The sequence below is a fragment of the Streptomyces sp. NPDC007991 genome, from assembly GCF_042958445.1.
Taxonomy (GTDB): domain Bacteria; phylum Actinomycetota; class Actinomycetes; order Streptomycetales; family Streptomycetaceae; genus Streptomyces.
The window spans coordinates 915,608-969,988 of sequence record NZ_JBIBJD010000001.1 but is presented as its reverse complement, the minus strand read 5'-3'; the positions used below and the strand labels follow the sequence as shown (position 1 = coordinate 969,988).

The following is a 54,381-nucleotide window of genomic DNA, read 5'->3' as shown; positions in this document are numbered from 1 at the left end:
GCAGTGCCGCCAGCAGGCGCATGGTCCGGCGGACCCGGCCGGGGCGCACCCGAAGAGGCCTGGTGCTGGTGGTGCGGCCGCCGCGCCCGGCCCCACGGACCTGGTCCTGGTCCTGGTCCTGGTCCGTCTCGTCGACGGGACTGCCGTACGTCTTGGTGTCCGTCTCCGGAGACGGCCCGAGGTCGGCCCCGTCGTAGCTGCCGTACGGGTACGGCCCGAGGTCGGCGCCGCCGTCGCTGCCGTACGGGTACGGCCCGACGATGTAACCCTCGTACGGCCGGACCGGCTGCTGAAGCGGTGGGGTGCCGCTCTGCCACACCTGTCCCGTGATCACCCGATGCCCTGGTGCCTCCGCGTTCCCGTTCGGCCGACCGGTTCCGGGCCGCGTGCCCGGCCCGTCACTCATGGGACGAACCACTCCTTCATCACCTCGATGACAACTGTCGTTCGGCTTCCGGCCTCCTGAGCTGCTGGGTGGCAGCCGTGCCGGAACGCTGCATGCGATGCCACTTCAGCCGGGTGCCGAGCAGCAGGGCGACCACGGACTGGATGACGACCAGGTACATGAGCTGCCGGTAGACGAAGAGCTGGAACGGCATCGACCACAGCGCCCACAGCCGCTCCCCGTCGAGTCTCAGCGCGTAACCCGCACAGGCCAGTTGGACCCCGAGGAAGGCGAGCCACACACCCGTCGCCTGCACGGGGTCGGCGAAGAGCGCCCCGTACACCGCGAAGAGGTCGACGACCGGCGCCAGCAGCGGCAGGACCACTTGGAAGACGGTCAGATAGCTCAGCCCGCGGCGAGCGAAGCGCCCGGCCGCGCCCACTTCGACGACGGCCCGGCGGTGCTTCCACATCGCCTGCAGGGTGCCGTAGCACCAGCGGTAGCGCTGTCGCCACAACTGCCCCAGTGTGGTGGGGACTTCGGTCCAGGCGACGGCGGACTCCTCGTAGACCACCCGCCAGCCGGCCCGCCACAGGGCCATCGTCAGGTCGGTGTCCTCGGCGAGGGTGTCCTCGCTGACCCCGCCGACGCCCATGAGCGCGTCCCGGCGGAACGCCCCGATGGCTCCGGGAACCGTCGGCATGCACTCCAGCACCTCGAACATGCGCCGGTCGAGGTTGAAGCCGAAGACGTACTCCAGGTGCTGCCATCTGCCGAGCAGTCCGTGGCGGTTGCCGACCTTGGTGTTGCCGCTGACGGCACCGACGGCCGGATGCGCGAGCGGCTGGATGAGCCGGTACAGGGCGTCGGGCTCGAAAACGGTGTCGGCGTCGACCATCACCACGATGTCGTGGGACGCGCAGGCCAGACCGGTGTTGAGCGCCGCCGCCTTGCCCGAGTTCGGCTGGCGGATCACGCGGACCCGGGGGTCGTCGATCCATGTGGCGAGATCCGCCGTGCGGTCCGTGGAGCCGTCGTCGATCACGATGACCTCGAGGTACGGATGCGTGGAGGCGAGCAGTGAACGGACGGTGGACTCGATGCCGGCCTCCTCGTTGTAGGCGGGCACGAGCACCGTCACGGGCGCGTTGACCTCCCGCAGCCAGGGCGCGCCGGGGCGGGGGCGGGTGAGGCGCCGGACATGGGCGCGGGCGAAGACGGCCAGTGACAGCAGCCGCAGCAGGCCCAGCGCTCCGGCCACGCCCAGCACCCAGGTCATGATGTGGGTGAAGGTGTTTCCGGCCGCGACGGCCCAGTTCAGGGCCCTGCCCTGCCATCGTTCGGAGGTGGACACCGGGGTGTCCGCGGGCGGTAGGCCGACGGCGTCCGTCACGGTGGTGAACCGGTCGGCGCGCGGGTCGTCGAGCAGCTGCTTCGTCTCGTCGTACGCCAGTTCCGTCTGGCTGAACTGCCGGATCATGCCGCGCGCCGGATCACGGGTCGGACGGTCGGCGGCGACCAGCACATACCCGTCCGCTGCGGCCTTCCGGGCCGCCTGCCACTCGGCGCCGCACAAGGTGTCCACCGCGCTGGTCATCGGCATTCGCAGCAGGTCGGTGCGCATGCCCGCCGTGCCCGCGAGGGTCTTGCGGGTGAGGCCCAGCTCCATGGCGAAGCGGACGCGCGACGAGGAACCGAGGTCGGCTCCCGTGTAGGTGTTCGAGCCGATCTCGTGACCCTCGTCGAGGATGCGCCGGACCAGGTCGGGGTGGCGTGCCGCCTGGGCGCCGAACACGAAGAAGGTGGCGTGCGCGTGGTGCTCGCGCAGCAGATCCAGCAGGCGGGGGGTCCACTCGGGGTCCGGTCCGCCGTCGTAGGTGAGGGCGACGGTGCGCGCGCGGGGCGCGGCGGACGACACCTTGTCGCCGTCGACGCCGCGCAGGACGGGACCGCTCTCGTCCACGGACCGGGGCACGGGCTCGGTGCACGGGCGGCGCGTCTTGGCGGCGTCCACTTCGTGGATGGTCCAGCCCTCGAAGAGCAGGACGGCGAAGATGACGGGCAGGGTCAGGGCGAGCAGCCGCCAGTGTCCGCGGGGGTCGCGGGAACGGGCGTGCCGGCGATGTACCGAACGGCTCACGCAGCCGCCCCGGATATGGCGTTAATCACAGGTGAGTCGGGGCGGGTTTCGCGGAGGCCGACGACGGTGTCGACCGCTGCCCGCCCGGTTCTTCCGGGGTCGCGCCCGAGACCGCAGGCGTCGGCGCAGGACGTCGATCGGACCCCGTGGGCGACGGATTCAGCCATGGGCCACACCGCCTTCACATGCCGGTCGACGGCGTCGAGACCCGATGAAACAGTCATGGGTTTCTGGTGCTTTGTGTTGCGGTCGAGGTCGTGCATGGGCGGCGAGTGTAATCACATCCGAGGCCCCGAGTGGGCCGGAAACAGGCTGAACAACGCCCCGAGGCGGGGAGTGTGACACTCGGCGCCGCCGGTGCGCTGGACTGAGGGGTGCGGCGGAGTCTGTCTTCACATTCAGCGCCTCCCGCAACGGGTCCTCCGGGTGCCACGACTCGCTCCAGCGGCTGTTTTCAGCCACCGTGACCCGTACGGACCCCGCCGACAGGTGTGCCCCCGTGCCGGCCCCTACCGTCGGGATCGCGGGGTGCACGGGAAGGAGCTCCGATGCCTGGATTCGAGGTGCTGTACCAGGCGGCTGCGCTGTGCCTGATGTTCCCGGACGACGCCTTCCGCGCCCGGCTGCCGCTGCTGCGCGAAGCCGCACCCCAACTGCGGGAGTTCGCCGACCACGCGGCGCTCAGCCCACCGCGTGAGCTGGCGGCGCACTACGTCGAGGTCTTCGAGGCGGAGCCGGACCACAGCCTGTATCTCAGCGCCTGGCGCGAGGCGGCACCGACGCCCTCCGAGGAGCTGTACCGCGCGCACGGACTGGAGACGACCGGCGAGGAACCGCCGGACTTCCTCCCCGCGGTCCTCGAGTGCGCGGCCCGCACCGGCGACACCCTGCTCCTGACGGAGCACCGCGACGGCCTGGACCGGCTCCGCTCCAGGCTCACCCGCTTCGGTACGCCGTACGCGACCGTCCTGGACGCGGTGTGCGTGACCCTGCCACCCGACGCGTCGGGCCGCTGGGACCCGTCGTAGACCTGGCGGGCCCGCTCGACCTCGCCCAGGTGGGTGTCCGCCCACTCGGCGAGGCGGCGCGAGGCTGCGGCCGAGCAGCCCGCTCGACCTCGCCCAGGTGGGTGTCCGCCCACTCGGCGAGGCGGCGCGAGGCTGCGGCCGAGCCCGCTGATCTCGTACTCGACCCTCGGGGGACCTCCGGGTAGTACGTCACACGACCAGGCCAGGCGGCGGGGCCCGCCCTCCGGGTAGACGACGGGACTGTGCCGACACGGACTAGGCGGCGCCGCCCTTGTCGTCCCGCCGGTCCTTCTCCTCGTCCACGATCTCCGCGTCGACGACGCCCTCCTCGTCGCGCGGGGCGCCGGAGGGTTCCTCGGTGGGTGTCTGCTGGGCCTGGGCGTACATCGCCTGGCCCATCTTCTGGCTGACGGAGGCGAGCTTCTCCACGCCGGTGCGCAGCGTGGCGGTGTCCGCCTGCTGCTCCAGCTGTCCCTTCACCTCGGTGATGGCGGACTCGACCTCGGTCTTCGTGTCGGCGGGGATCTTGTCGCCGTTGTCGCGGAGGAACTTCTCGGTCTGGTAGACGAGTTGCTCGGCCTGGTTGCGGGTCTCGGCGGCCTCGCGGCGCTTGCGGTCCTCCTCCGCGTACTGCTCGGCCTCGCGCATCATGCGGTCGATGTCGTCCTTGGGCAGGGCCGAGCCGCCGGTGACGGTCATCTTCTGCTCGCGGCCGGTCGCCAGGTCCTTGGCGGAGACGTGCATGATGCCGTTGGCGTCGATGTCGAAGGCCACCTCGATCTGCGGCACCCCGCGCGGCGCCGGCGGCAGGCCCGTCAGGTCGAAGACGCCGAGCTTCTTGTTGTAGGCGGCGATCTCCCGTTCGCCCTGGTAGACCTGGATGCCGACCGAGGGCTGGTTGTCGGCGGCGGTGGTGAAGATCTCCGAACGCCGGGTGGGGATCGTCGTGTTGCGTTCGATGAGCTTCGTCATGATGCCGCCCTTGGTCTCGATGCCCAGGGACAGCGGCGTGACGTCGAGCAGCAGCACGTCCTTGACGTCGCCGCGGATGACGCCCGCCTGCAGCGCGGCGCCCACGGCGACGACCTCGTCGGGGTTGACGCCCTTGTGCGGTTCCTTGCCGGTGAGTTCCTTGACCAGGTCGGTCACCGCGGGCATCCGGGTCGAGCCGCCGACCAGGATCACGTGGTCGATCGCCGAGAGCTTCACCCCGGCGTCCTGGACCGCCTGGTGGAAGGGCGCCTTGCAGCGGTCGAGCAGGTCGGCGGTGAGCTCCTGGAACTGGGCCCGGGTCAGCTTCTCGTCGAGGTGCAGCGGTCCCTCCGACGAGGCAGTGACGTAGGGCAGGTTGATCGTCGTCTCGGTGGAGCTGGACAGCTCGATCTTGGCCTTCTCGGCGCCCTCGCGCAGCCGCTGCACGGCCATCTTGTCGCTCGCGAGGTCGACGCCGTACTGGCCCTTGAAACGCTTGACCAGGTACTCGACGATCCGCTGGTCCCAGTCGTCGCCGCCGAGGTGGGTGTCGCCGTTGGTGGCCTTCACCTCGATGACGCCCTCGCCCATCTCCAGCAGCGACACGTCGAAGGTGCCGCCGCCGAGGTCGAAGACGAGCACGGTCTGGTCGTTCTCCTTGTCCAGGCCGTAGGCGAGGGCCGCCGCCGTCGGCTCGTTGATGATCCGCAGGACCTTCAGGCCCGCGATCTCCCCGGCCTCCTTGGTGGCCTGCCGCTGGGCGTCGTCGAAGTACGCCGGGACGGTGATCACCGCGTCGGTGACGTCCTCGCCGAGGTAGGACTCCGCGTCCCGCTTCAGCTTCTGCAGCACCCTCGCGGACAGCTCCTGCGCCCGGTAGCGGGTGCCGTCGATGTCGCCGTGGTCGGGGAAGCGCCAGTGCGCGTCACCCATGTGGCGCTTGACCGAGCGGGCGGTGCGGTCCACGTTCGTCACGGCCTGCCGTTTGGCCACCTCCCCGACCAGCACCTCGCCGTTCTTGGCGAACGCCACGACCGAGGGCGTGGTCCTGGCCCCCTCCGCGTTGGCGATGACGGTGGGCTCGCCGCCTTCCAGCACGGCGACCACCGAGTTCGTGGTTCCGAGGTCGATCCCGACCGCACGTCCCATCGCTGTCCCCTTCCGCCAGGGCGCTCTCCTTTCCAGCACAAAACCTGAGTGCGCTGTTGTCAATGGCGCGAGGGGGTGGCCGGCCCGCGCAGCGCCACGGCCCGCCGGGGCCGGTCGGTGACGAGCACGTCCACCCGCGGGTGGGCGAGGAAGGCCCGCATCAGGGTGTCGTCGTTGACCGTCCACACCATGGTGAACAGGCCGTGCCGGGTCGCCTCGCGCAGCACGGTGGTCCTGGCCAGCCGGTGGTGCACGGCGACGCCGTGGGCCCCGCAGGCCCGGATGCGGCGGACCGGGAACAGCTCGCTCAGCCGGGTCCCGGGCAGCCGGGCCAGGTCCAGCTCCCGGCGGTCGCGCCCCAGGGCCAGCACGGTCCGCACCCCGGGGAAGCCCTGTGCGACGGCGGCCACGGAGCAGTCCTCCAGCGACGTCGCGACGAACCCGTCCACGCCGAGCAGGGCCACCGCCCGGTCGATCACCTCCCGCTCGTAGCCGACCTCCTTCAGGTCCAGGTGCGCCACGAGCTTCCCGGCGATCAGCGCCATCACCTCGTCCACCACCGGCACGTCGTATCCGGCCCGCTCGCTCAGCTCGGCGTGGGTGAGCGCGGCCAGCGGCGGCCCGGTGGGCCCGACCCGGGGGTCGTGGTAGACGACGAGGACGCCGTCCTTCGTACGGCGGATGTCGAACTCGGCGTACTCCGCGCCGGACTCCAGCGCGTCCTTGTACGCCTGCCAGGTGGCGGGTCCGGCGCGCTCGGAGCCGCCCCGGTGGGCGGAGACGGCGGGGCGGGGCGTCATGGTCGTCGGCTCCCGGAGGGTGAGCGTGGAGGCGGGACGGGGGCGGTGTCGTCGTCGGGCGCCGGCAGCAGCGAGCCGGAGCGGGTGCTGATCCGTCTGAGCAGGACGTAGCCGATCAGGACCAGGACCACGAAGGGCAGCCAGGCCAGCGCGTAGGCCGGAGCGTAGGCGCGCAGGTCGAGGATGGAGCGGTGCTCGTCGACGTTCGTGCCGTTCACGCCGAAGAAGGCCAGCAGCAGAGTGGGCGGCAGGGCGATCAGCGTGGCGGCGGCGACCAGGCCGGAGACGGTGCGGTCACGGCGTTCGTCGCGCTCGGCGAGTTCGGCGTCCAGGACGGCGGAGCGGGCGCTGATCACCGAGGTCAGGCGCTCGACCATGCGGGCCGAGTTCTCCAGGCTGTCGCGGATGCCGAGCGCGTCGCGCAGTGCGGACTGGAACGCCTCCATGACCATCTCGGGGATCAGCAGGCTGTCGACGTAGGCCTCGACGCCGAAGGCGAGGTCCAGCTGGAGTTCGTTGACGCCCGCGGAGAGGCGGGAGATCAGGGAGCGGATCTCGGTGGGCGAGTCGGTCAGGGCCTGCTCGTTGGCCTTCATCGTCGCGAAGGCGGCGAGCCGGGTGCGCTGGAGCACGGCCAGGGCGGAGATCATGCCGATGGCGACGAGCATCAGGCCGTTCTCGACGTGCGGGGCCCAGCCGGCCTGGACGGAGACGCCCCGGCCGAGGGCGGACAGGGTGACGCCGTGGTTCCTGAGGTGCGGCGCGAAGCTCGCGTCGTGTGGCGTGGCGGGGTTCCAGGGCATCCGGCCGCGGTAGACGATCTCGTTCAGCAGGATCGCCTTGCGGGCCTCGTCGGCGCTGAGCAGCTCGCGCTGTAACCGGCCGCCGGGGAACACCAGTTGGTGCACGTTCTGGCCGAGGGTGAGCGGCCGGCCGCCGAGCTGTCCGGTCAGCGTCTGCAGGAGCGGGCGGTCGTCGAGTTCGATCCGCTCCCGGTCGAAGCAGGTGGTGGCCAGCCAGGCGGCGAGGTCGCCGGCCGTGGTCTCGCCCGCGAAGGCGCAGTCCACGACGAGGGTGGCGTCGCCGCGCGGGGTGGTGACGACGAGGATCCGCAGGGACGCGAGGCCCAGGCCGTGGTCGCCGTGCGGCAGCCGCAGCCGGCGGGGCGCGATCTGTTCGTCCAGCACCGGGACGGGCAGGACGTCCTGGCTGGACATCAGGTGGGAGGCGAAACGGCCGAAGTCGTAGCGGTCGACGAGGGCGGAGTCCCGGGGGCGGAGCCGGCCGGAGAGGCTGAACAGCAGCAGGACGCGGGTCCGGTCCCGGGTGGCGGAGTCGAGCGCCGTCGCGCTGGTGGACGTTCCCGGCAGCATCGTGTTCCTTCCGGCCCCTCGGCGGCAGAGCGTCTGGTTCATACCCCGGGTGCGGATCGTGAACCGACGACGTCGCGCGGGCCCGGCCCTGGTGGGCGGGCCCGCGCGAGGTGGGTGGAGCGGGTCAGGCGAGCTTGGCGGTCAGGGTGATGGGCGTGGCCTTCAGGGCCTGGCTGACGGGGCAGCCGACCTTGGCCTCCTCGGCGGCGGCGAGGAAGGCCGCCTCGTCCATGCCGGGGACGGTGCCCTCGACGGTGAGGTGGATGCCGGTGATGCCCTCGCCGGGCTGGAAGGTGACGTCGGCGGAGGTCACCAGCTTGGTCGGCGGGGTGCCGGCCTTGTCGAGGATGTTGGAGAAGGCCATCGAGAAGCAGCTGGAGTGGGCGGCGGCGATCAGCTCCTCCGGGCTGGTCTTCCCGCCCGGCTCCTCGGTGCGGGCCGCCCAGCTGACCGGCTGCTCGGCGAGGATGCCGGAGGAGTCGAAGGTGACGACGCCGTTACCCTTGAACAGGTTGCCTTCCCACACGGTGTGTGCGGAGCGCGTGGCTGCCATGACGCATCCTTTCGATGAGTATCCGGAACCGCGACCGGGTTCCTGGCCACCATCCGATCACACTCCCGCTCGACGCACGCGGAAGACCTGCCCTCTGGCACCCACCGGCACCTCGCGCGGTCAGGCGGCGCGCTCCTCGCTGGTCTCCAGCGGCACCTGGGGGCCGTCCGACTCGCGCATCCAGCGGCGCAGGACGCGGTGGACGTGTTCGGCGCCGACGAGTTCCTCCCCCTCGCCGACCGGCGCGGAGAAGCCGAGCGGCGACAGCAGGAAGGGGTTGCCCTGTTCGCCGCCGAGGCCGCCGTGCGAGCCGATCTGCTCCTCGAAGGCGAGGACTTCGCCGTCGGCCGGGTCGTGGAAGGAGTTGACCATGATGTCGGCGGTGTGCGGGAAGGAGTGCGTACGACGTACCGCGTCGGCGGTGCCCGGGCCGAACGCGGCGAGCGGGCCCGGGTTGTCGTCGAGGTCGGCCAGCGGTATCTCGGCGCCGTACGCGCCGAGGACGACCCCGCCGTGCTCCTCGCTGCGCACCAGCAGGAAGCCGATGCCGGGGTGGTTGGCGAGGGTCGGCAGCAGCGCGGGGTGGCGGGCGTCGATCTCCTCCTTGCTCATGCGGTGCGTGACGTCCGGGAAGGAGACCAGGCCGAGGTTGCCGGAGGCCAGCACGATCGGCTCCGAGCGGCGCGTCGGGCGGTGCCGCTCGCCGCCCTCCTCGACCGGTATGCGCAGGGCGGCGCGAACGGCGGCGCGGGCCTCCGTCCCACTGCGGGTGCGCTCCGCGCGGCGCGGCACGGGCAGTCCGCAGCCCGCCCGCACCAGGTCGCCGAGGGTGAGGCCGTAGCGGGAGCGGAAGGTCTCGCCGGGGCTCTGGCCGTGGTCGGACAGCACGACGATCCGGTACGGGCGCGGGGCGTGCTCGGCGACGTTCTCGATCAGAGCCAGCGAGCGGTCGAGGCGTTCGAGGACCCCCCGCGCATCGCGGCTCGCCGGGCCGGAGTGGTGGGCGACCTCGTCGTAGGCCACGAGGTCGGCGTAGACGGCGGTGCGGCCGGCGAGCATGTCGCCCATCACGGCGGCCACGACCACGTCCCGCTCGACGACGGTCGCGAAGGCCCTCACGAGCGGGTAGAGGCCGCCGCGGGAGACGCGCGGGCGTTGCTTGCCGAGGCGGGCCCGCGTGGACTGGCCGATCTCCCGGACCACCTCGGCGACGAACGACAGGGCGGTGCGCACGGCGTTGGCCGGGTCGGAGAAGTAGGCGAAGTAGCCCGCGCGGGAGCGGTTCTCCCGGCTGCGGCGGCGGGCGGCGATGGACAGCACGAGGGCCTGCTGCTCGGCGCCGCCGCTGAACAGGTTGCCGCGGCTGGCGCCGTCGACGGTGAGCAGGCCGCCGTGCCCCGCGTATCCGACGGCACGGCGCTGGAGTTCGGCGGCGCTGGTCGGGCGGTTGCAGACCACGACCTCGCGGGTGTCCTTCTCGTACCAGCGGAACGCGGGCACGTCGTGGTTGCTGCCGTGCAGGATGCCGAGCTGGCTGGCGCCGGTCTGGCTGGACCAGTCGGTGCGCCAGGGGGTGAGCCGGTGGGTGGGGCGGGCGCCGTCGCCGGTGCCGAGCCAGCGGGCGACGGTGGGCATCAGGCCCTGGCCGACGGCGTCCAGCAGGATGTCGTGGCCGACGCCGTCGAGTTGCAGGAAGACCGTGCCGGGGCTGGGCGGGCAGGGCGGGCCGGACCGGCGGCGGCGGTCGGAGAGGCGGTACAGCCGGCGGCGGTAGGCGTCGTCGTCGCGCACGGCCAGGGCGGCGCCGGTGGCGGACGCCACGGCGGACATCACGGCGGCGACGACGACGGCGGTCTCCGGGGCGGCGGTGCCGCGCTCCCCGGGGTCGAGGCGCAGGGCGAGCAGCAGCAGCGCGCCGTTGAGGAAGAACACCAGCAGCCCGAGCACGAGCGCCGGTACGAGGAGCAGGAGCCGGACGAGCAACGGCCAGACCACGGCCGACAGCACACCGAAGGCACCGGCGCCGAAGGCCGCCGTGACGGCGATGTCGGTCGCGCTGTCGCCGTCCGCCGAGCGGAGCCGGAAGTCGGGCAGGATCCCGGCGAGCACGAGCATGGTGAGGGTGGAGACCGCCCACACGGCGACACTCCGCCCGACCTGACTGGCGACCCGCCGCCACCGCACGCCCCGCACGCCCCGCCACCTCACGTCCCGGCCCGTCGCGACCACGGGCTCCCACCCACAGTGCCACAACGCTCCGGGGACGCCCGGTGTCCCCCGGACCGTCGCCTCAGCGGCCGTCGTAGCCGGCGGTCGGCATCGACAGCCGGCGGTGCACGCACGCCTTCATCGCCGCGTCGTACGCCGGCTCCGCGCGCCCGACCGTCTCGACGCGCACCCCGCGCCGCACGCACTCCGCGGTGAACTCCTCGACGGAGGCGAGCGCGCTCTCCAGCACTCTGCGGCTGGGTGCCACGAACAGGTCCAGGCCGGGGCGGACGCCGTCCCACAGCGCGCAGTGGTCGGGACGCAGCCCCCGGACCAGTAACTCCCGGCTGATCACATAGCCCCGCTCGGCGGCCCAGCGGGCGCACATCGCGTGCTGGCTGCGGGAGTCGACCAGGAACGGATCGTCGTCGAGCTCCTCCAGCGGCGTCAGACTCGCGATCGCCGTGACCCGGACCGGCACCATGGCGTCCCCCCTCACCTCCGGTTTTCGCCGCCGACCCTACTCCTGCACGTAGGCTTCGGGGAGTCGCGCGAAGGGGGCAAAGGAGTGCCGGTGGAGATCACCTGGTGGGGTCACGCCACTTGCACGGTCGAGGACTCGAACGTACGCGTGCTCACCGATCCGCTGTTCGCACGCCGGCTCGCGCACCTGCGCCGCCGGCGCGGGGACCTGCCGCCTCCCGGCGCCCACCTGGCGGACGTCGCGCTGGTCTCGCATCTGCACGCCGACCACCTGCATGTGCCGTCGCTGATGCGGCTCGCTCCGGGCACGCGCCTGCTCGTGCCCCGGGGCGCGCGCCGGGCGGTGCCGGGACTGCGCCGGCTCACGCACCTGCGGGTCAGCGAGGTGGCGCCCGGGGACGAGATCCCGGTCGGCGACATCGTCGTACGGGCCGTGTCCGCGCGGCACGACGGACGCCGGCTGCCGCTCGGGCCGCACCGCTCCCCCGCACTCGGTTACGTCATGGCCGGCGAGGCCCGGACGTACTTCGCCGGGGACACGGGGCTGTTCGACGACATGGCCGAGGAGGTCGGGCCGGTCGAGGTGGCGCTGCTGCCGGTGGGCGGCTGGGGGCCGTACCTGGGCGAGGGCCATCTGGACGCGGGCCGGGCGGCGCAGGCGCTGGCCCGGCTGGCGCCGCGCAGTGCGGTGCCGGTGCACTACGGCACGTACTGGCCGATCGGGATGGACGCCGTGCGCCCCCATGAGTTCCATGCGCCGGGCGACGAGTTCGTGCGGCTCGCGGCGCGGCACGCGCCCGGCGTGGCGGTGCACCGGCTCGGGCACGGGGAGAGCGTGCGCCTGGAGGTCGCGCGGTGATCTGGACCGCGCCGGTGGCGCAGGCCGCCGTGCCTCTGCTGGCGGTGTCGGCCGTCACCCCGGCGTCCGTGGTGCCGGAGTCGACGCAGCAGGCGATCGGTTATCCGACGCTTTTCGTGCTGGTGCTGGTCGGGGCGCTGGTGCCGGTGATCCCGACGGGCGCGCTGGTGAGTTCGGCGGCGGTGGTCGCCTTCCACCAGACGGCGCCGTTCTCGCTGGCGATGGTGTTCGTGACGGCGTCGCTGGCGGCGTTCCTCGGCGATGCGGCGCTGTACTGGCTGGGGCGGCGCGGGATGAAGTCGAGGAACGGCTCGCGCTGGCTGGAGGCGATCCGGGCGCGGGCGCCGGAGGACCGGCTGGAGCAGGCGCAGACGAAACTCGCCGAGCATGGTGTGGCGGTGCTGGTGCTGTCGCGGCTGGTGCCGGCGGGGCGGATTCCGGTGATGCTGGCGTGTCTTCTGGCGAAGTGGCCGCTGCGGAGGTTTTCCCGGGGGAATCTGCCGGCCTGTCTGGCCTGGGCCGTGACCTATCAGTTGATCGGGATTCTCGGGGGGTCGTTGTTCGATGAGCCGTGGGAGGGGGTTGTGGCGGCGATCGGGCTGACCTTGGTGATCAGTGTGGTGCCGGGTGTGGTGCGGCGGGTTCGGTAGGGATCAGTTCCCGGGCAGCACCCTTGAAGCGCCGACCGGCATGTCCCACAGGTTCTCCCGGGGCAGGCCTGTCTTCTCCCAGGCCGCGCGGACGCGGGTGAGGGGCTCCAGGACCGGCTCTGCCGACAGGACGAAGGTGGCCCAGTGCATGGGGGCCATCCTGGTCGCTCCCAGGTCCTGGGCCGCGCGGACCGCCTCCTCCGGGTCGCAGTGGACGTCGCTGAGCCACCAGCGGGGGTCGTAGGCGCCGATGGGGAGGAGGGCGAGGTCGATGCCGGGGTAGCGGCGGCCGATGCGGGAGAACCAGTGGCCGTAGCCCGTGTCGCCCGCGAAGTAGACGCGCCGGCCCTCCTGGTCGGTCAGGACCCAGCCGCCCCACAGGCTGCGGCAGGTGTCGGTGAGGGTGCGCTTGGACCAGTGGTGGGACGGGACGAAGTCGAAGCGGACGCCGTCCAGTTCGGCCGCCTCCCACCAGTCGAGTTCCGTGACCCGCGTGAAGCGGCGGCGGTGGAACCAGCGGGCCAGTCCGGCCGGGACGAACACGGGGGTGTCGCGCGGGAGGCGGCGCAGCGTGGGGGCGTCCAGGTGGTCGTAGTGGTTGTGGCTGATGACGACGGCGTCGACGCGCGGCAGTTCCTCCCAGGGGACGCCCACGGGCGTGATGCGGGCCGGGGTGCCGAGGATCCGCCGGGACCAGACCGGGTCGGTGAGGACCGTGAGCCCGCCGATGCGCAGGACCCAGCTGGCGTGTCCCGCCCATGTGACGGCGACCGTGCGGGCGTCGACGCGGGGCAGCGGGCCGGGGGCGTAAGGAAGCCGGGGGATGTCGGCGAGGCCTTCCGGGCCCGGTCGCACGGCGCCCTCGCGGGCGAAGCGGGTCATGGCCCTCAGGCCGGGGAGCGGGGCGGTGAGCCGGTCGTGGAACGTGCGCGGCCACACCCGGTGTTCGGCCAGTGGTCTCGGTTCGGCCAGCGGCGGGTACGGGGGCGCGAGAGGGGACGGGAGGGCCGCGTCGCCGGCTTCCCGAGTGGTGGTGCTCGTGGTCGACTCGGACTGCTGCGTCATCGAGGAGGCTCCCATCGCTGAGCGTCGTCGCGGAGATCGTCGAAGGCCGATGTCAGGTGGATCAACGCGCGCTGCACGTGGGGCAGTTCCAGCGGCGTGGGTGAGGTGAGGCATTCCGCGCGTTCCGTGTCGGAGCCGGCCAGCAGTGCGCCGGTCGAGAGCCGCACGCGCGGGGCTTCGAGCTCGTCGCCGAAGCGGTGGCCGCCGGGCGCGGGCATGCCGAGGCGGGCGGTGAGGAAGTCCTCCAGTTCCTGGGCGTCGCCGATGCCGTGCGCACTCAGCGCGGGGCCCAGCGGAGCGAGGTCGACGTACAGATGGCGGCCGGCTTGCGGGGGCCGGGCGAGAGCGCCGGCCGCCACGACGGCGGCGTGCGCCTCGGCGGCCAGGCGGGCGTGCAGGCGCACGGCGGTGGCGACGCGCGTGGTGACGGGTTCCGGTTCCCCCAGCGCGTATGCGGCCGCCGCGGCGACGGGGGCGGCGACCCGGGCGTCGAGCGCGGTGAGCACGTCGAGCACGCGCGCGTGGAGGCCGTCGGCGTCCTCTCCGGCCGGGAAGCGGGCCACCGCGGCCGGCCAGCCGGGCGGGAGGAGGGCACCGGCCAGGTCGGTGACGACGGTGACCCGGTCGGGCAGCATCTCGGCGGGGCTGAGCAGCACGGTGTCGTGCGGGTCGTGCAGGGTGTCGCGCCAGGTCTCGTCGCTGACCAGGTGCAGGCCCTCCCCCTGGGCGGCCTCGACGGTCTCGTGCAGCAGCTCGGGAGGGGCGACGGTGGCCGTGGGGTCGTCGGCGACGGACAGCACGAGCAGGCGCGGGTCGCCGCCCTCGGCGCGGACCCGGCGCACGGTCTCCAGCAGGGCGTACGGGTCGGGCACGCCGCCGCTCTCCGGCGGGACCGGCACGTGGAAGGCGGGGCGCCCCAGCAGCCGGGCGTACGGCGCCCACCAGGCGGCGCAGGGTCTCGGTACGAGCACGTCACCGCCGAGGGCGGCGGTCAGGGCGAGCAGCAGCGCGGGCGCGCCGGGGCCGGCGGCCACCCGGCCGGGGTCGCAGTGCAGTCCGCGCCGGTCCCAGTAGCCGCAGGCGGCCTCCCGCAGGGCCTCTCCCCCGCCGACCGGCTCGTGGCCGCCCCGGGACGCCGCGGCGGCGAGCACGGCGGACAGCTCCGGCAGTACGGGCAGCCCGTCCTCGGGGAGCGGCGGCCCGAACCGGACGGGGCCGTGGCCTTCCGGGTCCGTCCGCCGCATCCGTACCTCCGCAGTGCCTGCTGCCATGTCCTGTCGGCCTCGCTCGTGCCCTGTCGCCCGTGCCCTCGGCCACTGAGTACCCATGGGGCCGTCGCCCCATGGGCGCCCGGCCGGGTTGTGACGGTCACAGCATGAGCGGGCCGGGCCGGGGGAAGCGGGGGGCTTGCGGGGCGGTGGTGCGCGCCGGAGCTCAGCGGTACGGGTCGCTCTCCCGGTGGCGCAGCCGGTGCACGGCGGCACCGAACGCGCCCGCGATCAGTACTCCGCCCGCGACCAGGGCGGGCACGGAGTCGGAGAAGGCACCGCCGTCACCGGCGCGCACACCGCGCTGGACGACCGCGCCTCCGCACTCGGCGGTGCGGCGCAGCGGTTCGCCACCTGCTTCGTCGCGCGGTTCGCCACCCGCTTCGTCGCGCGGTTCGCCACCCGCTTCGGCACGCGGTTCACCACCCGCTTCGGCACGCGGTTCGCCACCTGCTTCGGCACGCGGTTCGTCGGAGCAGGGCTGGTGGGCGGGCTCCGGAGTCGGCTGGTGGGCGGGCTCGGGAGTCGGCTGGGACGGCTTGTGGTCGCCACCGCCCTGGGCCACGGTGAAGGTCGCGCTCCACGGCGCGCCCTCCCCGCCGGGAGCGGCCGGGCAGGTGCCGTCGACGGTCCACGCCGAGTCATCGCCGAGGGCGTCGGGATCCCCCTCGAAGTTCTCCGCGGGGGCGACATGGGCCGTGCCCCGGTAGGCCGGGCCGGACACCTCGTCGTCGTTGCCGGTCACCTTGTTCAACGGGATCGTACCCTCGTCGAAGGCCTGCGAGGTCGCGTCGATGCTGTCGGGCGGCGACCCCCCGGTCGGATCACAGCTGACCGAGACGGTGACCGTGCCACCGGGCTCCACGGCGGCCGGACCGACCTCGGCGGCGGGTTCGGCGACCCCGACCGGAGCGAACCCGACCAGGGCCGAGCCGGCCAGGACGGCGACGAAGAGTGCGTGACGGGTGCGGCGCATGGCGGGGACTCCTTCGGGCGACGGCGGAACGTCCCTCTGCCATCACAGCCCGCCCCGGGGAACGCCGCGCGCGCCCGGCCCCCATTAGCGGGACAGCACCCTCCAACCGGGTGAACCGCAACGTCTCAGGGGCCGCGGCGACCACTCCCACGGTGCTAGGCGACATCCCGCATGACCTGCTCCCGGACCCGCCCGCAGCACCGGCTGATGAGCCGGGACACATGCATCTGCGAGATCCCCATCTCCTCGGCGATCCGGCTCTGCGTCATGTCCCCGAAGAACCGCATGTACAGAATCGCCCGCTCCCGCTCCGGCAGCGCCGCCAGCCGCGACTTCACCGCCTCACGGTCCACGACCGTGTCCAGCGCCGGATCGGGCGACCCGAGCGCGTCGCTCAGGGAGTACCCGTCCTCACTGCCGGGCAGTTCCGCGTCCAGGGACAGGGCCGTGAAGCTCTCCAGGGCCTCCAGGCCGGTCTTCACGTCCTCCTCGCTCAGCTTCGCGTGCTCGGCGATCTCCGCCACGGTGGGCCGCCGGCCGGAGATGGTCTGGGACAGGTCCTGGGAGGCGAACCGGACACGATTGCGCAGGTCCTGGACGCGACGAGGCACGTGCAGGGTCCACATGTGGTCGCGGAAGTGCCGCTTGATCTCGCCGGTGATGGTGGGCACGGCGTAGCTCTCGAACGCGTTGCCGAGCTCGGGGTCGTACCGGTCGACGGCCTTGACCAGGCCGAGGGCCGCGACCTGGCGCAGGTCCTCGAAGTTCTCGCCGCGGCTGCGGAAGCGTCCGGCGAGCCGGTCGGCCATGGGCAGCCAGGCCTCGACGATCTCGTCGCGGATCGCGTCGCGCTCGGGGCCGGCGGGCAGTGTGGCGAGCCTGCGGAAGGCGTCGGCGGTGTCGGGGGCGTCGTCGTGGGCGTGCTGCTTCGCGCTGGTGTGGATCGGCATGATGCGTCGCAATTCCCTTGCAGGTGCTCTGGGTTGGACGGTCACCGTGGGAGCGCGTCGACTGGTGCGGACCAGGAGCACCGGTGGCGGCGCGATTCGCCGCTCCCACGGACGTGCCTCCTGTCCGAAGCACTGAGGTGCGCCTGCCCCCGGCCCCCGCCCGCAAACCCGGAGAGGTTTTCCAGCGTCGCGCAGGGTGACTCGTACCGATGGCTCTGTCCCCATACGTCCGGGAGGTCGTACATGAGCACCAAGGTCTCCGACCACGTCCTTGAGCGGCTGCGCGAGTGGGGGGTCGAGCAGGTCTTCGGCTATCCGGGCGACGGCATCAACGGCCTGCTCGCCGCATGGGGCCGGGCCGAGAACCAGCCCCGTTTCGTGCAGTCGCGGCACGAGGAGATGTCGGCGTTCCAGGCGGTCGGCTACGCCAAGTTCAGCGGCCGTCTCGGCGTGTGCACGGCGACGTCCGGCCCAGGCGCGATCCATCTGCTGAACGGGCTGTACGACGCCAAACTGGACCATGTCCCGGTGCTGGCGATCGTCGGCCAGACGCACCGCACCGCGATGGGCGGCTCCTACCAGCAGGAAGTGGATCTGCACACGCTGTACAAGGACGTCGCCTCCGATTTCGTGGAGACGGTGACCGTGCCGGAGCAGCTGCCGAACGTGCTGGACCGGGCGATCCGTACCGCGTACGCGCGCCGCTGTCCCACCGCGATCATCATCCCCGGCGATGTGCAGGAGCTCGACTACTCGCCGCCGACGCACGAGTTCAAGATGGTGCCCTCCAGCCTGGACCGCAGCTCGTGGACGGCCGTGCCGTCCGACGAATCGGTACGGCGGGCCGCCGAGATCCTCAACTCCGGTGACAAGGTGGCGATCCTGGTCGGCCAGGGCGCGGCCGGCGCGCGGGCCGAGGTGGAGTCGATCGCCGAGCTGCTCGGCGCCGGTGTCGCCAAGGCGCTGCTCGGCAAGGACGTCCTCAGCGACGAACTGCCCTACGTCACCGGCTCGATCGGCCTGCTGGGCACGCGTCCGTCGTACGAGCTGATGCGGGACTGCGACACGCTGCTGACCATCGGGTCGTCGTTCCCGTACACCCAGTTCCTGCCCGAGTTCGCCAAGGCGCGCGGCGTGCAGATCGACATCGATCCGCACATGGTCGGGATGCGCTACCCGTACGAGGTGAACCTGGTCGGCGACGCCAAGGCCACGCTGGAGCGGCTGATCCCGCTGATCCAGGAGGGGCGCGGGCGCGAGTGGTACGACACGGTGTGCGCGAACGTGACGCGCTGGCGTGAGGTCATGGAGCGCCGTGCGGGACTGGACGCCGACCCGATCAATCCGGAGTACGTGGCCCGCGCCCTGGACCCGCTGCTGCCGGACAACGCGATCGTCGCCTCCGACTCGGGTTCGACGGCCAACTGGTACGCGCGGCACCTGACCATGCGGCCGGGCATGCGGGGCTCGCTCTCCGGCACGCTGGCGACGATGGGCTGCGGGGTGCCGTATGTGATCGGCGCGAAGTTCGCGCACCCGGACCGGCCCGCGATCGCGCTGGTGGGCGACGGGGCGATGCAGATGAACGGGATGGCGGAGCTGATCACGGCGGCGAAGTACCGCCACGAGTGGGAGGACCCGCGGCTGGTGATCGCCGTGTGGAACAACCAGGATCTGAATCAGGTCACGTGGGAGATGCGGGCCATGGAGGGCGCGCCGCAGTTCCTGCCGTCGCAGGCGATCCCGGATGTGCAGTACGCCGCGTTCGCGCGGTCCCTGGGGCTGACCGGTATCCGGGTGGAGAAGCCGGAGGACGTCGAGGCGGGCTGGCGTGCCGCACTGGAGGCGGACGGCCCCGCGGTGGTCGAGTTCCTGACCGATCCGGCCGTCCCACCGATCCCGCCGCACGCCACCTGGGAGCAGATGGAGGCGACCGCCGCGTCGGTCCTGAAGGGCGACGCGGACCGGGGATCGGTGGTCAAGCAGGGCTTCAAGGCGAAGATGCAGGAGTTCCTGCCGGGGCGTGAGAAGAAGTAGCGGTCGCCGCCGCCGGGGTTACGCCGGCCGGTTCGCGCCGGTCGGCGTCGTCCTGTGGCAGCAGCAGCTCCTCGTAGCGGCCCAGCAGCAGCACCACTCCGAGCATGAGCAGCGGAAGCAGCACAGCGAGCATCGCCATGGCGTGTCCTTCCCCAGAGATGAGTGGGGGGTGTGATCCGGGTCTCCCGCAGGCCGTGGCGCAAACCCGTGGGGAGGGCATCGATCCGGGGTGCCGAGCCCGTGTCGGCTCCCGGTGTTCGGGTACGCGGTGCGGACCCCCGAACGTCTGGAGGGAGACATGCAGCGAGGCAGCGACCGGCTGAGCGTCCACCGTGACGACGAGATGAAGCACGAACTCCAGGGGCTGCTCAGGTCCGGGCACCCCACCCGCAGTGAGGAGTGGCACGACCCGGAGCCGGCCGCCGAGGACGACCCCGAGGTCGCGCACGGGCCGGTGACGCCGAGCCGTGCGCCGTCGTCCCTGGAGTCGGTGCGCCTGGAGCTGGCCCGGATCCTGGGCCGCCGGGCGTTCCCCGCGAGCGCGCGCGACCTGGTCCGCGAGCTGCGCGGCCACCAGGCGCCCGACGCCCTCGTCGAGGCCTTGGAGCGGCTGCCGCGCCAGGAGCGCTACGGCAATGTCCAGGAGCTCGCCCAGGCTCTGGTCCGGGCCCGGGAGACGGGACCGGAGGAATACGCGTAGGGACCGCGCCGGGTGTGCCGCGGGCGGGCCGACCGCCCGTGGTGCCCCGTCGGCCGGGGAACGGAGGGAGGGCCCCAGTGATGGCCGCGCTGGTGAAGGACGTGATGACCCCGGGTGTGGTCGCCGTACGCCCGGACGCCTCGCTCGTCGAGGCGGCGCAGTTGATGCGCACCCAGAACATCGGCGACGTGGTGGTGGCCGACGGGCAGGACGTGATCGGCGTGCTCACCGACCGTGACATCACGGTGCGGGCGGTGGCCGACGGTGCCGACCCGATGACGGTGAGCGCGCAGTCGGTGTGCACACCGCATCCGGTGACGGTGACGCCGGACGAGCGGGTGGCGACCGCGGCCGCGCTGATGCGCGAGCACGCGGTGCGCCGCCTGCCGGTGGTGGAGAACGGGCTGCCGGTCGGGATGGTGAGCCTCGGCGACCTGGCCGAGGCCGAGGACCCCGCGTCGGCGCTCGCCGACATCAGCCGCGCCGAGCCGGACGCCCGGGGTGAGGTGTGAGTACCGGAGAGGCGAACGAGACCACAGCCATCCGCAAGAACGAGAGGAACGCGCGGAGCGACGCGGCCCGCTGGAGCGCCGCACGCTCCGGGAAAGGACGTTGAGCATCATGCGTATCGCATTTCTGGTGGCGCCCGAGGGCGTCGAGCAGGTCGAGCTGACCGACCCCTGGCAGGCCGCGAAGGACGCCGGTCACGAGCCCGTGCTGGTGTCGACGCAGGAGGGAGAGATCCAGGCGTTCAACCACCTCGACAAGGCGGACACCTTCCCCGTGGACGAGGTCGTGGGCCAGGCCGCGCCGGACGCGTTCGGCGCGCTGGTGCTGCCGGGCGGTGTGGCCAACCCGGACTTCCTGCGGATGGACGACAAGGCCGTCGCGTTCGTCCGGGACTTCTTCGAGCACGGCCGTCCCGTGGCGGCGATCTGCCACGCGCCGTGGACGCTGGTCGAGGCGGACGTCGTACGCGGCCGGGTGCTGACCTCGTGGCCGAGCCTGCGGACCGACATCCGCAACGCGGGCGGCACCTGGGTCGACGAGCAGGTGAAGGTCTGTGACCACGGTGCCAACAAGCTGGTCACCAGCCGTAAGCCGGACGACCTGAAGGCGTTCTGCGAGACCTTCCTCGACGTCTTCGGCGAGGAGGCCGCCTGATGGCGTCTCCCGCCGACCGGAAACAGCAGCAGCGCGAAGCCTTCACGGCGGACGATCCGGCCGGCGGTCCGCTCACCACCGACCAGGGAGTCGAGGTCGACCACACCGACGACTCCCTGGCGGCGGGCGAGCGCGGTCCGACGCTGCTGGAGGACTTCCACTTCCGGGAGAAACTCACCCGCTTCGACCACGAGCGGATCCCGGAACGGGTGGTGCACGCCCGGGGCGCGGGCGCGTACGGCTACTTCGAACCGTACGAGTCCTGCGCGGAGTTCACCCGTGCGGCGTTCCTCCAGGACCCGGCCGTGCGCACGCCCGTGTTCGTACGGTTCTCGACCGTGCAGGGCCCCAAGGGCTCGGCGGACACCGTGCGGGACGTGCGCGGCTTCGCGACCAAGTTCTACACGTCGGAGGGCAACTACGACCTGGTCGGGAACAACTTCCCCGTCTTCTTCATCCAGGACGGGATCAAGTTCCCCGACTTCGTGCACGCGGTGAAGCCCGAGCCGCACAACGACATACCGACGGGCGCGTCCGCGCACGACACCCTGTGGGACTTCGTGTCCCTCCAGCCCGAGACGCTGCACGCGATCATGTGGCTGATGTCGGACCGGGCGATCCCGCGCAGCTACCGCATGATGCAGGGCTTCGGCGTGCACACCTTCCGGTTCGTCAACGCGGACGGCAAGGGCACGTTCGTGAAGTTCCACTGGAAGCCGCGGCTCGGCGTGCACTCGCTGGTGTGGGACGAGGCGCAGGAGTGCCAGGGCCGCGACCCGGATTTCAACCGGCGTGACCTGTGGGACGCGATCGAGGCGGGCGAGTACCCCGAGTGGGAGCTGGGGGTGCAACTCGTGCCGGAGGAGGACGAGTTCGCGTTCGACTTCGATCTGCTCGACCCGACGAAGATCATCCCGGAGGAGCAGGTGCCGGTGCGGCCGATCGGCCGGATGGTGCTGGACCGCAACCCGGAGAACTTCTTCGCGGAGACCGAGCAGGTCGCCTTCCACACGGCCAACGTCGTCCCCGGGATCGACTTCACCAACGACCCGCTGCTCCAGGCGCGGAATTTCTCCTACCTGGACACCCAGCTGATCCGGCTCGGCGGGCCCAACTTCTCGCAGTTGCCGGTGAACCGGCCGGTCGCGCCGGTGCGCAACAACCAGCGCGACGGCTACCACCAGAGCGCGATCCACTCCGGCACGAACTACTTCCCGAACTCGCTCGGCGGGGGCTGCCCGGCCCACGCGGGCGCCGGGGGAAGTGCGTACACGCATGCCGCCGAACGGGTGGACGGCCACAAGATCCGGCGCCGCAGTCCCAGTTTCCAGGACCACTACAGCCAGCCGGCGATGTTCTGGAACAGCATGGCGGACTGGGAGAAGCAGCACATCGTCGAGGCGTTCCGGTTCGAGCTCGGCAAGGTGGGTGCGATGACCGTGCGGGCGCGTACGGTCGAGCACCTGGCCAAGGTCGACGGGGAGCTGGCGGTGCAGGTGGCGCGGGGTGTCGGGGTGCCGGAGCCGTCCGCCGCGGAGGCCGCGTCCAAGCTGGCCTCCCCCGCGCTCAGCCTGGAGTCGCTGCGCGGGGACGGTTCGATCCGGACCCGGCAGATCGCGGTGCTCGTCACCGACGGCGTGGACGCCGAGCAGATCACCTCCGTGCGGGAGCGGCTGGCCGCCGAGGGGGCGATCGTCGAGGCGCTGGCCGCGACGGACGGGACGATCACCGGGTCCGACGGTGAGACGTACGCGGTCGACCGTGCGCTGCCGACGGTGGCGTCCGTGCTGTACGACGCCGTGCTGCTGCCCGGCGGACCCGTCGGTACCCCGCCGACGGCGGCCGACCCGGACGCGGTGCGGTTCGTCCGGGACGCCTACCGGCACGGCAAGCCGGTGGGCGCGCTCGGCTCGGGCGTGGGCGTCCTGTCGGCGCTGGAGCCCGAGGGGCTGCGGGTGTCGACGGAGTTCCAGCGCGTGGTCACGGACCAGGGCGTGGTGACGGACACGTCGCCGGGTCCGGCGAGCGAGGAGTTCCTGAACGCGTTCTGTTCCGTGATCGCGGCGCACCGGCATTGGGGGCGGGGGCCGGTGCGGCACTGAGCCGGGGGCCGAGGCTGGGCCGGGCCGCGCTTGTGGGGGCGCGGTCCGGCTCGCTTTGTGCTGCGGGGGGGCGTCTTGGGTTGTGCCGGTGGGATGCGGCTCGGGTTGTGCCGCTGCGGACGGGGGTCGCGGTCGTGCCGACGAGGAGCGGCTCGCGTCGCGCCGGTGCCGCCCCGCTGGCGAAGCTGCGGCGCGGGGCCGGGACACGCTAGTGCCGGGCGGGCCGGCTCGGGTGCGCCGACGCGGGCCGGGTCACGCCTGCGCGGTGCGGAACAGGTCGTGACTTGCCTGCGCGGCTCCGCTCGCCAAGCGCCGGCGCGGGCCGGTCACGTTTGCCGTGCGGATCCGGCGTGGGCCGGGCCGCGATGGGCCGGTGCCGGGCCGGGCGGGTGTGCCGGGCCAGGCGGGGGTGCCGGGCCGGGCGGGGGGTGCCGGGCCGGGCGGGGGTGCCGGGCCGGGCGGGTTGCGTCGGTGCTGGTCTGCCAGGGGCTCAGGTGGCCGGGGTCGTGGGGGTCGTCGACTGGCCGCTTCCCCGTTCCCGGGCCCCTTCGCGGGTGCGGCCCGCGGCCACCGGGCGGCGCGGGTTGCGGCGCAGGAACTCGCCCTCCAGCTGCGCCATGCGCTCGTTGTGGGCCCGCAGCGCGTCGTTCGAGCCGTAGAGCAGCGTGTCGTGGCGCGTGCGGTGGATGGTCTCCAGCTCCTTCATGAGCTGCTGGTCGTCCAGCCGGTCAGGGTCCACTCCGGTCATGGTGTTGCCCCGCTCGTCGTGTTCGTTCATGTGGTCCGGGTACCCGCCCGGGGAGCAACTGAGCACTACCCCGAGCGGCATCCGGGAGGGAGCCATGGATCTCGCCTTTCTGCACCCACTGTACGAACACCCCGGGCCTTGGGCCTCGGTGTATGTCGACACCTCCCGGCATACGGAGGCCACCCCCCACGAGCGGCAGCTCACGGCCCGGGCGATGGCCAGGCAGCTGGCCGACCAGGGCGCGGACGAGGCGACCTGCCGGGCCGTGCAGAGCGCGATCGAGGACCTGCGGCACTCTTCCGAACCGCACGGCCGGGCCCTGTTCGCCCGCGCCGGCGAGGTGGTCCTCGACCCGCCGCTGGCCCGTCCCCCGCAGGGCGGCGACTGGGCCGAATGGGCCCCGCTGCCGCGTGTGACGCCGCTGCTGGAGCTGGCCGGCGGGGACCCGGTGTGCGTGGTGGCGTACGTCGACCGCAAGGGCGCCGACTTCGAGCTGCGCAGCGCACTGGGCAGCGACGACGCCGGGAGCGTCACCGGGCGCCAGTGGCCGGTGCACCGGACGAGCTCCGTGGACTGGTCCGAGCGGCATTTCCAGCTGCGGGTGGAGAACACCTGGGAGCACAACGCCGCGGAGATCGCCGACGCGCTCGCCGTGTGCCAGGAGGAGACCCGCGCCGACCTGCTGATTCTCGTCGGCGACGACCGAGAGCGGCGGTCCGTGCACGAGCGGCTGCCCAAGCGGCTGCACGACCTCGTCGTCGAGGCGCCGCACGGCAGCGGCAGCCGGCTCCTCGACGAGGACGTGGAGCGGGCCCGCGCCGAGCATGTGGCGCGGCAGGCCGAGGCGGAGCTGGAGCGGTTCCGGGCCGCCCGGAACCCGGACGACGAGGGCCGGGCCGGAGCCGTGGAGGGCGTGCCCGCGCTGATCGAGGCGGCACGCGAGCGCCGTATCGACGAGCTGCTGATCAGGCCGGACGGCCCGGACGCGCACCGTGAGGTGTGGATCGGCGAGGACCCGGACCAGGTCGCTGTGCGGCGTACGGACCTGAAGATCCTCGGCGAGCAGCACTCCTGGCCGGCCCGGGCGGACGACGCGCTGATCCGGTCGGCCGTGGCGACGGACGCCGCGGCACTGGCCGTCGCGGAGCGCGAGGTTCCGGCCGGCGGACTGGGGGCGCTGCTCCGCTGGAAGTGAACGGGGAGCGGGGCCGGGCCCTCAGCGGGCCCGTTCCACCCTGCGTTCGTCCCAGACCGGGTCCGGGGTCTCGCGGACCCGGCCGTCGCTGCCGAAGACCAGGTAGCGGTCGAAGGAGCGGGCGAACCAGCGGTCGTGCGTGACCGCGAGGACCGTGCCCTCGAAGGCCTCCAGGCCCTCCTGGAGTGCCTCCGCGGACTCCAGGTCCAGGTTGTCGGTCGGCTCGTCGAGCAGCAGCGCCGTCACACCCTGGAGCTCCAGCAGGAGGATCTGGAAGCGGGCCTGCTGGCCGCCGGACAGACGGTCGAACGTCTGCTCGGCCTGGTTCGTCAGCTCGTAGCGGCGCAGCCGGGACATCGCCGCGCCGCGGTCCTGTGCGTGTTCCGTCCACAGGATGTCGAGCAGCGGGCGGCCCTCCAGCTCCGGGTGCGCGTGCGTCTGCGCGAAGTGGCCGGGTACGACCCTGGCCCCCAGTTTCCAGGCGCCGGTGTGCGCCACGTCGCCGCCGGCGAGGAGCCGCAGGAAGTGGGACTTGCCGGAGCCGTTGGAGCCGAGGACGGCGACGCGTTCGCCGTAGAAGACCTCCAGGTCGAAGGGCTTCATCAGGCCCGTGAGTTCGAGTCCTTCGCAGGTGACGGCCCGGACGCCGGTGCGGCCGCCCTTGAGTCGCATCCTGATGTCCTGCTCGCGGGGCGGCTCGGGCGGCGGGCCGGCCTCCTCGAACTTGCGCAGCCGGGTCTGGGCGGCGGCGTAGCGAGAGGCCATCTCATGGCTGACGGCGGCGGCTTGACGGAGCGTCAGCACCAGCTTCTTCAGCTGGGCGTGTTTCTCGTCCCAGCGCCTGCGCAGTTCCTCGAAGCGCTCGAACCGCTGCCGGCGGGCGTCGTGGTAGGTGTCGAAACCACCGCCGTGCACCCAGGCGTCGGCGCCCGCGGGGCCGGGTTCCAGGGAGATGATCCGCTGGGCGGCACGGGCGAGGAGTTCGCGGTCGTGGGAGACGAAGAGGACGGTCTTGCGGCTCTCGGCGAGCCTCTCCTCCAGCCAGCGTTTGCCCGGGACGTCGAGGTAGTTGTCGGGCTCGTCGAGGAGGAGCACCTCGTCGGTGCCGCGCAGGAGGGCCTCCAGGACGAGCCGTTTCTGCTCGCCGCCGGAGAGGGTGCGGACCTGGCGCCACTGTGCCTTCTCATAGGGAATGCCGAGCGCGGCCGTGGTGCACATGTCCCAGAGTGTCTCGGCCTCGTAGCCGCGGGCCTCGGCCCAGTCGGCGAGGGCCTGGGCGTATTTCAGCTGGGCGGCCTCGTCGTCGACGGTCAGGATGGCGTGCTCGGCGATGTCGACGGCGTGGGCCGCCTCGCGGATGCGGGGGGTGGCGACGGACACGAGCAGGTCCCGTACGGTGCTCTCGTCGCGTACGGATCCGACGAACTGCCGCATCACGCCGAGTCCGCCGCCGACGGTGACGGTTCCGCCGTGCGGCTTGAGCTCACCGGCGAGCATGCGGAGCAGGGTCGTCTTCCCGGCCCCGTTGGGTCCCACGAGGGCGACGACGGCCCCCTCCCCGACCCGGAACGACACGTCACCCAGCAGCGCCCTTCCGTCGGGCAGGTAGTACTCCAGATGCGCTGCTTCGAGGTGACCCATGGGCGCGATTGTGCGCGGCGACGGCGCCGCGGGCAAACGTGTTTCCGGTGGGGGTGCGCGCCCGCGCCCGCGGGTGGTCGTGAGTCGGGGCCGCGCCGGGGGTGTCCGTCCTCGGAACGGCGCGATGGGCCTGCGTCGTGCCTCCCCCCACCCGGCCCCGGCTGCAACGGCTCAGACTCGCTCCAGAGGCCGGTGCGGCCCCGCAGGGAGTTCCACCGCGATCGCGTCGCCGGGGCGCACCACGCCCCCTTCCCGTACCACGCTCATGATCCCGGCCTTGCGCACGATGTTCCCCGCCTCGTCGCGCCCCACGACCCGCTTCAGCAGCCCGTCCTGGAAGGTGTCGATCTGCAGGCAGGGGTTGCGCAGGCCGGTGACCTCCAGCACCGCGCTGCCTCCGATGCGCAGCAGCGTGCCGACCGGCAGACCGAGCAGATCGACGCCCTTCGTGGTGATGTTCTCGCCGAGTCCGCCGGGCGCCACCGTGAACCCTTCCGCACCGACCTCGGCGAAGAGCTCCTCGTGCATGAGGTGCACCTGGCGCAGATTCGGCTGGGTGGGATCCTGCGCCATGCGCGACCGGTGCTTGACCGTCACACCGGCGTGCACGTCCCCCTCCACCCCCAGCCCGGCGAGCAGCCTGATGCTGTCCCGGTTCGGCTTGGTGAACGAGTACTGCCCGTTGCTGCTGACCGCTGTCACTCGCCCGCTCATACCTCGGTTCCCCCTCTTCGGTCACGATGATCATCCCTGAGCCTGCCCGCGGACGGTCGGTGTGTCCACCCCCCTCCGGGTACCCGCACCCCATGACGCCCGCCGTCCTGCCCCGCCGCGCGAACCACGGTGCCGTGTGGTTCGCGGCCGCCGCCGCCCTCGCCGCCACCCGCACCCCCCGCGCACGTCGCGCGGCGGCCCGCGGCCTTGCCTCCCTCGGCCTCGCCTCCCTCACCGCCGGCGCCCTCGGGCGCAAGCGGGTGCCGACCGCCACGCTCCCCTCCGGGCACGCCGCCTCCGCCGCCGCCTTCGCGACCGGTGTCGCCCTGGAGTCCCCCGCCTGGGGCACGGTCGTCGCCCCCGTGGCCGCCTCCGTCGCCCTCGCTCGCGTCGGCGGCGGCCCGCACGTCCCGGGCGACGTCCTGGCGGGCGCCGCCCTGGGCGTGGGCGCCGCGTTCGCCGTACGGGCCATGGTGCCCACGCGCGGCCAGGTCGCCCCGCCGGCCCGGCCCCGCGCCGAGGTCCCGGCGCTGCCGGACGGCGCGGGGCTCGTGCTGGTGGCGAACACCGCCGCGGGGAGCGCCGAGCGGGTCCGTGCCCTGCGGAACGCCCTCCCGCGGGCCGAGGTCGTCGAGTGCGAACCAGAAGACGTGCCCGCCGAGTTGGAGAAGGCGGCCGCCCGTGCCCGGGTCCTCGGCGTGTGCGGCGGCGACGGCACCGTGAACACCGCCGCCCGCATCGCGCTCAGGGCTCGCCTGCCACTGGCGGTGCTGCCGGGCGGGACCCTCAACCACTTCGCCTCCGACCTGGGCATCGAGGACGTCCGTGATCTCGCCCGCGCGGTGCGTGCGGGCGCCGCCGTGCGCGTGGACGTGGGCCGGTACTCCTGTGGCGGGGAGCACGGCGTCTTCCTCAACACGTGCAGTGTCGGCGTCTACCCGGAGCTCGTGCGCGAGCGGGAGCGCTTCTCGCCGCTGATCGGCGGCTGGCCCGCCGGCGTGCTCGCGGCCCTGCGCGTGCTGCGGGCCGACCGGCACCCGCTGGAGGCCGAGGTCCAGGGCCGTACGCGTCCGTTGTGGCTGCTGTTCGCCGGGAACGGCACCTATCACCGCATGGGGCTCGCGTCCGGGCGCCGGAGGGACCTGGCGGACGGGCAGCTCGATGTGCGGGTCGTGCACGGCGGTCGCCGGCCGGCGGCCCGGCTGCTCGCCGCCGCCGTCGCGGGGCCGCTGACCCGCTCCCCCGCCCACGCCGCCGTCCAGGTGGGGCGCCTGCGCCTGGACCACGTGGCGCCCGGCACGCTCCTCGCCTACGACGGCGAGGTCACCGAGGTGGAGGGCAGCCTGATCCTGGAGAAGCTGCCCGAGGCGCTGACCGTCTACCGGCCCGTCCCACCTGACTGACAAACCGTCAGTCCAAATGATGGGAATGCAGTCTCAATATGCGGCCGGACTGCGTACGGTGATCCCATGCCGTCCCGACACGAAGGGGTGGGATCCGCCATGCCGGAACCACAGGAGACCGCCGTCTACACGCACGGGCACCACGAGTCGGTGCTCCGTTCACACACCTGGCGGACCGCCGCCAACTCGGCCGCGTACCTGGTGCCGTCGCTGCGCCCCCACATGAAGATCCTCGACGTCGGGTGCGGGCCGGGGACCATCACCGCCGACCTGGCCGGGCTCGTACCCGACGGGCAGGTCACCGGCGTCGACCGGGAGCCGGAGATCCTCAAGCGGGCCCGTGCCACGGCCGCCGGGCGGGGGCTGGCCAACGTCGACTTCGCGGTCGCCGACGTGCACGCCCTGGACTACCCGGACGACACGTTCTGCGTGGCGCACGCCCACCAGGTGCTGCAGCACGTCGGGGATCCGGTGGGGGCGCTGCGTGAGATGCGGCGGGTGCTGAAGCCCGGCGGCTTCGTCGCCGCGCGGGACGCCGACTACGAGGCGATGACCTGGTTTCCGGCGTCCGAGGGGCTCGACCGCTGGCTGGACCTCTACCGCCGGGTCGCCCGGGCCAACGGCGGCGAGCCGGACGCCGGGCGACGGCTGAGGGCGTGGGCGCTGCGGGCCGGGTTCACGGACGTCACGGCGACCTCCGGCACCTGGACCTTCGCCACCCGGGAGGAGCGGGCGTGGTGGAGCGGGCTGTGGGCCGACCGGACGCTGGCGTCGGCGTACGCGGACCGGGCCGTGCAGGGCGGGCACGCGAGCGAGGCGGAGCTGCGGGCCGTGGCCGACGCCTGGCGGGAGTGGGGGCGGCGGGAGGACGGCTGGTTCAGCGTCCTGCACGGAGAAATTCTCTGCCGAAAGGACGCCTGAAACGCGGATTCGGGGACACCCTAAAAGCAGGAGGTTCGAATTATGGTTCCCATCCTGCTGGTGCTGCTCCTGGCGTTGGTTCTGTTCGGCGCCGGATTTGCAGTAAAGGTTCTCTGGTGGATCGCGCTCGCGGTTCTCGTTGTGTGGCTGCTGGGATTCTTCGTCCGTGGCACGTCGGCGGCCGGAGGCAGGGGCCGCTGGTACAGGTGGTGAATTAGCCCCCGTCGCGGGGCAGCAGCGGTCCGAGCGGCCCGAGGTCCAGATTGAGGTCCTCGGGCCGCAGTCCGTAGCGATCGCGCAGTTCCGCCATCCGCTCCTCCAGCAGCATGAGCGTGAGGCCGATCCGCTCCTCCTGGTCCTCGCTCAGATCCCCCACGTCGAAGCGGCGCAGCGCCTGGCGCTCCATGAGCTGGCGCAGCAACTCCACCACCGTGAGCACGAGTTTGACCAGGTCACGCTCGACGGTGTCGGGTTCCAGGTCCAGCCGGTTGCGGCGCGGCCGCGGGTTCTGCGCGGGCTGGTCGGACGACGTCACAGCAACTCCTCGAACGGGGAGGGCACCTGGGCGTTCACCGAGCTGATGAGCGCGTTGAGGTCGATACGGACGAGGTCGACGTCGGCGATGCGCAGCGTGATGTCCCCCGTGATCACGACACCGCCGGCGAGCAGCCGGTCGAGCAGGTCCACGAGGGCGACCTCACGGCGTTCCACTACGGTCACGGATTCTCCCCGTCGGTCATGTGGCCTCCCCGGCGAATGAATAGGCCGCCCAAGGGCCGGTGAGTTCGACGCGCATTCCGGGCACCTCGCCCTTCGTACGGTCCACCATTTCCACGAATTCCTCGGAATGCGCGCGCGGCACGAGATAGGCCGCGTTCAGTACGTTCCGTCCGGTCGCCTTGGAAAGCGCAGGGTTCTGCGGGGGATGCAGCCGGGAATCTTCCGCGAATGCGGAAAGCTTCTCGTGCAGCCGGGTGGAAAAGTTTTCCGCCTTGTGCCACATCTCCTCGTGCGACCGGGTCTGCATACGCCGCTGCCGCAGGTAGTCGCGGCCCGACGTGGCCTTCTGCGCGGGCCGGGCGCTCTCCTGCGGTTCGGACTCGGCATACACCTTCACGCCCCATTCGACCCGGCCCTCCAGCCGGTCGAGGGTGCGCAGGAAGTCCTCTTCGCGGGCCTCGATCATCGTGCGTACACCGCTGTCGTCCCGGAAGACGGTGCCCAGCCGCAGCGGCAGCGGCGTCGTGACGGTGGTGAGCGCGTCGATCACGCCCTGGTGGGCGCGGGCGGTCTCGGTGAGCCAGTCCAGGTCCTCCAGATGGGCGCGGAGCGGTTCCTCCGCGAAGTCCCGCTCCGGTACGTGGCTGACCACGGCCACGAGGCCGTGATGGGTCAGCGCTCTGGGCGGATCGCCCGCGACCCCGGACAGCTGGGACTGGAGCGGCGTGCCGAAGGGGCGGCAGACGGCGTAGACGTACCGCAGTCCGGTCACGGTGCCTCCTTCTTCCGCGCGCGGCCGGGCTCCAGTTCCTCCAGCCGGGCCAGCCTCTCGCGCAACTCGGCGTTCTCACGGGTCAGTTCATCACGGCGGGCCCGCGAGCTCAGTGCCGGGTCGCTCTCCCACCAGTCGATGCCCATCTCCTTCGCCTTGTCCACGGAGGCCACGATCAAACGCAGCTTGATGGTGAGGAGTTCGATGTCGAGCAGGTTGATGCGGATGTCGCCCGCGATGACGATGCCCTTGTCGAGTACCCGTTCCAGGATGTCGGCGAGGTTGGCGCCGCTTCCGTGGCCGTAGGGTTCGGGCATCCTGCTGGGCGTTGTCATCGACGGCTCCCGCCTTCGGCGTACTCTTCTTCGTCCTCGGCGGCCTCGTCCTCCTCGTACTCCCCTTCAGGCTCTTCCTCGGGCTCTTCCTCGGGCTCTTCCTCGTCCTCGTACTCGGCCTCGGCTTCGTCCTCGTACTCGCCCTCGGGTTCCTCCTCGTCTTCCTCTTCCGGCTCCTCCTCGTCGTACTGGTCCTCGGACTCCTCGGACTCCTCCTCGGCGAGCGCGTCCTCATGGCTGCGGACGACCTCGCCGTCGCGGATCTCACCGCGCCAGCTGTCCTCCACCTCGCCCTTGATCGTGATGAAGCGGACGAAGTTCTTCAGGTCGAGCCGCGCGCGACGGCCCTGAGCACGCCAGATGTTGCCGGTCTTCTCGAAGAAGCCGGACGGGTAGTACTCGATGACCAGCAGGACGCGCGTGAGGTCGTCGGTGAGCCGGTGGAAGGAGACGACGCCCTTCGTCGTGCCCTTGGCGCCCTCCGAGTTCCACGCGATGCGGTTGTCCGGCACCTGCTCGGTCGTGTGCGCCTTCCAGCTGCGGTTGGACCACCAGACCTTCAACTGCCAGTCGGAGTGCGTGTCGTCGTCACGGCTCGCGCTCTTGACGCCCTTCGCGAAGGTGCTGAAGTCCTGGTACTGCGTCCACTGATCGTACGCGGTGCGCAGGGGCACGCCGACGTCGATGTGCTCGATGATGACGGTCGGCTTGTTGCCGGAACGGCCCTTGCCCTTGCCCGTGCCCTTGCCGCCGCCCAGGTTCTTGAAGGCACCTGTGACCTTGTCCTTGAGGCGTGACCCGCCGGTCTCCAGCGCGGCGCGCAGCGGCCCCTTGCCCTCGGCGAGCTTGCGGCCGCCGTCGAGGGCGAGCTTGGCGAAGCCGGGGCTGTTGCCCTCGGCGATGTCGTTCAGTCTGTTGGTGGTCTCGCCGAGCTTGCGGCCCACGCCGGTCAGCATGCGGGTGGCCTGCGCGGCGACGTACTCCTGCAACTCGGCCTTCAGCCGGTCGGCGGCCTCGCTGTGGGCCACATCGGTGAGCGGGTTCTTGCCCGCTCCGTTCGCGGCGGAGGTCGCTGATCCGAGAGCGTCGGTCATCCCTCACCGCCTCCCTTCGGCAGCCGGGTCCGGGAGCTGCCGCCCCTGCTCCCGGCCGTGGTCTTCTTCGCCGCCGCCTTCTTGCCTGCCGTCTTCTTGGCGGGGGCCTTCTTGGCCGGGGCCTTGCGCGCCGCCTTCTTCGCGGGGGCCTTCTTGGCCGGGGCCTTCTTCGCCGCCTCCCTGGCCGGGACCTTCTTCGCCGCCTCCTTCGGGGCAGGCTCCGGCTCCTCGTCGTCCTCCGGGCCAAAGTCCTCGGGCTCCTCGTCCCCGGCGTCGGCGTCGCCCGCGCCGGGCACCGCGCCCGACAGCTGGTCGCGCACCTGGGCCGTACGGCCGTGCAGCCGGTCGGCCAAGGCGTCGATCTGCCGCTCGACCATGGCCCCGGAGGCCGCCTTGCCGACCCCGCGCAGGTCCTGCCGCAGCTGGTCCCCGATCTCCTTGACCTGCGGATTGTTCCGCAGTTGCTGCTGGACCAGGTCCGCGACCATGCGCGGACTCAGGTTCATCTTCTTCCCGGCCACCAGGCCGCCGACGGCCACCGCCATCTTCAGCTTCTTGGTCCGCCCCAGGAGGTATCCGGCCCCCACGGCGAGCCCCAGTCCCACTCGGTTCATGGTGTCGTCCCGTTGCCCGTTCCCGCGCTCCCGCGCGAAGCGATCTCCAACCGGTCGAGGAGGTCGTCCTCGAGGCGGTCGAACTCCTCCTCGGTGATCTCACCGGCCTCCAACTGCTCCTCCAGACGGGAAAGCTCGGCCCGGACCGTGGCGGGGTCGTAGTAGATCCGCTCAGCCTCCTGGAGCACCTGTCTGATGGCCCAGGCGCTGCCGCGCGCCGGTGCGAACGGCAGCAGCAGCACCTCCGAGATCAGACCCATGTCGTCACCCCACTCCGGTGTCCGTACCGCTCGCCACGGTGCCCGCCGGCTCGGTCGGGCCGGGCTCGACGAAGCTGTACGGCGGCAGCGGCCCGTTGACCCGCACCTCCAGGTGCGGCAGTTCCTTGCGGGCCTCTTCCACGGCAGCCAGGAAGGTATCGGCCGACTGCCGGTCCACCAGGAACGACACGTTGGCCAGCCAGCCGGTGGACTCGGGGCCCACGCTCACGGCGTCGGCGGCCGGTTCCAGTGCACGCTGGACCGCGGCTGCGTCCTCGGCCTCCCGGGCCTTGACGGCGGCCGCGACCATCTCGCCGAGCCGGATCTTGTCGTCGTAACTGCCGCCGCCCGCTTGGCGGTTGGCCTCGGCGAGACCGCGGATCTCCGGGTTCTCGGCCATCACCTGGTGCAGTACGGCCTCTTCGACGTGATTGGCCTTGACGTTGTACTCGACCCGGCCGTCGAGGGCCCGCAGGCGCTCCTTGTAGTGCTCGGCGCGCTCGGCGAGGACCGAGGTGATCGAGTTGTCGTCCGGGGCGACGCTGCCGAACCGCATGGGCAGCACACAGCCGGCCGCACCCGCCTCGCTGAGCACGTTCTGGTGGGCGAGCAGGTCCTTACGCTTGGGCCGCAGCCCTTCTGGTGCCTCGCTGACGACGGCCGCCAGGTCGCCCTCGCGCAGGATGCGCACGGGGCGTGGCGGGTCACCGACGCCGCCCATGCCCTCGGGGAGCCCGGGGTGCGAGCTCGCCGCGATGCCGTAGACGTAGGTGCTCACTCCTGTTCCTCCTTCCGGCGGGCGGACGTGCTCTTACGGGCTCGCGGACGGGACTCGGTCTCCTGTTCGGAGCCTTCGGAACGCGCCTGCTTGAAGGCGTCGGAGATGGTCTCGGCGGCGCCGGACAGCGCCCCCTTCGACTTGCCGCGCGCGCCGGACTCGGTCATCTCCCCGACCAGGTCGGGCAGGCCCGGGTCCTTGCGCGGCCCGGCCTCCAGGTCGAGCCGGTTGCACGCCTCGGCGAAGCGCAGATAGGTGTCGACGCTGGCGACGACGACACGAACGTCGATCTTGAGGATCTCGATGCCGACCAGGGAGACTCGCACGAATGCGTCGATGACGAGCCCCCTGTCCAGAACGAGTTCGAGCACGTCGTAGAGACCGCTGCTGCCGCCTCCGCCGCCGGTCTGCTGTGCCGGTACGACTGTCATGCCGGATGTCCCTCCTTGTCTGTGGGTGCGGGTCCGGTCGGGCGGCCTAGTGACCGCCGGTCCTTCGCGGGTCGGACCGCCCCCGCTCGTAGCGGCGGACGCGCCGGTAACCCGTGAGCTGCCCCTGGGCGTCGAGCTCGACCTGATAGCTCGCCATCAGGCTCATCGTGTCGGGCACGCGCTCGAGTTCGAGGACCTCGACCTCCAGCGCCCAGCCCTGCTCGGTCTGCTCGAAGGACGACACGGACTCGGCGGTCATGCCGGTGAGCTCCGCGAGCTGGCCGCGCGCCTGGCGCAGCACCTCCATGGGGCTCGGCCGGTCGTCGGCCGCGTTGTCGGTCGGGTTGCGCGAATTCCGAGAGCTTTGAGAGTCTTGAGATTTCTGTGAATTCTGTGACTCTTGCGTGTTTCTTGTGTTCGACATGGCCACCTCCCCCTCCGTGTGGCCGCAAGAGTGTTCGCCAAACCTCTACGGGCGCACCCATCTGCCACCCGCCGGGGGACGCGGGCGTGGCTCAGCCGCGCAGGGCGTTCAGCCGACGCCGGGCCGGTCCCAGTGCCCGGCCGCGGGTCAGCAGCCCCGTCCAGGGGTTGGTGCGGGCCTGCTCGACGGCGTCGGCGACGGTCCAGCGGCGGGCGTGCAGCTCGGGGTCGTCCAGCTGGTCCCAGGTGATCGGGGTGGCCACGGGCGCGCCCGGCCGGGGCCTAACCGTGAACGGCGCGACGGCGGTCTGCGCGTAGGCGTTGCGCTGCACGTCGAGGTAGAGCCGCTCCCCGCGGTCCTTCTTGCGGGCGGCGGTGGTCAGCCGGCCGGGGTGGGCGCCGGCAAGGGTGTCGGCGACGTCGTGGGCGAACGAGCGCACCTCATCGAAGTCGTGCCGGCCGTTCAGCGGCACGATCAGGTGCAGCCCGCGCGATCCGGTGGTCATCAGCGCCGAGGGCAGCCCCAGCTCGTCCAGCAACTGCCCCAGCAGCCGGGCGGCCCCGCGCACGGCGTCGAAGTCGTCGCCCGCCGGGTCCAGGTCGAAGACCAGCCGGTCGGGGTGGTCGACGCTGTCGGCGCGGGACAGCCAGCGGTGCAGGGTGATGCTGGCCTGGTCGGCCAGGTAGAGGAGGGTGGCGGTGTCGTCGCAGACGACGTGGCGGACGGTGCCGCCCTCCTTGGCCACCTCGGCGCGGGTGATCCACTCCGGGTAGTGGTCCGGGGTGTTCTTCTGCATGAACGTCGGCCCGTCGAGCCCGTCCGGGTGCCGCTCCAGCATCAGCGGACGGCCGCGCAGGTGCGGCAGCATGAAGGGCGCGACGGCCCGGTGGTAGTCGACCAGATCGCCCTTGGTGTACTCCTTGGCGTCCCCGCCGCCGGGGAAGAGCACCTTGTCCGGCCGGTGGACCTCCACGGTGCGGCGGCCGGCCCGCACCCTGCGCGTGCCGTCGCCGCCGCTCACGGCACGACCGCCTCCTCCACCAGCAGCCGCCCGGCCGCCGCGATCGACTCGGCGTCGATGCCCGCGGCGTGCAACTGCTCGTCCGGGGAGGCCGAGCCGGGCATGCCGCGCACGGCGAGGCGCGCCAGGCGCGGTACGGGGCGTCCGTCGGCGAAGGCCTCCAGGACGGCGTCGCCGATGCCGCCCTCCGGGTGGTGGTCCTCCACGGTCACCAGGCAGCCGGTCTCCTCGGCGGCCCGGCGCAGCGCGGCCCGGTCGACGGGCTTCACGGAATACAGGTCGATCACCCGCGCCCGGATGCCCTCCCGCTCCAGGGCGTCGGCGGCGGCCAGCGCCTCGTGCACGGTGACGCCCGCCGCGACGAGGGTCAGCCGGTCGCTGTCGGAGGAGCGCAGGACCTTGCTGCCGCCGACCGGGAAGTCCTCGTCCGGGCCGTAGATCACCGGGCTCTCGCCGCGCGAGGTGCGCAGGTAGCGGACGCCCTCCAGGCCGGCCATCGCGCCGACGAGCCGCGCGGTCTGGTTGGCGTCGCAGGGGTACAGCACGGTCGAGCCGTGCACCGCCCGCATCATCGCCAGGTCCTCCAGACCCATCTGACTGGGCCCGTCCTGGCCGATGGCGACGCCCGCGTGCGAGCCGACGAGGTTGATGCCGGAGCCGCTGACGGACGCCATCCGGACGAAGTCGTAGGCCCGGGTCAGGAAGGCGGCGAAGGTGGCGGCGTACGGCACCCAGCCGCGTGCCGCGAGTCCGACGGCCGAGGCGACCAGCTGCTGCTCGGCGATGTAGCACTCGAAGTAGCGGTCGGGGTGCTCCTTGGCGAAGAACTCGGCGCGGGTGGAGTCGCCGACCTCGCCGTCCAGGGCGACGATGTCGCCGCGGCCGGTCCCGAGGGCGGCAAGGGCCTCGCCGAAGGCGTTGCGGGTGGCGACCTCCTCGCCCTTGTCCCAGGTCGGGAGGTCGAAGTTCCCGGTGTGGACGGAGTGCAGCATGCGGGCGGCGGACGGGGCCTGCACCTGGACACGCAGGTCGCGCGGACCGCCCAGTTCGGCGATCGCCTCGTCCGCCTCGGGCAGCGGCTTGCCGTGCAGTCCCTCGCGGTCCTGGACGCCTTCGACGCCCTTGCCCTTGAGGGTGCGGGCGAGGATCGCGGTGGGCTGGCCCTTGGTGGACAGGGCCTCGCCGTAGGCGCGGTCGATCGCGTCCACGTCGTGCCCGTCGACCTCGATGGTGTGCCACTCGAAGGCCTGGAAGCGGCGGGCGTAGGCGTCCAGGTCGTGGCCGTGCCGGGTCGGACCGCGCTGGCCGAGCCGGTTGACGTCGACGATCACGGTGAGGTTGTCCAGGTGCTCGTACCCGGCGTGCTCGGCGGCCTCCCACACGGACCCCTCGGCCAGCTCGCTGTCGCCGCACAGCACCCAGGTGCGGTAGCCGGTGCGGTCGAGCCGCTTGCCGGCCAGCGCGATACCGACCCCGACCGGCAGGCCCTGCCCGAGCGAGCCGGTGGCCGTCTCGACCCAGGGCAGGCGCTGCGGCGTCGGATGCCCTTCCAGGCGGCTGCCCAGCTTGCGGAAGGTGAGCAGCTCCTCGTCGTCGATGGCGCCGGCCGCCTTGTACGCGGAGTACAGCAGCGGGGAGGCGTGGCCCTTGGAGAGGACGAAGCGGTCGTTGCCCGGGTGGGCCGGGCGGTCGAAGTCGTAGCGGAGGTGATGCGCGAGCAGCACGGCCATCAGGTCGGCCGCGGACATGGAGGACGTCGGATGCCCGGAGCCCGCGGCGGCGGCAGCGCGGACACTGTCCACGCGCAGCTGCTGTCCGATGTCGGTGAGTTCACCGGTGTTCATGAGTCTCCTTTCGCGAAGTCGTCCGGCACGTCGGTGCGCTTGACCGGACCGGGGGCGGTGTCGGGCCCGGGGGGCGGCTGACCGGGCGGGGGCTGCGGGGCGGGCTCGGGCTGATTCCTGGCGGGCTCACCGCCGGGCTGGTTCCTGGCCGGCTCACCGCCGGGCTGATTCCTCGCCGGCTCACCACCGGGCTGATTCCTGGCCGGCTCGCCACCGGGCTGGTTCTTGGCAGGTTCGCGTCGGGGCTGCCGGGCGGGCTCACCGTCGAGGGGTCCCTGCGCCGGGTCGCCCCCGGGCCGGTTCCCGGACGGTTCACCGTCGGGCTGTTCCTCCTCCGGAGGACCGCCCCGCCGCCCCTGCGCGGAACCGCCCCACAGCGGCCCCTTCGCCGGCTCGTCGGCCGGCCAGTTCCTGGTCGGTTCGGTGCGGGGGCGGCCCTTGGCCAGCTGATCCTCCGAGCGGCGCTGCGCGGGCCCGGATCCGGGGTGGTTGCGCGTCGCCCTGGATCCGGGGTGCCCCTTCGCGGGTTCGTCGCCGGCACCGCCCTGCGAGGATCCGGCGCCGGTCCCCCCGTCGTGCGTGTCGGCCGCGATCGCCGCCCCCGGCCCCGAGCGGGCGCTCGCCTCCGGCCGCTGCTCCCGGCCGCCCGGCACCCGGGCCAGCTCCGGCGAGGACGTGTCCAGCGGCACGGACCAGGACCGGACGAGGCCCAACTGCACGGCCTGGCGCGGCAGTACCGCGTCCAGCAGCCAGTCGGCGGCGACCCGGACGCGGTTGCCGGGCATCGAGGCGAGGTGGTAGCCCCGCGTCACCGCACCCGCCGGCACGCCGGACAGGGGCACGCCGAGCGGGTTGGCGGCGGCCTTCGCACCGCCCAGGTCGACCACGAAGCCCAGGTCGTGATGACGGTAGGGCTTGCGCGCGCCGCCGAGGCCGAGCGAGGCGGCGACGTTCTCAGCCGCGACCTTGCCGTGCCGCCAGGCGTGCTGCGCGGTCATCGTCGTGTAGCTCCCCGGCTTCTCCAGATCCGGCACCGCGGCCACGTCACCGCAGGCGAACAGCTCGGGCCGGCCCGGCACCTGGAGGTGCGGGTCGACCAGCAGCCGCCCCTTCTCCATCGGCAGCCCGAGCGACTCCACCAGCGGATCGGGCCGTACGCCCACGCACCACACCAGCGTCCGGCTCTCGACGAACTCGCCGTCGGTCAGCTCGACCCCCTCGTGCGTGGCCTCCTTCACGGAGGTGCCCATCCGCACGTCCACGCCGCGCTGCCGCAGCACCCGGTCGGCCGTGGCGGACAGCTTCTCGTCCATCTCGGGCAGCACCCGCGGCGCCACGTCCAGCAGCATCCAGCGCGGCCGCATGCCCTGCCGCAGCGGGTGCTTGCGGACCTGCGCGTCGGTGAACATCTGCCCGTGCGCGGCGACCTCCGTACCGGTGTACCCGGCGCCGACCACGACGAAGGTGCACCGCGCGGCGCACGTCCTGGGATCGTCGTCGGCGGCCGCCAGCTCCACCTGCCGGGTCACGTGGTCGCGCAGGTACAGCGCCTCCGGCAGCCCCCGGAAGCCGTGCGCGTGCTCGGCGACACCGGGGATCGGCAGCAGCTTGTTGACACTGCCGGCGGCGAGCACCAGCCGGTCGTAGGCGAGTGAGCCGCCGTCGCCCTCGGGCCCGGTGTAGTGCAGGATCCGTCCGTCGAGGTCGATCCGGTCGGCCTCGCCCAGCACCAGCCGTACGTCCGGCAGCGAGTCCGAGAGGGAGACCGTGACCCGGCGCGGTTCCAGCACACCGGCCGCGACCTGGGGCAGCAGGGGCACATACAGGAAGTAGTCGGTGGGGTTCAGGAGAGTGATGTGCGCCCGGCCCCGGGTTATGCGGGACAGGGTGCGGGCGGTGCGGTACCCGGCGAAGCCGGCACCGACGATCAGGATGCGGGGTCGACTCACGGTCGCTCGCCTCCGGCGCTGTCGCGTAGCTCGGGAGCCTTCCGCGTCCCCCTGGCCAGGGCACCCAAACGTCCGCCGGGCTCCTCCCGCGCCGAACGCGGCCGGTTTCCGCACCCGCGCCCGGGTACCCGGTGCGGGATACGGACCACCGACGTCGCGGAGGCACCTCCCCATGCCCGAGTACGGTTATTTCCTCTCGTGCGAGCAGTACGGCCCCGCCGAGCTGATCGAGCAGGCGCGGATGGCCGAGCAGGCCGGGTTCCAGGCGCTGTGGATCTCGGACCACTACCACCCATGGAACGACGAACAGGGGCAGAGCCCGTTCGTGTGGTCGGTGATCGGCGCGCTGTCCGAGGCGGTGTCCCTGCCGGTCGAGACGGCGGTGACCTGCCCGACCGTGCGGATGCACCCGGCGGTGGTGGCGCAGGCCGCGGCGACCAGCGCGGTGATGACGGAGAACCGCTTCCGGCTGGGCGTCGGCTCCGGTGAGGCGCTCAACGAGCACATCCTCGGTGACCACTGGCCGCCGGCCCATGTCCGTCTGGACATGCTGGAGGAGGCCATCCAGGTGATGCGCCGGCTGTTCACCGGCGAGGAGGTCGATCACCACGGCCCGCACTACACGGTCGAGAACGCCCGCCTCTACACGGTCCCGGACGAGCCGATCCCGATCGACATCTCCGGCTTCGGCCCGGCGGCCACGCAGCTCGCCTCCCGCGTCGGAGACGGCTACATCACGATCCAGCCGGACGAGACGATGGTGGAGCAGTACCGCAAGGGCGGAGGCGGCGGAAAGCTCGTCAGCGGCGGCACCAAGGTCTGCTACGACACCGACAAGGACGAGGCCGTGAAGACCGTCCACCGGCTCTGGGCGAACGAGCAGCTGCCCGGCGAGCTGGGCCAGGTGCTGCCCTCGCCGAAGCACTTCGAGCAGGCGCAGCAGCTGGTCACCGAGGACATGGTGCGGGAGAACCGGGTATGCGGCGACGACGTGGACGAGCACGTGGCCGAGCTGAAGCGGTTCGCCGACGCGGGCTTCGACCGGGTCTACGTCAACCAGATCGGCCCGGACCTGCGCGGTTTCTTCGACTTCTACCGCACGAAGGTGCTGCCGCAGCTCCAGCAGGCCGTCTGAAGCTCCAGCAGGCCGTCCGAGCGGGGACTTCACGACCGGCGGGCGTCCGCACGTTCACCGGCACCGGCGGGCGTCCGCACGTTCACCGGCGGGCGTGCCCCGCCAGTTTGCGTGCGGCCAGGGCGCCCGCCGCCCCCACGGTCAGGGCCGCGCCCATCCGCCGCCGGTTCCGTGAGACCCACTGCTGCGGGCTGTCGTGGACGGCCTCGTCGTCGAACCGCCCGTGCGCGCCGAAGTCGTGGCCCTGCCGCCCGTCCGCCGGGGCCCACAGGTTGGCCGGTCCGTCGGGCCGGTCCTCCTCCTGCTGGGACGAGAAGCCGGTGCGCGCCAGGTAGCGGTCGAGCAGCCCGGGGGCGACGGCGTTGGCGAGGAGCGTGGCGGCCGTGGAGGCGCCCACCCAGTACTCCCGGCGCCCGGCGTGCGAGGCCGCGTACACGATCGCCCGGGCGGCGACCTCCGGCTGGTACACGGGCGCGACCGGCCGGGCCCGGCCCCGCATGCGGTTCAGCACCCAGTCGAACTGCGGGGTGTTGAGGCCGGGCAGCTGCACCATCGTCGTCCGCACCCCACTGCGCTCGTGCAGCAGTTCGCAGCGCAGGGACTCGTTGAACCCCTGGATCGCGTGTTTGGCCCCGCAGTACGCCGACTGGAGCGGGATGCCCCGGTAGGCGAGGGCGGAGCCGACCTGCACGATCGTGCCGCGGTCGCGCGGCAGCATGTGGCGCAGGGCGGCCCGGGTGCCGAACACATAGCCCAGGTAGGTCACTTCGGTCACACGGCGGAACTCGTCGGGGCCGATCTCGGTGAAGGGCGCGAAGACGCCGGTGAAGGCGTTGTTGACCCAGACGTCGATGGGGCCGAACGTGTCGACGACCTGCTGGGCGGCGTCGTCGACGGCCTCGGCGTCGGAGACGTCCACGCTGATGACGAGGGCCTCGCCCCCGGCGCGGCGCACGTCGTCGGCCGCGGCGGCGAGCCCTTCCGTGCCCCGGGCCAGCAGGGCGACGCGGTCGCCCCCGGTGGCGAAGGCGCGGGCCGTGGCCCGTCCCACGCCGCCGCTGGCGCCGGTCACGACGACGACGCGGCCGTTCGGTGTCTTTGTCGTGCGCATTTCCGGTCACACCCCGCGGGGAGGAACGTCGGGCTCGTCCGCCGGCCGCGGGGGCACCACGCCCGGGGCGGGCCCGCCGGCGGCGCCGGCGACCGGTCCGGCGGCGGGCGGGGCCGGCGGCACCGGCGGCACACCGCCGGGCACCCCGGTGCCCGGGCCGGTGCTCTCGTGTCCCGGCATCATGCCGGCCGCCTGCGCCGCGCCCGGGCGGGACGCGGACGGGCGGGCCATGCCGCGCAGCAGGTACGCCAGGGCGCCCAGGATCACGGCGGTGATCAGCGCGGCGGCCCAGTCGGGCAGGCCGAGGGCGAGGGCCAGTCCCACGGCGAGTGCGAGGGCCGCGCCCGCGTACAGGGCGAGGGCGCCGGACGCGGCGTACAGCGTCGCCTTGCGGCGCTGCCTGCGCGTCTGCTCCCGCAGTTCGTCCCGGACGGTCTCGCGCGCCACCTGTGCCAGCTCGTCGACCAGATGCTTGTCCAGATGCTCCAGGTGATCCAGCGGCTTCATACCCGGCCGGGTACCCTTGCCCCCCGCTGCGTAACTAGGCTCGTCTCATGGAGATTCTGGGTGCCACACTGCGCGTCTGCGTCGACGACCTCGAGACCGCGATTCCCTTCTACGAGCGGCTGGCGGGCGGCTCAGCCCAGCGCTTCGAACGGGGCGGTGTCCACGTGGCGGCGATCGGCTGCTTCCTGCTGATGAGCGCTCCCCCGGCCGAACTGGAGCTGCTGCGCAAGGTGGCCGCGACGATCGCCGTGACGGACGTCGAGGAGACGCACAAGGTGCTGACCGAGCTGGGCGCCCACATCATCGCGGGACCCATCTCCTCACCGGCGGGCCGCAACCTGATCGCCCTGCATCCGGACGGGTCGGTCTACGAGTACGTGGACCGCCAGGCGTGATCCCGGCCGGGGCCCGGCTCAGCGCCGCCCCGGCTCCTCGGTCATCTCGGCGGTGAGCGCCCAGCGCTGGTGGTCGCGCCAGGCTCCGTCGACGAAGAGCAGGTTCGGCGAGAAGCCCTCCAGGCGGAATCCGCCGCCGCGGGCCAGGGCGATCGACGCGGCGTTCGCGGGCTGGACGTTGATCTCCAGCCGGTGCAGCCGCATCGGCCCGAACGCGTACCGCACCACGAGGTCCAGCCCTTCGCGCATCAGCCCCCGCCCGGCGGCGTGCGCGAAGGCGCCGTAGCCCAGCGCGCCGGACTGGAAGCCGCCCTCGACGATGTTGTTGATGTTGATGAACCCGGCGATCGACCCGTCGCCCTTCTCGCAGACCAGGAAGCCGGCCTTGGACGGGTCCTCGATCAGCCGGGCCGCGTACGCGCGGTACGCCGGTGCGCTGTCGGGCGGGAACAGCCACGGCTGGTGCAGGTCCTTGCTCTGACGGGCGCGGGCGGTGAACTCGGCGCCGTCCTCGTGGGTGAAGTGGCGTATGCCCACCCGGGGGCCTTCGGCGAGGTAGCGGGATGCGTTGTGCGGCACCCCGCCACAGTAACCGCGCCGGCGGTGTCCCTTCAGAACGTGGCGGCCTCAGGACCCGGCGACCGGCAGCCGGAGCACGCCGGGCTCGCGCGGCCCGCCGGCCACGGTCACCGGCTTGATCCCCCGGTTGCCGATGCGGGAGGCGTCGCTCACCGCGATCACGAACCGCAGCCGGTGCCCGGTGTCGCCCTGAGCAAGAGGGTGCCGGGCACGCTCAGCTCAGGGCGGGCACGTCCAACGTCAACGTGCCCGTGCCGGCGTCCAGTTCGGCCGGAACGCCGAGGGGCAGGGTCAGCGCGCCCTCGCCGTGCCCGAACCCGAACTCCTCCACGACCGGGACACCGAGGCCGCCGAGCCGGTCGGCGAGCACCGCGCGCAGCTCCTCGTACGGGCCGCATCCCGCCCAGGAGCCCAGCACGATCCCGGCGACCCCGTCCAGCCAGCCGCTGCGCAGGAGTTGGGTCAGATACCGGTCGACGCGGTACGGGCTCTCGCCCACGTCCTCGATGAGCAGCAGCCCGCCCAGGGCGCCGGTGAGGGCGTGCGGAGTGCCGAGGTCGCTCGCGAGCAGGCTGAGGCAGCCGCCCAGGGTGACGCCCCGGGCCCGTCCGGGCACCAGCGCGGTGCCGCCCGGGGACACGGCGGTGACGGTCCGCACGGACTCCGGGTCGAAGAGGGTGGCCCGCAGATGCTCCTGCGCGCGGGCGTTCTTGAGGAAGTCGACACCGGCCGCCGCCGGGCCGTACAGGGTGACCAGGCCGAGGCGGGTGGCGAACGCCTGGTGCAGGACGGTGATGTCGCTGAACCCGGCGAACACCTTCGGGCCCGCCGCCCGCATCGCCTCCCAGTCGAGCAGGTCCACCATGCGCTGCGCCCCGTAACCGCCCCGGGCGCACAGCACGGCGGCGACGGCCGGGTCGCACCAGGCGTTCTGCAGGTCGGCGGCCCGCTGGGCGTCCGTGCCGGCCAGGTAGCCGAACTCCCGGTGACGGCCGAGCACATGGGGTGCCACCACGGGGTCGAGGTCCCAGCCGCGCAGGACGTCGAGCCCGGCCTGAAGCCGCTCCTCGGGCACGGGCCCGCTGGGGGCGACGACGGCGACGCGGGCGCCGGGTGCGAGTCGGGGCGGTCGCAGCAGAGGTCTCACTTCTCGAGCTCCAGGGTCGGGACGCCGGGCGGGTTCAGTCCGAACACCTTGGCGTACAGGGAGAGTTCGGCCTCCAGGGCGCGCACCATGGTCTCCGCCCGCCGGAAACCGTGCCCCTCCCCCTCGAAGGCGAGGTAGGTGTGCGGCACCGGCCGGTCCCCCAGCTTGGCCAGGAACCGCTCGCACTGGACGGGCGGGCAGATCACGTCGTCCAGGCCCTGGAGCAGCAGGAACGGCACGGTGAGGCGGTCGGCGTGGGTGGCGGGCGAGCGCTCCGTGTAGCGCGCGGGCACGTCGGCGAGCGGCCCGATCAGGCTCTCCAGGTACCGCGACTCGAAGTCGTGGGTCTCGCCCGTGCCCCAGCCGGTGAGGTCGAGGACGGGGTACTTGATCGTGCCACAGGCGTAGACGTCGGTCGTGGTGAGCGAGGCCGCCGCGGTCCAGCCGCCCGCGCTGCCGCCCCGGACGGCGAGCCGGTCGCGGTCGGCGGTGCCCTCGTCGGCGAGGGCCAGCGCGACGGCGGCGCAGTCCTCGACGTCCACCACGCCCCACTGCTCGCGCAGCCGTTCGCGGTACGCGCGGCCGTATCCGGTGGAGCCGCCGTAGTCGACCTCGGCGACGCCGATGCCGCGCGAGGTGAAGTAGGCGATCTCCAGGTCGAGCACGAGTGGCGCGCGGGCGGTGGGCCCGCCGTGCGCCCAGACGACGTACGGCGGCAGCTCGGCGGCGGGCGCGGCGCAGCCGGGGTGGTGCGGCGGGTAGATGTGGGCGTGGATGTCGCGCCCGTCGGGGCCGGTGAAGGTGCGGATCTGCGGTTCGGGGTAGTACGCGGGGTCCACGGCGTCGTCGTGCTCGGCACCGATGATCCGGGCGTGGCCGGTGCGGGCGTCCAGCTCGACCACCTCGTAGGCGCTGCGCGGGCCGGCCCCGACGGCGACGACCCGCTCGCCCTGTGCCGCGAGGGTGGGCGCGAACTCGGTCCAGGGCCCGGCCGCGTCGACGACCTCCCCGGTCTCCGGGTCCAGGACGCCGAGGGCGGTGGCGCCCCGGCCGTGCACGACGGCGATCAGGCCGCTGTCGAGGGGCGCGAACCAGCGCATGCCCAGTTTCCACAGCGCCCCGGCGAACTCCTCCTCGCGCGGGCACACCGGCTCCCCGTCGAGGTAGAGGTTCCACCAGCCGCTGCGGTCGCTCGCGTACAGCAGGCGGCCGTCGTGAGTGAAGTCGGCCTGCGCGATGGACTCATCGGGCCCGCCCGCCACGGTCCGGGCGCCGTGCAGGGTGCCGTCGGGGCCGATGTCGGCGAGGAGCAGTCCGGTGCCGTCCCACGGCATGCGCGGATGGTCCCAGGCGAGCCAGGCCGCCCGCCGCCCGTCGGGCGACAGCCGCGCTCCGGTCACGAACCGGTGCCGGTCGTCGGTGAGTTCGCGTACGGCGTCCCGGTCCCGGGCGGCGGAGCCGTCCAGCGGTACGGCGGCCAGGACGCGGCGCACATCGGTGGGCCCGGGGCCGGTGAACTCCTCCAGCACGCACCACACCTCGCCCCGCTCGGGCCGCAGTCGCGGCTCGGCCCAGCGCAGTCCCGCGCCCACGTCGGACAGGGGTGTGAGCGGAAGGGGCTCGCCGCCGGGTTGGTGCCGGTACAGCCGTTGGTCGGCGTAGTTCACGAACACCACCAGCGGGCCGTTCTCCCCCGGGAGGGCGGCCCAGGGATGTCCGCCGTACTCGATGACCCGGCTGCGCACGTTGAACGGCGCGGGCGGCAGCGGCTCCTGCGTACCGTCGGCATGCCGCCGCACCAGGGTGCGCCGGCCGCCCTCGGCGGGGCGCGGCTCGGTCCACCACACCTCGTCGCCGACGAACCCCACGTACTCGGGGTGCCCGTCGTGCGCGGCGGCCATGGCCGCGTCGATGGGCGAGGGCCACGCCCCGTACGGCAGCGTCCGCACCGTCTCCCCCTCCGCCTAGACGGTCCGCAGGAACCGGTCGAGCACGCGGACGCCGAAGTGCAGTGCCTCGACGGGGACCCGCTCGTCGACGCCGTGGAACATGGCGTTGTAGTCGTAGCCCTCCGGCAGCTTCAGTGGTGTGAAGCCGTAGCCGGTGATGCCGAGGCGGGAGAACTGCTTGGCGTCCGTGCCGCCGGACATGCAGTACGGCACGACGTGCCCCTCCGGGGCGAACTCCTCGACGGCCGCCCGCATCCGGGCGAACGTCACCGAGTCCACCGGCGCCTGGAGGGCGACCTCGTGGTGGTGGAACTCCCAGTCCACGTCCGGCCCGGTGAGCAGGTCGAGGGTGTCGCGGAACTCGTCCTCACCGCCGGGCAGATACCGGCCGTCCACGTGCGCCACGGCCTCCCCGGGAATCACGTTGATCTTGTAACCGGCGTCCAGCATGGTCGGGTTGGCGCTGTTGCGGACGGTCGACTCGACGAGCCGGGCGGCCGGTCCGAGCTTGTCGAGCAGCCGGTCCACGTCGGTGAGGTCGGGCTCGATGCCGTACAGCGCGGCGAGTTCGGTGAGCGCGGCGCGCACGGTCGGGGTCAGCCGCAGCGGCCACTCGTGCTCGCCGATCCGGGTGATCGCGGCGGCGAGGCGCGTCACCGCGTTGTCCTTGTTCACCTTGGAGCCGTGTCCGGCCCGGCCGCGCGCGGTGAGCCTCAGCCAGGCGGTGCCCCGCTCACCGGCCGAGACGGGGTAGATCTGCCGCCCCGCGCCGTCGTGGAAGGTGAAGGCCCCCGACTCGCTGACGCCTTCGGTGCAGCCCTCGAACAGCGCGGCGTGTTCGTCGGCGAGGAACCCGGAGCCGTCCTCGGCGCTGGCCTCCTCGTCGGCGGTGAACGCGACGACGATGTCCCGCCGGGGGCGGACGCCGTGGCGGGCCCAGGAACGGAGCACGGCGAGGATCATCGCGTCCATGTTCTTCATGTCGACGGCGCCGCGTCCCCAGACGACCCCGTCGCGGATCTCCCCGGAGAACGGGTGCACGCTCCAGTCGGCGGCCTCGGCGGGTACGACGTCCAGATGGCCGTGGAGCAGCAGCGCGTCGGCCGAGGGGTCGGTGCCCTCGACACGGGCGACGACGTTGGTGCGGCCCTTGGTGCGCTCCAGGAGTGCCGGCTCGATGCCGGCCTCGGCGAGCCGCGCGGCGGCGTACTCGGCGGCGGGCCGCTCCTGGCAGTCGCCGCCGCCCCGGTTGGTGGTGTCGATCCGGATCAGGTCGGACGTGAACGTCACGACCTCCTCCAGCGCCCGCCGGTCCGCCTGCTCAGCCATACTGCTCCTCCACCGCGGCCGAGACGATCGTGGTGACCGCCTTGAAGGCGCGGATGCCCTCGTACATGGTCTCGCTCGTGTACGCCACCTTCCGCTGCCCGATCCGCTCCACACCCGGCACGACGGTGGCGGCCATGGCCAGGTGCTCGGCGTCGAACTCCACGGCGACGGTGAAGGGACCGCCGTGCACGGGTCGGTGACGCACCGCCAGTGATGCCGCCTCCTTGGCCGCCGCCCGGATGTCGGCCGCGGTCCTGGCGGGCGTACGGCACACGGCCGCGTACCGCGAGACGTGGTCCTTCACGGCGACCTTCAGCGCCTCGGGCGCGTACCCGAGGGCGTCCTCGCAGGCGACGTCGTCCCCCGTGACCAGCACGACCGGTACCCCGAACTCGGCGACGACATGGGCGTTGAGCAGTCCCTCGCTCGCGGGTACGTCGTTCAGCCACACGCCGGTGATCTGGTTCGCGAGGTAGGTGTGCGCGAGGACGCCCTCCATGCCGGCGCCCGCGTGGTAGCCGAGGAACGCGATGCCGTCCACGTCGCCGTGCTGCACGCCCTCCACCATGGACAGCGCCTTGTGCCGCCCGGTGAGCAGCTGGGCCCGTTCGTCCAGCTGCTCCAGCAGCAGATTACGCATGGTCGAGTGCGCCTCGTTGATGATCACCTCGTCGGCGCCGCCGTCGTGGAAGCCGAGCACGGCGGCGTTGACGTCGGAGGTGAAGAGCGAGCGGCAGCGTTCCCACTGCGAGGCGCCCGGCAACACGTCCTCGGGCCAGGTGACGCCGGTGGCGCCCTCCATGTCGGCGCTGATGAGGATTCTCATGACGAGCCGTCCCCCCGGATGGAGATCTTCATGGTTCGTCACGTTACGCGGTGCGGGCGGATGCGGCTACGCCATGTCACCACCGTATGGGCAGGTCGGTGATGAACGAGGTGAGCCGGTCGGCGAGCAGGCGGTCGTCGTGGGCGGAGTAGTGCCAGTGGCAGCCCGTGTAGTCCAGGCCCGTGTCGTCGAGGCGCCAGTAGCGGACCCGGCGGTCGCCGGCGCCCGCGCGCTCCTCGACCACCTGCTGGACGTGTCCGGCGAACGGGCCGGCGCCGACGGCCAGGATGGTCGTCCCCGGCCCGTAGCGCGTGCGCAGCTTCTGGAGGAAGCCGCTGTAGGCGCTCCGGTAGGCGGCGGCGAGGCTCTCGTCGGTCCACGGCTCGCCCGGGTTGACGGGGGTCGAGAAGTCGTTGGTGCCGAGGTGGACCACCACCAGCTGCGGCCGCCAGCTGCCCGGGTTCTGCCAGACGTCGCCGGGCACGTTCAGCAGCGCGCGGTCGTAGAAGGTGCGGTAGTTCACCTCCGGTGTGCCGCCGTTGTAGTTGCGGACCATGCCCAGGCCCGAGTACGCGTTGATCTGGTAGTCGGCGCGCAGCCGCCGGGCGGTGAGGGCGCCGTAGCTCACGTCGGCGTTCGTGGTGCGCGCGACCTGCTCGCCGGTGCAGTCGCGGGAGGTCGAGAGGTTGCCGTAGCCGGCCGTGAGGGAGTCGCCGACGAACTCGATCTGGCGGCTGCGCGCGGCCGGCCGGGTGAGGACGGCGCCGCCGGGCGCGGCGACGAAGCCGCCGAACGAGCTGGTGTTCCAGGGGGTGTCGTTGCGTTTGACGAGCCGGACGGTGTGCGCGCCGTCGCGCAGGCCGTTGATCCAGTGGGTGGTCCGGCCCGGGGTGACGAGGGTCGCGACGGTGGCTCCGTCGACCTGGACGTCGTAGTCGGCGGCCGGGTCGTCGAGCACGACGCCCACGCCGGTGCCGCGGAAGCGGCCCTCGAAGTACACGCCGGGCCAGCTGTACTGGAGGAGGTCCCCGGCGTCCTTGACCCGCCCGGCGGTGTGCACGCTCGCGCGCACGCCGTCCTGGTCCGGTGGGGCGGCGGTGGCGACCGCGGTCGGGCCGGCCAGCACAAGCGCCGCCGTCGACGCGACCAGCATCCGTAACCAGGGCATCGGCATGACTGTCCTCCGGGGGACGAGACAGGTGCACGGACCGGGCGGACATGACCGTACACCGACAAAAACCCGCCCACCAGGCCGCGTCGCGCTCAGCCCCGCAGCCGAAGGTCAGCCCCGCAGCCGGTCGAAGCCGAAGGGCGCGAGGGCCTCGGGCCGCCGCCCGGTGACGACGTACTCGGCGAGCCGGTGCCCGGTGACCGGGCCCAGGGTGACCCCGAGCATGCCGTGGCCGGTCGCCGCGAAGGCGTTGTCGTGGCCCGGGACGCGGTCGATCACCGGCAGCCCGTCGGGGAGGAACGGCCGCCCGCCGACCCAGGGGTCCCGGATCAGGCCGACCAGGTCGTCCGGGTCGTCGAACCAGCGGCCCAGATAGTGCCGGCTCGCGAGGGCGACCGCGACGATGCGGCGCCAGTCGAGGTGGTTGTTGTTGCCGCTGAGCTCCATCGTGCCGCCGATCCGCGTGGTGCCGCCGATCGGCGAGGCGACGGCCCGGCGCTCGCCGAAGTACAGCGTGTGCCGGGGCGCCGGATCCAGGTCCACGGAGAAGCTGTAGCCCTTGCCGGCCTGGAGCGGCAGACGGTGCCCCAGGAGCCCGAGCAGATCCGGCGAGCGCATGCCGGCGGCGACGACGACCGCCGCGCAGGGCAGGTCGCTGTCGGCGGTGCGCAGGGCGGTGATCCGGCCGCCCGCCGACCGGAACCCGGTGACCTCGGCGTTCTCGTGGATCTTCACACCCGCGGCGGCCAGGGCCTCGCCCAGGGAACGCGCGAACGCCTCCGGGTCGACGACGCCCTCCCCCGCCACGAGGTAGGCCGCGCGCACGGCCGGGGACAGCGCCTCGTCCAGCAGGTGGGCCCCGGCGCCCGTGACGATGTCGTCGGGCACGGGGTAGTGCCCGTGCGCCATCTCCCGCTGGAGCGCGAGGTGGTGCCGGGCCTCGGCCGGCGACAGGAAGGCGTGCACCATCCCGGGCCGGGTCAGCGTGGTGTCCACCCCGGACTCGCGCAGCCCGTCGAACAGGCCGAAGGTCTCGCGGTTCAGCTCGGCGATCGCCGTGTAGCCGCGCTTGAAGACGGCCGGGGTGCTGCTGCGCCAGAACCGCCACAGCCACCGCACGAACGCCGGGTCCGGAAGCGGCCGCAGGTACAGCGGGGAGTCGGGGCGGCCGAGTGAGCGCAGGGCGTAGCGCACCACGCCCGGGGCCGGCACCGGCGTCGAGTGGCTGAGGCAGACCCAGCCGGCGTTGCCCCTCGACGCCCCGGACCCCAGCCGGCGCCGCTCGACCACTTCCACCGGCAGCCCCGCGGCGGCCAGGTAGTAGGCCGTGCACAGCCCCACGACACCGCCGCCCACGACGACGACCGGGCCCGACGTGCCCACCCCAGCGCTCATGAGGCGTTCCCGTACGACGCGAGGAACTCCCTGGTGCGGGCCTCGGCGGGGGTGTCCAGCACGTCCTCGGGCCGGCCCTCCTCCACGATCCGGCCGCCGTCGACGAACACGACGTGGTCGGAGACCTCGCGGGCGAAGGGCAGTTCGTGGGTGACGAGCAGCATCGTCATGCCGTCGGCGGCCAGTTCACGCATCACGCTCAGCACCTCCCGGGTCGCCTCGGGGTCCAGGGAGGAGGTGGGCTCGTCGAAGAGCAGCACCTCGGGCCTCAGGGCGAGGGCCCGCGCGATGGCGACGCGCTGCTGTTCGCCGCCGGAGAGCTGCTCGGGCTGGGCGAGGGCGCGGTGCGCCACCCCGACCCGGCGCAGCAGGGTCACGGCCCGTTCCAGGGCCTGCGGTTCGGGCACGCCCGCCTTGCGCTGCGCGAGCACCACGTTCTCCACGGCGGTCAGGTGCGGGAACAGATGGAACCGCTGGAAGACCATGCCGACGGTGCGGCGCAGCCGGGGCAGGTCGCGGCAGACCGTGCGGCCGCTCTGGTGGACGGTCTCCCCGGCGACCTCGACCATGCCTTGGTCCGGGCGTTCCAGCAGGTTCACGCAGCGCATCAGGGTCGTCTTCCCGCCCCCGCTCTGCCCGATGACGCTGACGATGCTGCCCCGGCCGACCTCCAGGTGCACCCGGTCGAGGACGAGCCGGCCGTCGAAGGACTTGCACAGGTCCTCGATCCGTATGACGGCCTGGGAGGAGGCCCGCGCGGCGGGCGTCTGCGCGGCCACTGACTCGGTCATGCGGACACCTCCTTCACGGGGACGCCGGCGGCCGGCTCGGCGGCCAGCAGGGCACGGGCCGCCCGCAGGCGCCGCCGGCGCCACGGCGACAGGGGCACTCCCGACCGGACCTTCCGCTCCAGGAGCAGCAGCAGTTGGGACAGCGGGTAGCACAGGGCGAAGTAGATCGCCGCGATGACCAGGTACACCTCCAGGGCCCGGAAGGTGGCCGAGGTGATGAGCCGCCCCTCGGACATCAGCTCGGCGGCGGAGACGGTGACCAGCAGCGAGGTGGACTTGAGCAGGTCGACGAGCATGGTGTTGGTGCCGGGCAGCGCCAGCCGGAGGGCCTGCGGCAGCACGATGTGGCCGAAGATGCCGGTCCTGCCGATCCCCAGCGCCTCACCGGCCTCGGTCTGCCCGGCGTGCACGCCGCTGATCGCGGCACGGAAGATCTCGGACAGGTAGGCGGCGTAGAAGACGATCAGGCTGAGGCAGCCGGCCGTGAAGACGTCCAGCCGGATCCCGGCCGAGGCGAGGCCGAAGTACGTCAGGAAGATGATGGCGAGCAGCGGGACGTTCTTGAACACCTCGGTGTAGACGGCGGCGAGGGCGCGCGCCGGCCAGGCCCTGCTGAGCCGGAGCAGCGCCACGGCCAGGCCGAGCAGCACCGCTCCCGAGAAGCCTGCGGCCGTGTAGGACACGGTGCGCCCGAGCGCTGAGATGAGATCGGGCCGGTAGTCGGACCAGGGAACCTCGAAGAGAGCGGACATGGCGGCTGCTTTCACTGGGCGATGGACGGGGGCGTCCAGTCCTGGGGCCGGTCCACGCCGCGGCGGGCGGTGGCGACGTCGGCGGCGGGCACGAGGAACTGCTCGGGGTCGCCGCCGTACTTGCGGACGAGCCCCTCCAGCTCGCCGTTCTTGTACATGGCGTCGATCTGCGCGGAGATCGCCCGCTCCAGCTTGGTGGCCTGCTTCGGCAGGTAGAAGCCGGTCTGGTACGGCTGGAAGTACGCGTAGGCGGGCTTGGCCTTGACCTGCGCGGCGGTCGGCGGCGTCAGGTACTGGGTGTCGATCTTCAGCTCCGGGCGCTGCTTCTGCGCCGCGATGATGATCAGCGGATCGAGGAAGCCGACGTCGACCCGGCCCGCGCCCAGGTCGTCGAAGACGCCGTTGGCGTCGGGGTAGGCGTGCAGCTTGGCTCCGGGCACGGCCTGGATGGACTTGACCCAGACATAGCCCTCGACCGTGCCCAGGTTCAGGCCCTCCAGGTCCCCGACCGTCTTGTACGCCTTGCCGCTGCGGACGGCCATCGCCGGGGGCGAGTAGTAGGGCGGATCGGTGAACAGCCCCTGTTTCTGCCGGTCGGCGGACCAGGCGACGCCGCCGACGGTGATGTCGACCCGGCGGGACTGCACCCCGGCGAGCATGCCGGCGAAGTCCGTCACCTCGGGCTCGACCTTCAGGCCCAGCTTCTTGGCGGCGTAGGCGAGGATGTCGCCGTCGAGTCCGACGATCCTGCCGCCCTGGACGCTGGTGTAGGGGGCGTAGGGCTGGACGGCGACCTTGAGGACGCCGGGCGTGAGCGTGCCCAGCGCGGCGGTCTCGGCGGACACCTTCTTCGGGGCGTCGTCCCCGCCGGAACCGCAGGCGGCGGTGGACATCAGGAGCATCGCGGACAAAGCGAGAGCAAGCGAGCGCACACGGATCATCGGCTCGGGCCTTCCGTCTCGGTGCTGAAGGATCCCGCCGATTCACCGGACACCGTGCTCCCGGCGGGGAGGTGATGAGGCCCTCACGCTAGGCACAGGCCTGGCGCGCGTCACCGTTCACTTCGTACGAACTTGTCGCCGGTATGCGTGCCGCCCCTGTACGGTGCGTCCAACCCGGACCGCCCCTGGCGGGAGGAAACGCCCATGCTGAGCCCGTCACTCGCGCAGGAGATCGCCGGGGACACCTCCGCGGTCATCGGCTTCAACGTGCTGATCACCGACGCGGAGGGCATGGTCATCGGCAGCGGCGACAGCAGCCGCGTCGGCACCTTCCACGAGGCGTCCGTCGAGGTCGTCCGCACCAAGGAACCCGCCACGCACAACGCCTCCCAGGCGCAGTCGCTGCGCGGGGTCCGGCCCGGGATCACCCTGCCCCTGGTCACGGACGGGCAGGCGGTGGGAACCGTCGGGATCACCGGCACGCCCGCACAGGTGGGCCGCTTCGGGCTGCTGGTGAAGCGCCAGACGGAGATCCTCATCCGGGAGTCGGTGATGCTGCGCTCCCGGCTGCTCGCCGAGCGGGCGGCCGAGAAACTGCTCACCGACATCGCCGCCTACGACCCGCTG

The 54,381-nt window shown here is 72.6% G+C and carries 57 protein-coding genes (2 of these 57 only partly in view); 15 read left to right on the top strand and 42 right to left on the bottom strand.

Annotated elements, in window-relative coordinates:
• The 3 genes in view from ACFZDA_RS04145 to ACFZDA_RS04135 are tightly spaced (at most 19 nt apart) and all read right to left on the bottom strand, a layout consistent with a single transcriptional unit that may run on beyond the window.
• Positions 1-406 carry the 5' portion of an LCP family protein gene (locus tag ACFZDA_RS04145; protein WP_391074479.1) on the bottom strand. 965 nt of this gene lie to the left of the window's left edge, so 406 of the gene's 1,371 nt are visible here — the first part of the coding sequence; its start codon is at positions 404-406; its stop codon lies beyond the left edge, outside the window.
• Positions 407-425: 19 nt separating this feature from the next.
• The gene (locus ACFZDA_RS04140) at positions 426-2,525 is read right to left on the bottom strand and encodes a glycosyltransferase (protein ID WP_391074477.1); all 2,100 of its coding nucleotides are present in this window, start codon (positions 2,523-2,525) and stop codon (positions 426-428) included.
• Entirely contained in the window at positions 2,522-2,788 is a 267-nt protein-coding gene (locus ACFZDA_RS04135; RefSeq protein WP_391074474.1) for a hypothetical protein, read from the bottom strand. Before ACFZDA_RS04135 ends, ACFZDA_RS04140 begins: the two co-directional genes overlap by 4 nt.
• A gap of 285 nt (positions 2,789-3,073) precedes the next feature.
• Here ACFZDA_RS04135 and ACFZDA_RS04130 point away from each other — a divergent pair, with 285 nt between their 5' ends.
• On the top strand, positions 3,074-3,553 hold the full coding sequence (locus ACFZDA_RS04130) for a molecular chaperone TorD family protein (protein ID WP_391074471.1): 480 nt from the start codon (positions 3,074-3,076) through the stop codon (positions 3,551-3,553).
• A 255-nt stretch (positions 3,554-3,808) separates the two neighbouring features.
• Here the strand turns inward: ACFZDA_RS04130 and dnaK are convergent, their stop codons facing one another.
• The 6 genes from dnaK to ACFZDA_RS04100 form a co-directional block, all read right to left on the bottom strand.
• Positions 3,809-5,674 (bottom strand): molecular chaperone DnaK, encoded by a 1,866-nt coding sequence (gene dnaK, locus ACFZDA_RS04125; protein ID WP_391074468.1) that lies wholly within the window; start codon positions 5,672-5,674, stop codon positions 3,809-3,811.
• A 59-nt stretch (positions 5,675-5,733) separates the two neighbouring features.
• On the bottom strand, positions 5,734-6,474 hold the full coding sequence (locus ACFZDA_RS04120; RefSeq protein ID WP_391074465.1) for a glycerophosphodiester phosphodiesterase family protein: 741 nt from the start codon (positions 6,472-6,474) through the stop codon (positions 5,734-5,736).
• Positions 6,471-7,847 carry a hypothetical protein gene (locus tag ACFZDA_RS04115; RefSeq protein ID WP_391074462.1) on the bottom strand — a complete coding sequence of 459 codons (1,377 nt, stop codon included), beginning with the start codon at positions 7,845-7,847 and terminating at the stop codon, positions 6,471-6,473. Before ACFZDA_RS04115 ends, ACFZDA_RS04120 begins: the two co-directional genes overlap by 4 nt.
• 124 nt (positions 7,848-7,971) lie before the next feature.
• Positions 7,972-8,400 (bottom strand): OsmC family peroxiredoxin, encoded by a 429-nt coding sequence (locus tag ACFZDA_RS04110; RefSeq protein ID WP_037668927.1) that lies wholly within the window; start codon positions 8,398-8,400, stop codon positions 7,972-7,974.
• Positions 8,401-8,520: 120 nt separating this feature from the next.
• A complete protein-coding gene (locus ACFZDA_RS04105) occupies positions 8,521-10,593 on the bottom strand; it encodes a phage holin family protein (protein WP_391074458.1) in 2,073 nt (690 codons plus the stop codon).
• Positions 10,594-10,690: 97 nt separating this feature from the next.
• Positions 10,691-11,092, bottom strand: coding sequence for a hypothetical protein (locus ACFZDA_RS04100; RefSeq protein ID WP_391074455.1), 402 nt, complete (start codon positions 11,090-11,092; stop codon positions 10,691-10,693).
• An 84-nt stretch (positions 11,093-11,176) separates the two neighbouring features.
• On the opposite strand from ACFZDA_RS04100, the gene ACFZDA_RS04095 reads away from it, so the two are divergent.
• Together ACFZDA_RS04095 and ACFZDA_RS04090 are read left to right on the top strand one after the other, a co-directional pair.
• The gene (locus ACFZDA_RS04095) at positions 11,177-11,950 is read left to right on the top strand and encodes an MBL fold metallo-hydrolase (protein WP_391074452.1); all 774 of its coding nucleotides are present in this window, start codon (positions 11,177-11,179) and stop codon (positions 11,948-11,950) included.
• A 38-nt stretch (positions 11,951-11,988) separates the two neighbouring features.
• Positions 11,989-12,600: a VTT domain-containing protein gene (locus tag ACFZDA_RS04090; protein WP_391074616.1), complete on the top strand. Its 612-nt coding sequence runs from the start codon at positions 11,989-11,991 to the stop codon at positions 12,598-12,600.
• Positions 12,601-12,603: 3 nt separating this feature from the next.
• On the opposite strand, the gene ACFZDA_RS04085 is transcribed toward ACFZDA_RS04090, so the two are convergent.
• From ACFZDA_RS04085 to ACFZDA_RS04070, 4 genes are all read right to left on the bottom strand, one after another.
• Positions 12,604-13,665, bottom strand: a complete 1,062-nt coding sequence (locus tag ACFZDA_RS04085) for an MBL fold metallo-hydrolase (protein WP_391074449.1) — start codon at positions 13,663-13,665, stop codon at positions 12,604-12,606.
• Positions 13,662-14,909, bottom strand: coding sequence for an aminotransferase class I/II-fold pyridoxal phosphate-dependent enzyme (locus ACFZDA_RS04080; protein ID WP_391074614.1), 1,248 nt, complete (start codon positions 14,907-14,909; stop codon positions 13,662-13,664). Before ACFZDA_RS04080 ends, ACFZDA_RS04085 begins: the two co-directional genes overlap by 4 nt.
• Before the next feature lie 190 nt (positions 14,910-15,099).
• Positions 15,100-15,909, bottom strand: coding sequence for a hypothetical protein (locus tag ACFZDA_RS04075; RefSeq protein ID WP_391074446.1), 810 nt, complete (start codon positions 15,907-15,909; stop codon positions 15,100-15,102).
• A gap of 155 nt (positions 15,910-16,064) precedes the next feature.
• Positions 16,065-16,859, bottom strand: a complete 795-nt coding sequence (locus tag ACFZDA_RS04070) for a SigB/SigF/SigG family RNA polymerase sigma factor (protein WP_391074443.1) — start codon at positions 16,857-16,859, stop codon at positions 16,065-16,067.
• A 243-nt stretch (positions 16,860-17,102) separates the two neighbouring features.
• On the opposite strand from ACFZDA_RS04070, the gene ACFZDA_RS04065 reads away from it, so the two are divergent.
• Positions 17,103-18,896, top strand: coding sequence for a thiamine pyrophosphate-requiring protein (locus tag ACFZDA_RS04065; RefSeq protein ID WP_391074441.1), 1,794 nt, complete (start codon positions 17,103-17,105; stop codon positions 18,894-18,896).
• On the opposite strand, the gene ACFZDA_RS04060 is transcribed toward ACFZDA_RS04065, so the two are convergent.
• A complete protein-coding gene (locus ACFZDA_RS04060) occupies positions 18,850-19,035 on the bottom strand; it encodes a hypothetical protein (RefSeq protein ID WP_391074438.1) in 186 nt (61 codons plus the stop codon). The two genes, ACFZDA_RS04065 and ACFZDA_RS04060, sit on opposite strands and share 47 nt — an antisense overlap.
• Positions 19,036-19,194: 159 nt before the next feature.
• Between ACFZDA_RS04060 and ACFZDA_RS04055 the strand changes: the two genes are divergently transcribed.
• From ACFZDA_RS04055 to ACFZDA_RS04040, 4 genes are all read left to right on the top strand, one after another.
• Complete coding sequence (locus ACFZDA_RS04055; protein WP_391074435.1) at positions 19,195-19,596, top strand: DUF2795 domain-containing protein; 402 nt, start codon at positions 19,195-19,197, stop codon at positions 19,594-19,596.
• Between the two features lie 80 nt (positions 19,597-19,676).
• A complete protein-coding gene (locus tag ACFZDA_RS04050; RefSeq protein ID WP_391074432.1) occupies positions 19,677-20,108 on the top strand; it encodes a CBS domain-containing protein in 432 nt (143 codons plus the stop codon).
• 109 nt (positions 20,109-20,217) lie between these two features.
• Positions 20,218-20,760, top strand: a complete 543-nt coding sequence (locus ACFZDA_RS04045; protein WP_391074429.1) for a DJ-1/PfpI/YhbO family deglycase/protease — start codon at positions 20,218-20,220, stop codon at positions 20,758-20,760.
• A complete protein-coding gene (locus ACFZDA_RS04040; RefSeq protein ID WP_391074426.1) occupies positions 20,760-22,862 on the top strand; it encodes a catalase in 2,103 nt (700 codons plus the stop codon). Before ACFZDA_RS04045 ends, ACFZDA_RS04040 begins: the two co-directional genes overlap by 1 nt.
• 490 nt (positions 22,863-23,352) lie before the next feature.
• On the opposite strand, the gene ACFZDA_RS04035 is transcribed toward ACFZDA_RS04040, so the two are convergent.
• The gene (locus ACFZDA_RS04035; protein WP_391074423.1) at positions 23,353-23,640 is read right to left on the bottom strand and encodes a DUF6158 family protein; all 288 of its coding nucleotides are present in this window, start codon (positions 23,638-23,640) and stop codon (positions 23,353-23,355) included.
• A gap of 64 nt (positions 23,641-23,704) precedes the next feature.
• Here ACFZDA_RS04035 and ACFZDA_RS04030 point away from each other — a divergent pair, with 64 nt between their 5' ends.
• Positions 23,705-24,805, top strand: coding sequence for a Vms1/Ankzf1 family peptidyl-tRNA hydrolase (locus tag ACFZDA_RS04030; RefSeq protein ID WP_391074420.1), 1,101 nt, complete (start codon positions 23,705-23,707; stop codon positions 24,803-24,805).
• A gap of 21 nt (positions 24,806-24,826) precedes the next feature.
• On the opposite strand, the gene ACFZDA_RS04025 is transcribed toward ACFZDA_RS04030, so the two are convergent.
• Together ACFZDA_RS04025 and ACFZDA_RS04020 are read right to left on the bottom strand one after the other, a co-directional pair.
• Positions 24,827-26,446, bottom strand: a complete 1,620-nt coding sequence (locus ACFZDA_RS04025; protein ID WP_391074417.1) for an ATP-binding cassette domain-containing protein — start codon at positions 26,444-26,446, stop codon at positions 24,827-24,829.
• A gap of 171 nt (positions 26,447-26,617) precedes the next feature.
• On the bottom strand, positions 26,618-27,160 hold the full coding sequence (locus ACFZDA_RS04020) for an MOSC domain-containing protein (protein ID WP_391074414.1): 543 nt from the start codon (positions 27,158-27,160) through the stop codon (positions 26,618-26,620).
• Positions 27,161-27,186: 26 nt separating this feature from the next.
• On the opposite strand from ACFZDA_RS04020, the gene ACFZDA_RS04015 reads away from it, so the two are divergent.
• The 3 genes from ACFZDA_RS04015 to ACFZDA_RS04005 all read left to right on the top strand — a co-directional run bounded on the left by ACFZDA_RS04015 (position 27,187) and on the right by ACFZDA_RS04005 (position 29,697).
• The gene (locus ACFZDA_RS04015) at positions 27,187-28,563 is read left to right on the top strand and encodes a diacylglycerol kinase family protein (RefSeq protein ID WP_391074411.1); all 1,377 of its coding nucleotides are present in this window, start codon (positions 27,187-27,189) and stop codon (positions 28,561-28,563) included.
• Between the two features lie 99 nt (positions 28,564-28,662).
• The gene (locus tag ACFZDA_RS04010; protein ID WP_391074408.1) at positions 28,663-29,484 is read left to right on the top strand and encodes a methyltransferase domain-containing protein; all 822 of its coding nucleotides are present in this window, start codon (positions 28,663-28,665) and stop codon (positions 29,482-29,484) included.
• A 42-nt stretch (positions 29,485-29,526) separates the two neighbouring features.
• On the top strand, positions 29,527-29,697 hold the full coding sequence (locus ACFZDA_RS04005; RefSeq protein ID WP_010038701.1) for a hypothetical protein: 171 nt from the start codon (positions 29,527-29,529) through the stop codon (positions 29,695-29,697).
• A 1-nt stretch (position 29,698) separates the two neighbouring features.
• Here ACFZDA_RS04005 and ACFZDA_RS04000 read toward each other — a convergent pair whose 3' ends face one another.
• The 13 genes from ACFZDA_RS04000 to ACFZDA_RS03940 all read right to left on the bottom strand — a co-directional run bounded on the left by ACFZDA_RS04000 (position 29,699) and on the right by ACFZDA_RS03940 (position 39,726).
• On the bottom strand, positions 29,699-30,019 hold the full coding sequence (locus ACFZDA_RS04000) for a gas vesicle protein K (RefSeq protein ID WP_306961607.1): 321 nt from the start codon (positions 30,017-30,019) through the stop codon (positions 29,699-29,701).
• Entirely contained in the window at positions 30,016-30,204 is a 189-nt protein-coding gene (locus ACFZDA_RS03995; protein ID WP_003994122.1) for a gas vesicle protein, read from the bottom strand. The genes ACFZDA_RS04000 and ACFZDA_RS03995 overlap by 4 nt, the downstream gene beginning before the upstream one ends.
• A 16-nt stretch (positions 30,205-30,220) precedes the next feature.
• The gene (locus tag ACFZDA_RS03990) at positions 30,221-30,976 is read right to left on the bottom strand and encodes a GvpL/GvpF family gas vesicle protein (RefSeq protein WP_391074404.1); all 756 of its coding nucleotides are present in this window, start codon (positions 30,974-30,976) and stop codon (positions 30,221-30,223) included.
• Complete coding sequence (locus ACFZDA_RS03985) at positions 30,973-31,311, bottom strand: gas vesicle protein GvpJ (RefSeq protein WP_391074401.1); 339 nt, start codon at positions 31,309-31,311, stop codon at positions 30,973-30,975. Before ACFZDA_RS03985 ends, ACFZDA_RS03990 begins: the two co-directional genes overlap by 4 nt.
• Complete coding sequence (locus ACFZDA_RS03980) at positions 31,308-32,405, bottom strand: SRPBCC family protein (protein WP_391074398.1); 1,098 nt, start codon at positions 32,403-32,405, stop codon at positions 31,308-31,310. The genes ACFZDA_RS03985 and ACFZDA_RS03980 overlap by 4 nt, the downstream gene beginning before the upstream one ends.
• On the bottom strand, positions 32,402-33,019 hold the full coding sequence (locus tag ACFZDA_RS03975; protein WP_391074395.1) for a DNA primase: 618 nt from the start codon (positions 33,017-33,019) through the stop codon (positions 32,402-32,404). The genes ACFZDA_RS03980 and ACFZDA_RS03975 overlap by 4 nt, the downstream gene beginning before the upstream one ends.
• The gene (locus ACFZDA_RS03970) at positions 33,016-33,279 is read right to left on the bottom strand and encodes a gas vesicle protein GvpG (protein WP_391074392.1); all 264 of its coding nucleotides are present in this window, start codon (positions 33,277-33,279) and stop codon (positions 33,016-33,018) included. Before ACFZDA_RS03970 ends, ACFZDA_RS03975 begins: the two co-directional genes overlap by 4 nt.
• Before the next feature lie 4 nt (positions 33,280-33,283).
• On the bottom strand, positions 33,284-34,057 hold the full coding sequence (locus ACFZDA_RS03965; protein WP_391074389.1) for a GvpL/GvpF family gas vesicle protein: 774 nt from the start codon (positions 34,055-34,057) through the stop codon (positions 33,284-33,286).
• The gene (locus tag ACFZDA_RS03960) at positions 34,054-34,488 is read right to left on the bottom strand and encodes a gas vesicle structural protein GvpA (protein WP_010038714.1); all 435 of its coding nucleotides are present in this window, start codon (positions 34,486-34,488) and stop codon (positions 34,054-34,056) included. Before ACFZDA_RS03960 ends, ACFZDA_RS03965 begins: the two co-directional genes overlap by 4 nt.
• A gap of 46 nt (positions 34,489-34,534) precedes the next feature.
• A complete protein-coding gene (locus tag ACFZDA_RS03955; RefSeq protein WP_391074385.1) occupies positions 34,535-34,912 on the bottom strand; it encodes a gas vesicle protein GvpO in 378 nt (125 codons plus the stop codon).
• A 91-nt stretch (positions 34,913-35,003) separates the two neighbouring features.
• Positions 35,004-35,933, bottom strand: coding sequence for a non-homologous end-joining DNA ligase (gene ligD, locus ACFZDA_RS03950; RefSeq protein WP_391074383.1), 930 nt, complete (start codon positions 35,931-35,933; stop codon positions 35,004-35,006).
• Entirely contained in the window at positions 35,930-37,777 is a 1,848-nt protein-coding gene (locus tag ACFZDA_RS03945) for a transketolase (protein ID WP_391074380.1), read from the bottom strand. The genes ligD and ACFZDA_RS03945 overlap by 4 nt, the downstream gene beginning before the upstream one ends.
• On the bottom strand, positions 37,774-39,726 hold the full coding sequence (locus tag ACFZDA_RS03940) for an FAD-dependent oxidoreductase (RefSeq protein ID WP_391074377.1): 1,953 nt from the start codon (positions 39,724-39,726) through the stop codon (positions 37,774-37,776). Before ACFZDA_RS03940 ends, ACFZDA_RS03945 begins: the two co-directional genes overlap by 4 nt.
• A gap of 172 nt (positions 39,727-39,898) precedes the next feature.
• Between ACFZDA_RS03940 and ACFZDA_RS03935 the strand changes: the two genes are divergently transcribed.
• Positions 39,899-40,861, top strand: coding sequence for a TIGR03557 family F420-dependent LLM class oxidoreductase (locus ACFZDA_RS03935; RefSeq protein WP_391074374.1), 963 nt, complete (start codon positions 39,899-39,901; stop codon positions 40,859-40,861).
• Between the two features lie 82 nt (positions 40,862-40,943).
• Here the strand turns inward: ACFZDA_RS03935 and ACFZDA_RS03930 are convergent, their stop codons facing one another.
• Both ACFZDA_RS03930 and ACFZDA_RS03925 read right to left on the bottom strand, forming a co-directional pair.
• Positions 40,944-41,972, bottom strand: coding sequence for an SDR family oxidoreductase (locus tag ACFZDA_RS03930; protein ID WP_391074371.1), 1,029 nt, complete (start codon positions 41,970-41,972; stop codon positions 40,944-40,946).
• 6 nt (positions 41,973-41,978) lie between these two features.
• A complete protein-coding gene (locus ACFZDA_RS03925; protein WP_391074369.1) occupies positions 41,979-42,479 on the bottom strand; it encodes a phage holin family protein in 501 nt (166 codons plus the stop codon).
• Positions 42,480-42,526: 47 nt separating this feature from the next.
• On the opposite strand from ACFZDA_RS03925, the gene ACFZDA_RS03920 reads away from it, so the two are divergent.
• Positions 42,527-42,874: a VOC family protein gene (locus ACFZDA_RS03920; protein ID WP_391074366.1), complete on the top strand. Its 348-nt coding sequence runs from the start codon at positions 42,527-42,529 to the stop codon at positions 42,872-42,874.
• A gap of 18 nt (positions 42,875-42,892) precedes the next feature.
• On the opposite strand, the gene ACFZDA_RS03915 is transcribed toward ACFZDA_RS03920, so the two are convergent.
• From ACFZDA_RS03915 to ACFZDA_RS03870, 10 genes are all read right to left on the bottom strand, one after another.
• On the bottom strand, positions 42,893-43,453 hold the full coding sequence (locus tag ACFZDA_RS03915; RefSeq protein ID WP_391074364.1) for a GNAT family N-acetyltransferase: 561 nt from the start codon (positions 43,451-43,453) through the stop codon (positions 42,893-42,895).
• A gap of 214 nt (positions 43,454-43,667) precedes the next feature.
• A complete protein-coding gene (locus tag ACFZDA_RS03910; RefSeq protein ID WP_391074360.1) occupies positions 43,668-44,600 on the bottom strand; it encodes an LD-carboxypeptidase in 933 nt (310 codons plus the stop codon).
• Positions 44,597-46,501 (bottom strand): prolyl oligopeptidase family serine peptidase, encoded by a 1,905-nt coding sequence (locus ACFZDA_RS03905; RefSeq protein WP_391074612.1) that lies wholly within the window; start codon positions 46,499-46,501, stop codon positions 44,597-44,599. Before ACFZDA_RS03905 ends, ACFZDA_RS03910 begins: the two co-directional genes overlap by 4 nt.
• 63 nt (positions 46,502-46,564) lie before the next feature.
• Entirely contained in the window at positions 46,565-47,878 is a 1,314-nt protein-coding gene (locus ACFZDA_RS03900) for a M20/M25/M40 family metallo-hydrolase (protein ID WP_391074358.1), read from the bottom strand.
• Entirely contained in the window at positions 47,871-48,704 is an 834-nt protein-coding gene (locus ACFZDA_RS03895) for a M55 family metallopeptidase (RefSeq protein ID WP_391074355.1), read from the bottom strand. The genes ACFZDA_RS03900 and ACFZDA_RS03895 overlap by 8 nt, the downstream gene beginning before the upstream one ends.
• 76 nt (positions 48,705-48,780) lie before the next feature.
• Positions 48,781-49,872, bottom strand: a complete 1,092-nt coding sequence (locus ACFZDA_RS03890) for a GDSL-type esterase/lipase family protein (protein ID WP_391074352.1) — start codon at positions 49,870-49,872, stop codon at positions 48,781-48,783.
• 114 nt (positions 49,873-49,986) lie between these two features.
• A complete protein-coding gene (locus ACFZDA_RS03885) occupies positions 49,987-51,270 on the bottom strand; it encodes an FAD-dependent oxidoreductase (RefSeq protein WP_391074349.1) in 1,284 nt (427 codons plus the stop codon).
• Positions 51,267-52,061, bottom strand: a complete 795-nt coding sequence (locus ACFZDA_RS03880) for an ATP-binding cassette domain-containing protein (protein WP_391074346.1) — start codon at positions 52,059-52,061, stop codon at positions 51,267-51,269. Before ACFZDA_RS03880 ends, ACFZDA_RS03885 begins: the two co-directional genes overlap by 4 nt.
• Positions 52,058-52,813 (bottom strand): ABC transporter permease subunit, encoded by a 756-nt coding sequence (locus tag ACFZDA_RS03875; RefSeq protein WP_391074344.1) that lies wholly within the window; start codon positions 52,811-52,813, stop codon positions 52,058-52,060. Before ACFZDA_RS03875 ends, ACFZDA_RS03880 begins: the two co-directional genes overlap by 4 nt.
• An 11-nt stretch (positions 52,814-52,824) precedes the next feature.
• Positions 52,825-53,754 carry a transporter substrate-binding domain-containing protein gene (locus tag ACFZDA_RS03870; protein WP_391074341.1) on the bottom strand — a complete coding sequence of 310 codons (930 nt, stop codon included), beginning with the start codon at positions 53,752-53,754 and terminating at the stop codon, positions 52,825-52,827.
• A 204-nt stretch (positions 53,755-53,958) separates the two neighbouring features.
• Between ACFZDA_RS03870 and ACFZDA_RS03865 the strand changes: the two genes are divergently transcribed.
• A protein-coding gene (locus ACFZDA_RS03865) for a sugar diacid recognition domain-containing protein (protein WP_391074338.1) crosses the window boundary here: on the top strand, positions 53,959-54,381 show its beginning. It continues 759 nt past the right edge of the window; 423 of the gene's 1,182 nt are visible here — the first part of the coding sequence; its start codon is at positions 53,959-53,961; its stop codon lies beyond the right edge, outside the window.

Coding starts and splice junctions, on each gene's coding strand:
- ACFZDA_RS04060 (WP_391074438.1), bottom strand. CDS start 19,035: ATGGCGATGCTCGCTGTGCTGCTTCCGCTGCTCATGCTCGGAGTGGTG.
- ACFZDA_RS03905 (WP_391074612.1), bottom strand. CDS start 46,501: ATGGCCGCCGCGCACGACGGGCACCCCGAGTACGTGGGGTTCGTCGGC.
- ACFZDA_RS04035 (WP_391074423.1), bottom strand. CDS start 23,640: ATGAACGAACACGACGAGCGGGGCAACACCATGACCGGAGTGGACCCT.
- ACFZDA_RS04005 (WP_010038701.1), top strand. CDS start 29,527: ATGGTTCCCATCCTGCTGGTGCTGCTCCTGGCGTTGGTTCTGTTCGGC.
- ACFZDA_RS04085 (WP_391074449.1), bottom strand. CDS start 13,665: ATGACGCAGCAGTCCGAGTCGACCACGAGCACCACCACTCGGGAAGCC.
- ACFZDA_RS03980 (WP_391074398.1), bottom strand. CDS start 32,405: ATGACCGACGCTCTCGGATCAGCGACCTCCGCCGCGAACGGAGCGGGC.
- ACFZDA_RS04015 (WP_391074411.1), top strand. CDS start 27,187: ATGATCATCCCTGAGCCTGCCCGCGGACGGTCGGTGTGTCCACCCCCC.
- ACFZDA_RS04055 (WP_391074435.1), top strand. CDS start 19,195: ATGCAGCGAGGCAGCGACCGGCTGAGCGTCCACCGTGACGACGAGATG.
- ACFZDA_RS03880 (WP_391074346.1), bottom strand. CDS start 52,061: ATGACCGAGTCAGTGGCCGCGCAGACGCCCGCCGCGCGGGCCTCCTCC.
- ACFZDA_RS04110 (WP_037668927.1), bottom strand. CDS start 8,400: ATGGCAGCCACGCGCTCCGCACACACCGTGTGGGAAGGCAACCTGTTC.
- ACFZDA_RS04070 (WP_391074443.1), bottom strand. CDS start 16,859: ATGCCGATCCACACCAGCGCGAAGCAGCACGCCCACGACGACGCCCCC.
- ACFZDA_RS03885 (WP_391074349.1), bottom strand. CDS start 51,270: ATGAGCGCTGGGGTGGGCACGTCGGGCCCGGTCGTCGTCGTGGGCGGC.
- ACFZDA_RS03960 (WP_010038714.1), bottom strand. CDS start 34,488: ATGACAGTCGTACCGGCACAGCAGACCGGCGGCGGAGGCGGCAGCAGC.
- ACFZDA_RS04135 (WP_391074474.1), bottom strand. CDS start 2,788: ATGCACGACCTCGACCGCAACACAAAGCACCAGAAACCCATGACTGTT.
- ACFZDA_RS03875 (WP_391074344.1), bottom strand. CDS start 52,813: ATGTCCGCTCTCTTCGAGGTTCCCTGGTCCGACTACCGGCCCGATCTC.
- ACFZDA_RS03895 (WP_391074355.1), bottom strand. CDS start 48,704: ATGAGAATCCTCATCAGCGCCGACATGGAGGGCGCCACCGGCGTCACC.
- ACFZDA_RS04080 (WP_391074614.1), bottom strand. CDS start 14,909: ATGCGGCGGACGGACCCGGAAGGCCACGGCCCCGTCCGGTTCGGGCCG.
- ACFZDA_RS04065 (WP_391074441.1), top strand. CDS start 17,103: ATGAGCACCAAGGTCTCCGACCACGTCCTTGAGCGGCTGCGCGAGTGG.
- ACFZDA_RS03985 (WP_391074401.1), bottom strand. CDS start 31,311: ATGACAACGCCCAGCAGGATGCCCGAACCCTACGGCCACGGAAGCGGC.
- ACFZDA_RS04020 (WP_391074414.1), bottom strand. CDS start 27,160: ATGAGCGGGCGAGTGACAGCGGTCAGCAGCAACGGGCAGTACTCGTTC.
- ACFZDA_RS03870 (WP_391074341.1), bottom strand. CDS start 53,754: ATGATCCGTGTGCGCTCGCTTGCTCTCGCTTTGTCCGCGATGCTCCTG.
- ACFZDA_RS03975 (WP_391074395.1), bottom strand. CDS start 33,019: ATGAACCGAGTGGGACTGGGGCTCGCCGTGGGGGCCGGATACCTCCTG.
- ACFZDA_RS04120 (WP_391074465.1), bottom strand. CDS start 6,474: ATGACGCCCCGCCCCGCCGTCTCCGCCCACCGGGGCGGCTCCGAGCGC.
- ACFZDA_RS04130 (WP_391074471.1), top strand. CDS start 3,074: ATGCCTGGATTCGAGGTGCTGTACCAGGCGGCTGCGCTGTGCCTGATG.
- ACFZDA_RS03935 (WP_391074374.1), top strand. CDS start 39,899: ATGCCCGAGTACGGTTATTTCCTCTCGTGCGAGCAGTACGGCCCCGCC.
- ACFZDA_RS03955 (WP_391074385.1), bottom strand. CDS start 34,912: ATGTCGAACACAAGAAACACGCAAGAGTCACAGAATTCACAGAAATCT.
- ACFZDA_RS04010 (WP_391074408.1), top strand. CDS start 28,663: ATGCCGGAACCACAGGAGACCGCCGTCTACACGCACGGGCACCACGAG.
- ACFZDA_RS03920 (WP_391074366.1), top strand. CDS start 42,527: ATGGAGATTCTGGGTGCCACACTGCGCGTCTGCGTCGACGACCTCGAG.
- ACFZDA_RS03900 (WP_391074358.1), bottom strand. CDS start 47,878: ATGGCTGAGCAGGCGGACCGGCGGGCGCTGGAGGAGGTCGTGACGTTC.
- ACFZDA_RS03925 (WP_391074369.1), bottom strand. CDS start 42,479: ATGAAGCCGCTGGATCACCTGGAGCATCTGGACAAGCATCTGGTCGAC.
- ACFZDA_RS04050 (WP_391074432.1), top strand. CDS start 19,677: ATGGCCGCGCTGGTGAAGGACGTGATGACCCCGGGTGTGGTCGCCGTA.
- ACFZDA_RS04040 (WP_391074426.1), top strand. CDS start 20,760: ATGGCGTCTCCCGCCGACCGGAAACAGCAGCAGCGCGAAGCCTTCACG.
- ACFZDA_RS04075 (WP_391074446.1), bottom strand. CDS start 15,909: ATGCGCCGCACCCGTCACGCACTCTTCGTCGCCGTCCTGGCCGGCTCG.
- ACFZDA_RS03945 (WP_391074380.1), bottom strand. CDS start 37,777: ATGAACACCGGTGAACTCACCGACATCGGACAGCAGCTGCGCGTGGAC.
- ACFZDA_RS03890 (WP_391074352.1), bottom strand. CDS start 49,872: ATGCCCTGGTTACGGATGCTGGTCGCGTCGACGGCGGCGCTTGTGCTG.
- ACFZDA_RS03970 (WP_391074392.1), bottom strand. CDS start 33,279: ATGGGTCTGATCTCGGAGGTGCTGCTGCTGCCGTTCGCACCGGCGCGC.
- ACFZDA_RS03930 (WP_391074371.1), bottom strand. CDS start 41,972: ATGCGCACGACAAAGACACCGAACGGCCGCGTCGTCGTCGTGACCGGC.
- ACFZDA_RS04045 (WP_391074429.1), top strand. CDS start 20,218: ATGCGTATCGCATTTCTGGTGGCGCCCGAGGGCGTCGAGCAGGTCGAG.
- ACFZDA_RS04030 (WP_391074420.1), top strand. CDS start 23,705: ATGGATCTCGCCTTTCTGCACCCACTGTACGAACACCCCGGGCCTTGG.
- ACFZDA_RS04115 (WP_391074462.1), bottom strand. CDS start 7,847: ATGCTGCCGGGAACGTCCACCAGCGCGACGGCGCTCGACTCCGCCACC.
- ACFZDA_RS04025 (WP_391074417.1), bottom strand. CDS start 26,446: ATGGGTCACCTCGAAGCAGCGCATCTGGAGTACTACCTGCCCGACGGA.
- dnaK (WP_391074468.1), bottom strand. CDS start 5,674: ATGGGACGTGCGGTCGGGATCGACCTCGGAACCACGAACTCGGTGGTC.
- ACFZDA_RS04100 (WP_391074455.1), bottom strand. CDS start 11,092: ATGGTGCCGGTCCGGGTCACGGCGATCGCGAGTCTGACGCCGCTGGAG.